51 protein-coding genes, 1 pseudogene and 1 other annotated feature are annotated in these 53578 nt (G+C 69.2%); of the genes and pseudogenes, 36 read left to right on the top strand and 16 right to left on the bottom strand.

What is annotated here, in order from left to right:
* The 9 genes from MFF54_RS22870 to MFF54_RS22830 form a co-directional block, all read left to right on the top strand.
* Positions 1-2059 (top strand): hypothetical protein (locus MFF54_RS22870; protein WP_238306517.1); only part of this gene is annotated, 2059 nt, incomplete at its 5' end.
* 7 nt (positions 2060-2066) lie between these two features.
* On the top strand, positions 2067-7958 hold the full coding sequence (locus tag MFF54_RS22865; RefSeq protein WP_096484907.1) for a DEAD/DEAH box helicase: 5892 nt from the start codon (positions 2067-2069) through the stop codon (positions 7956-7958).
* 514 nt (positions 7959-8472) lie between these two features.
* Complete coding sequence (locus MFF54_RS22860; RefSeq protein WP_096484908.1) at positions 8473-10176, top strand: AAA family ATPase; 1704 nt, start codon at positions 8473-8475, stop codon at positions 10174-10176.
* Between the two features lie 37 nt (positions 10177-10213).
* Positions 10214-10480 carry a hypothetical protein gene (locus MFF54_RS22855; RefSeq protein ID WP_096484909.1) on the top strand — a complete coding sequence of 89 codons (267 nt, stop codon included), beginning with the start codon at positions 10214-10216 and terminating at the stop codon, positions 10478-10480.
* Positions 10477-10746 carry a hypothetical protein gene (locus MFF54_RS22850; protein ID WP_238306516.1) on the top strand — a complete coding sequence of 90 codons (270 nt, stop codon included), beginning with the start codon at positions 10477-10479 and terminating at the stop codon, positions 10744-10746. The genes MFF54_RS22855 and MFF54_RS22850 overlap by 4 nt, the downstream gene beginning before the upstream one ends.
* Complete coding sequence (locus tag MFF54_RS22845; RefSeq protein WP_096484911.1) at positions 10743-11360, top strand: hypothetical protein; 618 nt, start codon at positions 10743-10745, stop codon at positions 11358-11360. Before MFF54_RS22850 ends, MFF54_RS22845 begins: the two co-directional genes overlap by 4 nt.
* Positions 11353-11682, top strand: a complete 330-nt coding sequence (locus tag MFF54_RS22840) for a L5-gp82 domain-containing phage-derived protein (protein ID WP_096484912.1) — start codon at positions 11353-11355, stop codon at positions 11680-11682. The genes MFF54_RS22845 and MFF54_RS22840 overlap by 8 nt, the downstream gene beginning before the upstream one ends.
* A complete protein-coding gene (locus tag MFF54_RS22835; RefSeq protein ID WP_096484913.1) occupies positions 11682-12512 on the top strand; it encodes a metallophosphoesterase in 831 nt (276 codons plus the stop codon). Before MFF54_RS22840 ends, MFF54_RS22835 begins: the two co-directional genes overlap by 1 nt.
* Positions 12513-12514: 2 nt before the next feature.
* Positions 12515-12817, top strand: coding sequence for a hypothetical protein (locus MFF54_RS22830; protein WP_096484914.1), 303 nt, complete (start codon positions 12515-12517; stop codon positions 12815-12817).
* On the opposite strand, the gene MFF54_RS22825 is transcribed toward MFF54_RS22830, so the two are convergent.
* Positions 12814-13134, bottom strand: a complete 321-nt coding sequence (locus MFF54_RS22825) for a hypothetical protein (protein WP_096484915.1) — start codon at positions 13132-13134, stop codon at positions 12814-12816. The two genes, MFF54_RS22830 and MFF54_RS22825, sit on opposite strands and share 4 nt — an antisense overlap.
* A 365-nt stretch (positions 13135-13499) precedes the next feature.
* Between MFF54_RS22825 and MFF54_RS22820 the strand changes: the two genes are divergently transcribed.
* The 3 genes from MFF54_RS22820 (at position 13500) to MFF54_RS22810 (ending at position 15159) form a co-directional block, all read left to right on the top strand.
* Complete coding sequence (locus MFF54_RS22820; RefSeq protein ID WP_096484916.1) at positions 13500-13988, top strand: hypothetical protein; 489 nt, start codon at positions 13500-13502, stop codon at positions 13986-13988.
* A 3-nt stretch (positions 13989-13991) separates the two neighbouring features.
* Entirely contained in the window at positions 13992-14414 is a 423-nt protein-coding gene (locus MFF54_RS22815; RefSeq protein ID WP_096484917.1) for a hypothetical protein, read from the top strand.
* A gap of 190 nt (positions 14415-14604) precedes the next feature.
* On the top strand, positions 14605-15159 hold the full coding sequence (locus tag MFF54_RS22810) for a hypothetical protein (RefSeq protein WP_238306515.1): 555 nt from the start codon (positions 14605-14607) through the stop codon (positions 15157-15159).
* Between the two features lie 539 nt (positions 15160-15698).
* Here MFF54_RS22810 and MFF54_RS22805 read toward each other — a convergent pair.
* Positions 15699-15950: a hypothetical protein gene (locus tag MFF54_RS22805; protein WP_096484919.1), complete on the bottom strand. Its 252-nt coding sequence runs from the start codon at positions 15948-15950 to the stop codon at positions 15699-15701.
* Positions 15951-16172: 222 nt separating this feature from the next.
* Between MFF54_RS22805 and MFF54_RS22800 the strand changes: the two genes are divergently transcribed.
* Positions 16173-17078 (top strand): SDR family oxidoreductase, encoded by a 906-nt coding sequence (locus tag MFF54_RS22800; RefSeq protein ID WP_096484920.1) that lies wholly within the window; start codon positions 16173-16175, stop codon positions 17076-17078.
* 82 nt (positions 17079-17160) lie between these two features.
* Here the strand turns inward: MFF54_RS22800 and MFF54_RS22795 are convergent, their stop codons facing one another.
* A complete protein-coding gene (locus MFF54_RS22795; protein ID WP_096484921.1) occupies positions 17161-17574 on the bottom strand; it encodes an ester cyclase in 414 nt (137 codons plus the stop codon).
* Positions 17571-18650, bottom strand: coding sequence for a catalase family protein (locus MFF54_RS22790; RefSeq protein ID WP_096484922.1), 1080 nt, complete (start codon positions 18648-18650; stop codon positions 17571-17573). Before MFF54_RS22790 ends, MFF54_RS22795 begins: the two co-directional genes overlap by 4 nt.
* Before the next feature lie 260 nt (positions 18651-18910).
* Here MFF54_RS22790 and MFF54_RS22785 point away from each other — a divergent pair, with 260 nt between their 5' ends.
* The gene (locus MFF54_RS22785) at positions 18911-19993 is read left to right on the top strand and encodes a catalase family protein (RefSeq protein ID WP_096487801.1); all 1083 of its coding nucleotides are present in this window, start codon (positions 18911-18913) and stop codon (positions 19991-19993) included.
* Between the two features lie 58 nt (positions 19994-20051).
* On the opposite strand, the gene dps is transcribed toward MFF54_RS22785, so the two are convergent.
* Positions 20052-20588: a DNA starvation/stationary phase protection protein Dps gene (gene dps / locus MFF54_RS22780; RefSeq protein ID WP_096484923.1), complete on the bottom strand. Its 537-nt coding sequence runs from the start codon at positions 20586-20588 to the stop codon at positions 20052-20054.
* A gap of 261 nt (positions 20589-20849) precedes the next feature.
* Between dps and MFF54_RS22775 the strand changes: the two genes are divergently transcribed.
* The 4 genes from MFF54_RS22775 (at position 20850) to MFF54_RS22760 (ending at position 24432) form a co-directional block, all read left to right on the top strand.
* Positions 20850-22078, top strand: a protein-coding gene (locus MFF54_RS22775; RefSeq protein WP_179698855.1) for an IS3 family transposase whose coding sequence is annotated in 2 segments (ribosomal slippage) — positions 20850-21138 and positions 21138-22078 — 1230 coding nt in all. Because the reading frame shifts where the segments join, the coding sequence is not laid out codon by codon here.
* Positions 21131-21247, top strand: a sequence feature (AL1L pseudoknot). Its footprint overlaps the gene before it by 117 nt.
* Positions 22079-22214: 136 nt before the next feature.
* A complete protein-coding gene (locus MFF54_RS22770; protein ID WP_096484924.1) occupies positions 22215-23021 on the top strand; it encodes an SDR family NAD(P)-dependent oxidoreductase in 807 nt (268 codons plus the stop codon).
* A 173-nt stretch (positions 23022-23194) separates the two neighbouring features.
* Positions 23195-23404: a hypothetical protein gene (locus MFF54_RS22765; protein WP_096484925.1), complete on the top strand. Its 210-nt coding sequence runs from the start codon at positions 23195-23197 to the stop codon at positions 23402-23404.
* Between the two features lie 320 nt (positions 23405-23724).
* Positions 23725-24432, top strand: a complete 708-nt coding sequence (locus MFF54_RS22760; protein ID WP_096484926.1) for a Crp/Fnr family transcriptional regulator — start codon at positions 23725-23727, stop codon at positions 24430-24432.
* Between the two features lie 235 nt (positions 24433-24667).
* On the opposite strand, the gene MFF54_RS22755 is transcribed toward MFF54_RS22760, so the two are convergent.
* Positions 24668-25051: a response regulator gene (locus tag MFF54_RS22755; RefSeq protein WP_096484927.1), complete on the bottom strand. Its 384-nt coding sequence runs from the start codon at positions 25049-25051 to the stop codon at positions 24668-24670.
* Entirely contained in the window at positions 25048-27771 is a 2724-nt protein-coding gene (locus MFF54_RS22750; protein ID WP_096484928.1) for a PAS domain S-box protein, read from the bottom strand. The genes MFF54_RS22755 and MFF54_RS22750 overlap by 4 nt, the downstream gene beginning before the upstream one ends.
* Positions 27772-28119: 348 nt before the next feature.
* On the opposite strand from MFF54_RS22750, the gene MFF54_RS22745 reads away from it, so the two are divergent.
* The 5 genes from MFF54_RS22745 (at position 28120) to sorB (ending at position 32808) form a co-directional block, all read left to right on the top strand.
* Positions 28120-29568, top strand: coding sequence for an IS1182 family transposase (locus MFF54_RS22745; protein ID WP_238306514.1), 1449 nt, complete (start codon positions 28120-28122; stop codon positions 29566-29568).
* Between the two features lie 366 nt (positions 29569-29934).
* Complete coding sequence (locus MFF54_RS22740; RefSeq protein WP_091950927.1) at positions 29935-30423, top strand: RNA polymerase sigma factor; 489 nt, start codon at positions 29935-29937, stop codon at positions 30421-30423.
* Complete coding sequence (locus MFF54_RS22735; RefSeq protein ID WP_091950929.1) at positions 30423-31139, top strand: anti-sigma factor family protein; 717 nt, start codon at positions 30423-30425, stop codon at positions 31137-31139. The genes MFF54_RS22740 and MFF54_RS22735 overlap by 1 nt, the downstream gene beginning before the upstream one ends.
* Before the next feature lie 123 nt (positions 31140-31262).
* A complete protein-coding gene (gene sorA, locus MFF54_RS22730) occupies positions 31263-32474 on the top strand; it encodes a SorA family sulfite dehydrogenase catalytic subunit (protein ID WP_096484929.1) in 1212 nt (403 codons plus the stop codon).
* A gap of 13 nt (positions 32475-32487) precedes the next feature.
* Positions 32488-32808, top strand: coding sequence for a SorB family sulfite dehydrogenase c-type cytochrome subunit (sorB, locus tag MFF54_RS22725; RefSeq protein WP_173807901.1), 321 nt, complete (start codon positions 32488-32490; stop codon positions 32806-32808).
* A 49-nt stretch (positions 32809-32857) separates the two neighbouring features.
* On the opposite strand, the gene MFF54_RS22720 is transcribed toward sorB, so the two are convergent.
* Positions 32858-34297, bottom strand: coding sequence for a YncE family protein (locus MFF54_RS22720; RefSeq protein ID WP_091950973.1), 1440 nt, complete (start codon positions 34295-34297; stop codon positions 32858-32860).
* Positions 34298-34346: 49 nt separating this feature from the next.
* Positions 34347-34745, bottom strand: coding sequence for a CopM family metallochaperone (gene copM / locus MFF54_RS22715; protein WP_091950935.1), 399 nt, complete (start codon positions 34743-34745; stop codon positions 34347-34349).
* Positions 34746-34942: 197 nt separating this feature from the next.
* Between copM and MFF54_RS22710 the strand changes: the two genes are divergently transcribed.
* From MFF54_RS22710 to MFF54_RS22700, 3 genes are all read left to right on the top strand, one after another.
* Positions 34943-35452, top strand: coding sequence for a sigma-70 family RNA polymerase sigma factor (locus tag MFF54_RS22710; RefSeq protein ID WP_091950938.1), 510 nt, complete (start codon positions 34943-34945; stop codon positions 35450-35452).
* On the top strand, positions 35449-36246 hold the full coding sequence (locus MFF54_RS22705; protein ID WP_091950940.1) for an anti-sigma factor family protein: 798 nt from the start codon (positions 35449-35451) through the stop codon (positions 36244-36246). The genes MFF54_RS22710 and MFF54_RS22705 overlap by 4 nt, the downstream gene beginning before the upstream one ends.
* A gap of 61 nt (positions 36247-36307) precedes the next feature.
* Complete coding sequence (locus tag MFF54_RS22700) at positions 36308-37192, top strand: LysR substrate-binding domain-containing protein (RefSeq protein ID WP_091950942.1); 885 nt, start codon at positions 36308-36310, stop codon at positions 37190-37192.
* A gap of 14 nt (positions 37193-37206) precedes the next feature.
* Here MFF54_RS22700 and MFF54_RS22695 read toward each other — a convergent pair whose 3' ends face one another.
* From MFF54_RS22695 to MFF54_RS22685, 3 genes are all read right to left on the bottom strand, one after another.
* On the bottom strand, positions 37207-38298 hold the full coding sequence (locus MFF54_RS22695; RefSeq protein WP_091950944.1) for a molybdopterin-dependent oxidoreductase: 1092 nt from the start codon (positions 38296-38298) through the stop codon (positions 37207-37209).
* 64 nt (positions 38299-38362) lie between these two features.
* A complete protein-coding gene (locus tag MFF54_RS22690) occupies positions 38363-39445 on the bottom strand; it encodes a YeiH family protein (protein ID WP_091950946.1) in 1083 nt (360 codons plus the stop codon).
* 277 nt (positions 39446-39722) lie between these two features.
* Positions 39723-40523, bottom strand: coding sequence for a pentapeptide repeat-containing protein (locus tag MFF54_RS22685; RefSeq protein WP_091950948.1), 801 nt, complete (start codon positions 40521-40523; stop codon positions 39723-39725).
* A gap of 185 nt (positions 40524-40708) precedes the next feature.
* On the opposite strand from MFF54_RS22685, the gene MFF54_RS22680 reads away from it, so the two are divergent.
* Positions 40709-41383, top strand: a complete 675-nt coding sequence (locus MFF54_RS22680) for a Crp/Fnr family transcriptional regulator (protein ID WP_096484931.1) — start codon at positions 40709-40711, stop codon at positions 41381-41383.
* Positions 41384-41666: 283 nt separating this feature from the next.
* Positions 41667-42254, top strand: a complete 588-nt coding sequence (locus MFF54_RS22675; RefSeq protein ID WP_096484932.1) for a hypothetical protein — start codon at positions 41667-41669, stop codon at positions 42252-42254.
* 357 nt (positions 42255-42611) lie between these two features.
* On the opposite strand, the gene MFF54_RS22670 is transcribed toward MFF54_RS22675, so the two are convergent.
* Positions 42612-42806: a hypothetical protein gene (locus MFF54_RS22670; RefSeq protein ID WP_096484933.1), complete on the bottom strand. Its 195-nt coding sequence runs from the start codon at positions 42804-42806 to the stop codon at positions 42612-42614.
* Positions 42803-42985: a hypothetical protein gene (locus MFF54_RS22665; RefSeq protein ID WP_096484934.1), complete on the bottom strand. Its 183-nt coding sequence runs from the start codon at positions 42983-42985 to the stop codon at positions 42803-42805. The genes MFF54_RS22670 and MFF54_RS22665 overlap by 4 nt, the downstream gene beginning before the upstream one ends.
* Before the next feature lie 379 nt (positions 42986-43364).
* On the opposite strand from MFF54_RS22665, the gene MFF54_RS22660 reads away from it, so the two are divergent.
* Entirely contained in the window at positions 43365-43775 is a 411-nt protein-coding gene (locus MFF54_RS22660) for a hypothetical protein (protein WP_157914161.1), read from the top strand.
* Positions 43776-44722: 947 nt separating this feature from the next.
* On the opposite strand, the gene MFF54_RS22655 is transcribed toward MFF54_RS22660, so the two are convergent.
* Positions 44723-46738: a hypothetical protein gene (locus MFF54_RS22655; RefSeq protein WP_096484935.1), complete on the bottom strand. Its 2016-nt coding sequence runs from the start codon at positions 46736-46738 to the stop codon at positions 44723-44725.
* 401 nt (positions 46739-47139) lie between these two features.
* Between MFF54_RS22655 and MFF54_RS22650 the strand changes: the two genes are divergently transcribed.
* The 6 genes and pseudogenes from MFF54_RS22650 to MFF54_RS22625 all read left to right on the top strand — a co-directional run bounded on the left by MFF54_RS22650 (position 47140) and on the right by MFF54_RS22625 (position 52199).
* Positions 47140-47505 (top strand): hypothetical protein, encoded by a 366-nt coding sequence (locus tag MFF54_RS22650; RefSeq protein WP_096484936.1) that lies wholly within the window; start codon positions 47140-47142, stop codon positions 47503-47505.
* Positions 47506-47664: 159 nt separating this feature from the next.
* The gene (locus MFF54_RS22645) at positions 47665-47862 is read left to right on the top strand and encodes a hypothetical protein (protein WP_096484937.1); all 198 of its coding nucleotides are present in this window, start codon (positions 47665-47667) and stop codon (positions 47860-47862) included.
* A 142-nt stretch (positions 47863-48004) separates the two neighbouring features.
* A pseudogene (locus tag MFF54_RS27970) lies at positions 48005-48238 on the top strand (ParB/Srx family N-terminal domain-containing protein); the annotation flags it as partial.
* 568 nt (positions 48239-48806) lie between these two features.
* Entirely contained in the window at positions 48807-50219 is a 1413-nt protein-coding gene (locus tag MFF54_RS22635; RefSeq protein WP_096484938.1) for a hypothetical protein, read from the top strand.
* Positions 50212-50865 carry a hypothetical protein gene (locus MFF54_RS22630; RefSeq protein WP_096484939.1) on the top strand — a complete coding sequence of 218 codons (654 nt, stop codon included), beginning with the start codon at positions 50212-50214 and terminating at the stop codon, positions 50863-50865. The genes MFF54_RS22635 and MFF54_RS22630 overlap by 8 nt, the downstream gene beginning before the upstream one ends.
* Positions 50865-52199: a hypothetical protein gene (locus MFF54_RS22625; RefSeq protein WP_096484940.1), complete on the top strand. Its 1335-nt coding sequence runs from the start codon at positions 50865-50867 to the stop codon at positions 52197-52199. Before MFF54_RS22630 ends, MFF54_RS22625 begins: the two co-directional genes overlap by 1 nt.
* On the opposite strand, the gene MFF54_RS22620 is transcribed toward MFF54_RS22625, so the two are convergent.
* Positions 52189-52776, bottom strand: coding sequence for a hypothetical protein (locus MFF54_RS22620; protein WP_096484941.1), 588 nt, complete (start codon positions 52774-52776; stop codon positions 52189-52191). The two genes, MFF54_RS22625 and MFF54_RS22620, sit on opposite strands and share 11 nt — an antisense overlap.
* Positions 52777-53204: 428 nt before the next feature.
* Between MFF54_RS22620 and MFF54_RS22615 the strand changes: the two genes are divergently transcribed.
* Positions 53205-53516, top strand: a complete 312-nt coding sequence (locus tag MFF54_RS22615) for a hypothetical protein (protein ID WP_096484942.1) — start codon at positions 53205-53207, stop codon at positions 53514-53516.
* The last annotated feature ends 62 nt before the right edge of the window (positions 53517-53578 follow it).

The following is a 53578-nucleotide window of genomic DNA, read 5'->3' as shown; positions in this document are numbered from 1 at the left end:
CAGCGCCCTGACGTCGGCCAGGGCCGACGTCAGGGCGCTGTTCCCGAAGCACGGCCAGATCGAGGTGCGCGGCATCGTCGCCAACTCGCTCAGGGAGGGCGACTGGGTCGCGTTCGGCTCGGTCCCGAACGACAGGCACGGGTCGTCCGCGAGCTTCCGCGCCGCCTCCCCCCGCCGGCTCACCCCCTTCCTGGCGGCAGGAGGCGAGGTCTCGCCGGAAGGGCGCCGCCGGCTCGTCGTGGAGGCCGGGCTTGAGGCCGGCCCGGCAGGCGAATGGTCGGTGCAGGTCTCGCCCGAGGCGTTCGTGCGGGTGAAGTTGCAGCAAGGCGAGGACGGGCGCTACCGGGCCTCCGGTTCCGACCTCGCCTCCTTGACGCTCTGGCGCCTTACCCCGGATCTCGTGATCGACCTCGGCGCCGAGCACGCGGCGCCCAGGCTCTGCGACCATCACAGGGCGGAGCAGCTGCCGGGCACGCTGAACTGGTCCCGGGACGACGAGTACATCCGCATGGCCGCGGCGGCGCTCGGCCCGGAACGGCGCGGGCCGGACATCGCCGCGCTGCTCGCCTGGGCGCTGGGCCAGCATACCGACGCCCTTACCGGCCGCGTCTCTACCCTTGCCGGCGCCGACGCCGGCACGTTGGCCGAGATCGAGCGGGCCGGCACGTTGTCCCGCCGGCTCGCGGGGGAGCGCGAGCTGCTGACCCTGTTCAAGGCCGGGCTGATGTCAGACCCGAGCGTCAGGGAACTGATCGACCAAGCCGCTGCGGACGCCGCCGAGGCCACCCGCCCAGCCCTGGAGAGCGCGGTTCGGACCGAGGTCGAGCGCGAGATGGCCGCCGAGCGCGCCGCGGCGCACGAGCAGGTCCGGGCGCTCATCGCGGGCTTGGAGGCCGAGGAGATAGCGGCGCTGGAAGCGCGCTGCGCCGCCGAGGCCGCCAAGCGGGACGAGGATCTCGCGGAAGCGCGCCGCAGGGGCATGAAGGCGGTCGAAGCCGCGACCGCTGAGCGGCTGCGGGAAGCGGAGGATGCCGCCGCCGGGATGGACGCCCGTCGCGCCTCGCTGGCTGGCGAGGTGGAGGAGCTCGAAGGGCGCAGGCAGGGCCTCGCCGCCTCTGTCGCGGCGCTCGCCGACGAGGAGCGGAGCAAGCTCGAAATCGTGGAGCGCCTGGTCAAGGCCGGCGAGGATGCCGCCGCGCTGCGCAAGCCGGCGGCGGTGCCCGCGGTCCTGGCGCCGTGGCCCCCCGGGAGCGGAAACGAGCGCCGGCTCGGGCTGCGGGACCTTGCCGGCCTCGCGGAGGAAGCGGGCCTGCTGTCGCAGGCGGGCATGGAAACCTTCCTGCGCGTCGCGGTCCTCGTCGAGGCCGGCGAGGTGCCGGTCCTGCACGGACCGGATACCGGCGGCTTCGTGGAGGCGGCCGGGCGCCTAATGGCCGCCGGCCGGGTGGCGAGGCTCTACGCAGACCCGACGCTGATCACGTTCGACGACCTGTGGGCCCGGGCCGGGTCCGGCATCCCGACGCCGCTGGCGGCCGCCCTGGCGAGCGCCGCCGAGGGATGCGCGGCCCTCGGCGTCGTGGAGCGCGCCGAGCGCTCGGGCGCGCGCTTCTGGTACCCGCAACTGGCCGATGCGGCGCGGCAGGGCCGGCTTCCCGCCGCCCTCATCCCGCTCGTCACGGTGGCGGACCCGAAGTCCGAGGAGGCCGCCGCGGTGGCGGCGGAAGGCCCCATGGTGGCCGTCGAGGGCATCTTCGCCGACGGCGCGGCGGCGGTCGCCCCGCTGGTCTTCGCGGAGCTGGCGGCGGCGCCCGCCGCCTTTGCCAAGGGGAGCTGCGAGCCCGATCCGGGGGAAGCTGCCAAGTTCCTCCGCAAGCACGCGGCCGGACTGGACCTTCCGGCGGCCATCAGGCTGTCGCGCATCCACGCCGCCGCGTCCTCCGCCCTGGGCGCGGAGGACGGACCGCGCATGGCCGCCGCGCTCAAGGCCATCCTGTTCGGGTCGGAGGAAGCCGTCCCGCAGGCCGCCACGCAGATGCCCTACCTCGCCGCCCGAGCCTGAGCCAGCCATGTTGGATCCCGTCGGCGGCTTCGCCCGCATGCACGACTTCTTCGTGTCCTACGTGGACACCTCCTTCCGCATCGCCGACCCGGCAGTGGCGCGGGAAAGGCGCGAGCTGCTGCTGACCCCGGACGTGCTCGCCACGGAACCGCTCGTCGAGCCGGTCCTCCGCTACGCGGCCAACGACCGCACGCTTGAGCAACTGCTCGGGACCGAGATCCTCGCGCCCCTGAGCCAGGAAGCGCAGCGCGCATTCGTCGAGCTCGCCCTGAGCGGGCTGTTCGACGGAGCCGAGGCCGATGGCGCGCTCAGGCGGAAATCGTCGTACCCGCCCTACACACACCAGGTGCGGATGCTGGAGCGCGGCATCCGCCCCGGCCATCCCAGCATCGTCACGTCGGGAACCGGGTCCGGAAAGACCGAAAGCTTCATGCTCCCGATCCTCGCGAGCCTGGCATCGGAAGCCGTGAGGTGGTCGAGGCCGGACGACGGCTACCTCGGGAACACGTGGTGGCGGAAGGGCCAGAGGTTCAACAGGCGCAGGTCGCAGCGGACCGGCGAGGCCGCCGACCGGCCGGCGGCCGTCCGCGCCCTGATCCTCTACCCGATGAACGCCCTCGTCGCCGACCAGATGGTCCGGCTGAGGAAAGCGCTCGATTCCGACGCCGCGCGCGCCGTCATGGACGAGCGTTTCGACGGGAACAGGATCTTCTTCGGCAACTACACGGGCGATACCCCCGTGACCGGGCACGAGACCCATCCCCGCCTGGCCGACGACGAGGTGGAGAGGAACAGGCGCACGCGGCGCGGCGCGAAGCTGCGGCTGGCCATGTCGCGGATGGAGGAGGACCAAAGGGACGCCCGGGCCCACGACGCGCGGACGCGGTCCAGGTCAGGGGGCAAGTCCTTCGAGGAGACCAAGTACATCTTCCCGTCGCTGGACGGCGGCGAGATGGTGTCGCGCTGGGACATGCAGGCATGCCCGCCCGACATCCTCGTCACGAACGCCTCCATGCTCGGCGCGATGCTGTCCCGGGAGGTCGAGGACGCAGTCTTCGACAAGACGAGGGCCTGGATCGAGGCCGACGAGGACGCGTACTTCTACCTTGTCTTCGACGAGCTCCACCTGGTGCGGGGCTCGGCGGGCACCGAGGTCGCATTCCTCGTCAAATCGCTCCTCACCCGGCTCGGGCTGGACGACCCCAAGCACCGGCACAAGCTCCGCATCCTGGCGTCGAGCGCCTCGCTGCCGATGGAGGACCACGCCGGCGAGCAGAGCCGCCGGTACCTGCGGGACCTGTTCGCCCCGTTCGGCACCTATGCGGGGCCGGGGGCCGAGGGCCGCACGGACGCGGCGTTCTGGAGCACGTGCGTCGTGCCCGGCGACCCCGAGAAGGTCGACGCCCCGGCCGGGAAGGTCGATCCCGCCCCTTTCAGGGCCCTCCTCGCGGCCGCAGCAGAAGGCAGCCGTCTGGTCGCCTCCTACGGCGAGACCGACGCGAACGCGTCCGCGGTGCGGGCGCTCGCCGAGAGCCTCGGCCTGGCGTCGGCGGCGACGGCGGAAGCCGCTGGCGCCGTGTCCGCCCGGGCCGCCGCGCTGCTCGTGAGGGGTTGCTCGGGGATGGGGCAAGCCCGAGCGACGCCGCTCTCGGACATCGGCAAGGAGGTATTTGGCGCGGCGGACCGCGAGGCGGTGCGCGGCCTGATGTTGGCGCGCGCCCTGCCGGACGGCGGTGCCTGGGGCGCGAAGGCGCCGACCGGCACGCCGTCTTTCCGGGTGCACACCTTCATCCGCAACGTCGAAGGGCTGTTCGGGGCGCCTGTGGCCTCGGACGACAGCAAGACGCGGTTCACCGACCTGACCATCGTGCGGGGCGTCACGCACGGTCCCCCGGGGGCCGATGGCGCACAGGGTCGGCGCCTCTTCGAGATGCTCTACTGCGAGGCTTGCGGCGACCTCTTCCTCGGGGGGCAGCGCGGGCAGGCCACGGCGGACGAGCGGCAGTTCGAGCTGCTGCCGACCTCGACCGACTTGGAAAGCGCGCCCGACCGCGGCGCCCCCGAGCTGTACGACCGCATGACCTTCGACCAGTTCGCGGTGTTCTGGCCCTCGACGGCCCGACCGGTGCTGCCGGAGGGCGGATGGGATGAGTGGCAAACCGCAACGCTCGACGCCGTGACCGGGGTCCTGTCGGCCTACGAAGCCGAGGAGCGCCCGGGCCTGGTCCGCGGCCACGTCTACTTCCAGGCCGATGCGGCGGCTGGGCCGGGCGGGCGCAAGACGGCGCAGCCGTTCTCCTGCCCCCGCTGCGGCACCGACTACTCCAACAGGCCCTCGACCATCCGCACCCGCTCGCCGGTCCGCGCGTTCCGGACCGGCTTCGTGCAGGCTTCGCAGCTCGTCTCGACCGAACTCTTCGAGTTCCTGCACGCCATCAGGACCGAGGACGGCGCAGAGCCCAAGAGCATCATCTTCTCGGACAGCCGGCAGGACGCGGCGAACCAAGCGCTTGAGATCGAGCGCCTGCACCTGCGCGACCTGCGCCGCGAGGTCTTCGTCGACTCAGCCCTTCGCATGATCGAGGCCGCCGGTAAGTCCTACGTGAGCGAGGAGGAGAAAGAGAGGATCGAGGATGAGATGATCGCCTCCGGCCGGCGGAAGGAGCTCCGCAAGCTCTATGCCGAGTGGGATAAGGCCGAGAGCGATAGCGGCGTGAACCTCGCCGCGAGGAAGGTGCGCGTCGACCGCCTGCTGCAGTACCGGGACGACGAGGACGGCAGCGGCGGCAACATCTCCTACGTGATGTCCGAGCTGGTGCGCCTCGGCATCCACCCCTTCGACGAGGTCGGTCGCAAGACCTTCAAGGGGCAGCCCTGGTACAAGGCGTTCAGCCTCCGCGGTGGTAAGGCGGACTTCGCCTCGAACCTGACGACCGTCGAGAAGCGGGACCTCGGGACAGCCATCCTCAGGGCACAATCCGAACTCGTCGACGATGTGATCTTCTCGAACACCTTCTTCGCCTTGGAGGAGACCGGCCTGGGCTACCCGTCGGTCTCGGCCGAGGCCGGGGAGGAGGTCGACCGCCTGGACGCCTGGCTCCGGGTCTTCGCCGGGGCGTACCGGGTCGAGGAAAACCAATACTTCTCCTGGGAGCGGAACAGGGAGTGGCGCCGGCTGGAGAACGTCCCTCAGCGGAACAAGGTCAGCCGCTACGCGCGGGTCGTATTCGGGGAGGACGCCTCCGCGCGGTTCGCGCAGGTGCTGTCGGACCTCGACCGCGAGGGACACGGGGGCGGGGTGATCCGGGTCGGCAAGCTCTTCCTGCGCATGTCGGAAGCCGGCGACCGTTACTGGCGCTGCGGCTCCTGCGAGCGGGTCCACCTCAGGCCGGGCTACGGCGTCTGCACCCGCTGCAGGAAAGAATTGCCGCGCGAGGCGTCTGGCACCGTGGAGGAGTTGTGGAACGCGAACTTCCTCGGGCGCCGCATCGTCCGCGGCAGGGAGGAGAACGTCCGCCGCTTCGGGATCAAGTGCGAGGAGCTGACCGGCCAGACCGACGACTTCTCGGAGCGTCTGCGCCGGTTCAAGGGAATTTTCGTAGGGGCCGAGGGCGAGGAGCCGGACGCGCTGCTGAAGGCGGACAAGGAGATCGACCTCCTCTCTGTCACCACGACCATGGAGGTCGGCATCGACATCGGCTCGCTGCAAACTGTGCTGCAAGCCAACATGCCGCCACAGAGGTTCAACTACCAGCAGCGGGTCGGGCGCGCCGGGCGCCGCGGGCAGGCGTTCTCATTCGTGACGACGTTCTGCCGGGGCCGGAGCCACGACGAGTATTACTTCCGCCACCCGCGCGCGATCACGGGCGACGCGCCGCCACCGCCCTTCCTGGCCGCCGACCATCTCCCGATCCCGAGGCGGCTGCTCCGGAAGGTCTGGCTCAGGGCGGCGTTCGCGCGCCTGCGCGATGCGTGCGGGAGTGCCGGCCAACCTTATCCCGGCGACGGCCTGGTGCCGCCGGATATTCACGGCGAATTCGTGCCGACCGACGCGTTCTACGCGGAGGTTTCGCCCTGGCCCCAACGGCTGCGCGATGCGCTCGCCGCGACCGAACCGGCCATGAGGCGGTTCGTCGAGGCGTCCGTCCTGTCCGACGAGCACCGCACCGAACTCCTGCTGTGGGCGGTTCCGGACACCCTGGTCGGCGAGATCCTGGACCTTCGCGAGGCGCGGCCCGCCGGGCGCTCCGGGCTCGCCCAGTTCCTCGCCGAGCGCGGGCTACTGCCGATGTACGGCATGCCCACCCGGGTGAGGCAGCTCTACACCGGCTTGGTCGAGACCGGCACAAAGACCAACGGGCAGGACGATTGGGACTGGTCGACGATGGACCGCGACGTGGAGCTCGCGGTGTTCGAGTACGCCCCCGGCGCCCTGCTGACGAAGGACAAGCTCAAGCACAGGGTCATCGGCTTTACGGGCACCCTCCCGGAGGCCGAGCGCGAGAACGCCAACCGCATCGACGTCAAGGCGCCGTTGAGCCCTTGGGTCAGCGACCGCGCCTACGTCGCCCGCTGTGCCGCCTGCGGCTCCGCGGCCTACAGGCCGCAGCGCCCGGACGAACACGTCGCTTGCGACGATTGCCGTGCGGATGTCCACCCGGACGAGTTCGCCTGGTACGTGACGCCGGCAGCCTTCCGGACCGACTTCAGGCCGGAGGCGAACAAGCCGGACGACGTCGGCATCATGTCGACCCGCACCGTGGCGACGGTCCTGCGCCACGGCGAAGGTCACGACTGCGGCAACGTGAAGGTCTGGAGCGGGGCCGGCGTCACGGTCATGCACCTGAACGACGGCGCGACGGGCGAGGACGGCGAGCCGACCCGGTTCGCGGTGCAGGAGATGAGCGACACCTGGGTCCTCAAGGGGCAGCCCGCGCTGCGCGCCACGAACCTCGTGTGCCAAGCGGTCGACACCGAACTCGCGAGCGAGGAGGAGCGGGGGCGGTGGCGCGACGGGGTCCCGGTCGAGGAAGCCTTCGGCCTGGTCGCGCGCAAGGAGACCGACGCGCTCTACCTGGAGCTCCTCTCCTTCGACAGGCGGCTCAACCTCGACATGGTCGCCAAGCAGGGGCGCATGTCGAGCACGGCGGCACGCGCCGCCGCCGTGAGCGCCACGCACATCCTCGTCCAGAAGGCCGCGCTCGCGCTTGACGTCTCGCCCGACGAGTTCGAGCCCCTGGAGCCGCGCCTGCGGGGCACGCAGCCCCTCATCCAAGTCGCCGACGCGCTGATCAACGGCTCGGGCCTGTGCCGCCGGCTCGGCGAGCCGCGGACGGACGGCAGGCCCGAGATCCTCCACATGATCGGCGAGATCCTGGGGGATGCGGAGGCGTGGCCGATGAACGTCCTCCTGGAGCCGACGCATAGGTCGAACTGCCACACGTCCTGCTACCGCTGCGTCCAGCAGTACGGGAACCGGCGGTCCCACAGCCTTCTCGATTGGCGCATGGGCATCGCGTACCTTCGGGCCATGGTGACGCCGGGCTATGCCGGCGGCGCCGACGGGAGCTTCGCCGAGCCGGAGCTCTCGGACTGGCTCGCGCGTGCCCGGAACCTAGCCGCGTCGGTCGCCGCGATGCGGCCGGGCTCCCTCCGCGTCGAGACCTCCGGCCGCATCGGGCTTCCGTGCATCGTCGAGGGCGCCGGGGCGGAAGCGGCGAGGCTCGTCGTCGTCCATCCCTTGTGGCGGACGGACCCGGGGGCGGTCGGGAGGCTGCTCGGGACCGAGGCCCGCCCGACGGACCGGTGCGTGAACACCTTCGAACTCGAACGCCGTCCGTTGAAGGCTCTCGAACTCGCAAAGGTAAAGGAGCCTGCTCCAGGCTTCAACGAGGCGTAACCGCATCCGCTGCCTGAGGTCCGAGCTGATCGACACCGTTGCCGCAGTGCCAAGGTGGTGGGGATTCCGGCTTACCGGCCGGCTTCGCCGCCACCTGGGTAGCTGGTCGGCAGCACAATGCTGGTCTTCGGCCAACCACGGGGGGACTTCGCCTGGTTGACCTGAATAGGCTCTACAACGTGATGGACCTGGCGATGCTGAAATCGGTCAGGATCGGAGCGCTGTCGTACCCCTCGTCGCAGGCGGAGCGTGTCCTGATATTGTCAGGTCGACCGATCCCCGGGATTCGAGCAGCGTCGTTGAGGGGGCGTTGACCAAGCCGGCAGGCGTCCACAGGCGCCGGCACGGAACGGCTCGACAGGGGGCCGGGTCCAGGGCATCGTGACCCTTCACCCGCAGGGATCGCCCCGCCGTGATGACCGCTCGCTTGATACGGAAACGGAACGCCGCCGCCTGAGCCACCTGCTCGGCGCCCTTCGCGCATCCTGATCCCGTACCCTGCGAGCTCTCCCCAATGCCCAAGCACGACGCCTCGTCGGCCGCCGCCGTGCGCGCCGCTATCCTCGACCCGCGCCCGTTCGCCGGCCCTCGCGACGGGCAGGACACCCGCACCCGCGTGCAGCTGCTCTACGGCGGAGGGATGTACGGCCACGACGCGGTGGCCGACCTGCGCGCCCGGCTGCAGCCCCTTCTCGGGGCGTCGGGCCTGCGCGACCGCACGTACACCGCGATCGCCGCCGCGATCGAGGAGGCCACGGTCGGCAGGATCTCCACCGTCGAGCGCATGCTCGCGAGCGAGGCGCTCCGCGTCGGCCTGCCGACGCCGACGCTCGCCCTCGTCCGGGACGTTGGCGGGGTGCTCGTCTTCCACCTCGCGGAGCTCGGCTGTGAGCTCGCCTCGGCCCGGCTCGCGGCCGAGCTCCTCAGCATGGCGGTCATGCAGGTCCGGGCCGCCATGCTCGACCGGGCGTTCCTGGCCATCCGGCACGCGCTCCTCCGCGCGGAGGACGCCCAGGCCACCTTCCGGGATGTGCCCTACGTGCCCGGCCCGAGCTATCCGCGCCTGGAGACCTTCGACGTCGAGGCCGCCGCGTGGGTCCAGGCGTGGACGACGATCGGCTCGGCGATCCGGATGGTCGAAGACGAAGACGCAATCCTGCGCGGGGGCGCAGGCCAGCAAGCCGCGCCCCTGGCCGAGCCGCTCCTTCAGGACGGCGACCTCCTCCTCGACCTGCCGGACGTGCCGGCGGGCGAGCTCTCCGCGGAGGAGATCATGGCCGTTGGACGGGCGCGCCGGATCCTCGACGAGGGCGCGGCGCGGAGGGCGGCCGCGGCGCCGCCGTCGCTCGTCGTCGTGCCGTCGCTCGATCACCTGCCGGCCCCCTCGAAGGTCGCACAGGACCGCCGCGACACGCCGCGCGCCGAGTACGATGCGATCGCGGCGAAGGCGCTGCCGCTGCGCCCGGCCCCGGATCCGCAGGCCTTCGTCGAGGCCGGGGCTGCCCGCTTTCCCTGGGCGCGCGAGATCCTGGAGGCGATCGCGCAGGACCTCGTCGGCGCCCGGTTCGCCTGGCTGCGGCCGACGCTCCTGCTCGGCGCGCCGGGCTCGGGCAAGACGGCGCTTGCACGGTGGATCGCCGCCTACCTCGGGCTCGACTTCACGCTCTACGGCGTCGGAGGATCCAGCGACGCGTCCTTCACCTCGACCTCGCGTCAGTGGTCGACCGGGCGCGCCTCGGTGCCGCTGCAGGCGATCCGGCGCGCCGGGTGCGCGACCGTCGTCATCTGCCTCGACGAGATCGAGAAGGCCTCGCACGACCGCCGAAATGGGGCCTTTGCGGACGCCGCGCTGGGTTACCTAGAGCGTTCGTCGGCGAGCGCGCTGTTCGACAGCTACCTGGAATGCCCGGTTAACCTCAGCGCGGTCACCTTCCTCGCCACGGCCAACGAGCGCTCCGGCGTTCCCGGCCCCCTGCTCGACCGGCTGCGGACCCTGCGCGTGCCGCTCCCGCGCGCCGTCGACCTGCCGGTGATCGCGGCCGCCATCGTAGCCGAAGTCCGCGAGGAGCGCGGGCTCTCGGCCGACTGGCTGCCCGACCTGTCGCCCGAGGAGACGGCGCTCGTCGCTCGGCATTTCCGCGGGGGCTCCCTGCGCCCCCTGCGCCGGCTCGTCGAGACCGTGCTGGCCGGGCGCGAGAGCTTGGCCCCTCGGCACTGACCTTCCCCTTCACCACCCCGAACGCCCGGAGGCCGTCATGACCAGCCAGCACCCGAAGCGCGCCCGCCTTCCCGTACTCGACGCCGCCCTCTCGCAAGTGCGCGGCCGTGACGAGGACGGCCTCGTCCGGCCCGAGCTCGCCGACTGCGCGGTGGCGATCCGGCAGCTGGGGCCCCGCGCGTACGCCCTCGGGCTCTTCGCACCGTCGGGCGCCCGGCTGCTCGGACAGACCGTCGTCCGCCTCGCCGAGGCCCTTCCGGCCAACCCCGACGACCGCCGCGCGCCCCGGGAGGAGAGGTCGTGAAACGGATCCGAGGCCCCCCGAACGGAGACGCCCCATGGACACCACCGACAACCTCGACGCCATCGCAGCCCCGGATCCAGGCCGCCTGGGAGAGCGGCCGGATCTGCAGCCTGGTCGGCCGCGGCTGCCGCGCCCGGATCGTGCGCATCGGCCGGCTCGTCACGGCCGGCCGCCTCGATCCTGCCGCCGGCCTGCGCCTCGCGATCGAGACCGAGGCCCTGGCCTTCTGCCTCGCCCCCCTGCCGCCGGAGCCGCCCACGCCATGATCGCCGACGAGTTCCTGAGCATCGCTGGCCCCGCCCTGCGCCATCACGGCGGCGCGGACAGCGTCACCGTCACCGCCGTCGAGCCCTCGCCGCACGGGCCGCTCGTCCGCTGGAACGGGCCGCTCCTCGCCGTCGAGCGCGAGCGGACCGCGGACGGGTCCGCGACGTTCGTCGGCCCCGTGCCCGGCCCGTTCCTGCTCGACCTGCTCGCCCGCACGCTCGCGTGCCGGTGGCGAGACGGCGCGCCACGGTGCCCGCCGGACTGGGCCGAGCGCCTCGCCCGGCGGCACCGGCGCGTCTTCGGCCAGGGGTGCTTCGAGTGCGGTCCCGGCTGGCGCTGGCTGTGGGAAGCGGCGGCCGAGCTCCTCCGCGAGCGCGGCATCCCGGACGGCTTCCACTCGACCCAGCTCAAGGAGAAGTTCGGATGTATTCGATGGTATTACGATGCCAACGAGAACTGCGAATACATGAAGGACATCGTCGACGGTGTCGAACATCTATCGGCTTACATCTGCGAGGAGTGCGGGCGCGCGGGCCGGGTCCGCCAGGGCGGTTGGCTCCGCTGTCTCTGCCCGGAGCACGCCAACGGACGGAGGATCGCGGGCGGTGCCTGAGGTCTACCGCAACCGCACGCGGTGTCGGTGGAGCGTCCGCATTTCCGGACGGGTCGTCGGACGCCGGCTCGGCGTCGTCCTCGTCGGCGTCACGTTCCGGGCGAGCGAGGCGGCCCGTCTCCGGTGCCTGCGAACCGGCGCGAGGGACGTTCACGCTCGGGCGGCCGGCACGGTCGCGGACCTGCCCCGGCCGGAGGGAGTGGCCCGGTTGCGCTACCGCGTCAAGGAGGCCGGGTTTCGGGTGGAGCGGCAGGTCGTCACGAGGGCGCGGGCGGTCTGGTTCGAGGTGGACGGAAGCGCCTGGGCGGTAGGAGGAGAGTGATGACGAGCGTGCTGATCATGAGCGACCTTCACGTCGATGCCTCTCCGTTCGAGCTACCGCCGGGGCCGCGGGTCGACATCGCGATCGTCGCCGGAGACGTCGCCGACGGCCTGACCCGGCGCTCGATCCCGTGGCTGGCTGAGCACATCCGACCACGGGCGCGGCACGTCATCTATGTGCCGGGCAACCATGACCTGTGGCGAGCGAGGCTGCCCGACGAGATCTCCCGGGGCCGGGACGCCGCGATCGCAGCGGATGTGACGCTGCTTGATTGCGGCCAGGCGCGGCACGTCGACGGCATCGAGGTGATCGGGGCGACCCTCTGGACCGACTACGCCGTCGCGGGTCCAGGGCACCGCGAGCTCGCGATGCGGGTCGCGGGGGACCGGCAGGTCGGCATGCGCGATCATCGGCTCATCCAGACCCGAGACCGACTGGGGACGCCGGCCCCGTTCCGGCCCCCGGCGGCGGCCGCGCTCCACGCGGAGCACCGAGCCCGGATCGAGCGGCGGCTCGCGGAGACGTGGGCTGGGCCGCGGATCGTGGTGACGCATCATGCGCCCCATCCCCGGAGCCTGCTGCACGGCGAGGTGCGCGAGGTGATCGACGCCGCCTACGCGAGCGACCTGACGCCGATGATGGAGGGGCCCGGGGCCCCGGACATCTGGATCCATGGGCACGTTCACCGGACGGTCGATTACCGGATCGGGTGCACGAGGGTGCTCGCCAACGCGCGAGGCCACGACACCTCGCATCGGCGCCGCAACGGCGAATGGCGCGTCGAGCTCGAAAATCCCTCGTTCGATCCCGCCTTCGTCCTGGAGCTCTGAAGATGCGCGCCCTGTTCCTTGTCGCCCTGCTCGCGGCTGCGCCGGCGGCGGCGGCGGATCGCCAGCCCGCGCCGGGCCGCTACTGCGCCGCGGGCGTGGACCTGCCCGGCATCACGATCGGCCCGGGCCCCGAGGTCGGCATCGACCTGATGGATTGCCCCGTCGCCACGATCTCCGGCGGGCGGGTCCGGGCCCCGCGCTGTTTCGGGATGGGCGGCGCGGAGGTCAGCTACGACACCGACCTCGTCGTGCGGGAGGATGGCGCCCTGGAGCACGACGACGTGACCTTCCGCCCTTGCCGCTAGGCCTCGGCGCCGACGAGGGCGAGGATCTCGCGGGCCCGGCGCCGGGCGGCCTCGCGGGCCCACCGGACGGCGCGCTCCGGCACGGCCGCCTCGCCGGAGAGCCAGCGCCGCAGCTGGCGCGGATCCTTGCCGAGGTCCTCCGCGAGCTCCCGGGTGAAGCGCCGGCCGTAGAGCAGCTCACCGATCGGCCGGACCTCGGCGACGGCCGAGAGGATCGGGGGGCCGCCGTTCCCCGTCCGGGCGGCCTGGGAGACGAACGTCTGTGCCGTCGGCCGGGTGGCCTCGGCCCGCGCGGGCGACCCGCCGCTCGCTCTCACCCTGCAAGGAAATCGAACTAAACTTCGTGTGGCTTCCCAGGAATACGCTAAGTCACTGATCCAACCGGGGTTTTTATTCAATGAGCGGACCCACGGTGCTGTGGTGAGATTAGAAACTGGGGACCACACCTTGAAGTGTAGCCTGTGCGGCTCGGCGAAAGCGCTCGGAGCAGATGGCGAAGCCATGCCGGTCGGGAAGATCATGAGCTGCGGCATCCTCGCAGTTGAAGGGCGCCAGATTTGGTGTATGATCCTAAACCCAAAGAAGACGCAGGCTGCCCGCTTCTGGGGCTCCCCTTGCGCGACTGCCATAACGGTCGCCCGCTTGTTCCCGTCGATACAGTCAAACAGAAGGTGCCCTGCAGATGACCGAAGCCTTCAGCATTCCGATGCACTTCCGGCCTGCTGACTACACCGCTGAAGTTGACGGAGACGTGCTCATCATCATCGACCTCGCGCTCGGCGCGCAGTCTGTCCTGTCGTGCGCGCATGACATCATGTGTGACCTGTTCGAGCGCGACGTCTGGCAGACTGGCATGCGCACAATCTGCCAGGACAGCACCGACTGCTGGAGTGAGTGGATTGTCTCGGGCGGCGCCTTCGATGCGGTGTCCAGGATCCCCGAGCCGGCGAATGCGGACCGCAACGCTGCGATCGCGTGGATCCGCGAGCGTTACGGTTACCCGCACAAGAACGAAGTGCCGGCTCCGGTGACGAAGGAGGACCTCCGGCAGCGCCTCGCCGACCTAGACGCTGAGGAAGCTGCGGGCGGACCGACGTCCGATGAGGATGCGTTCAGCCGCCACTTCGCCCGCAAGACTTGGGAAAGCGCCCTCCGATATCTTGAGGGCTGACTGATGTCGCAGCCTCCCCGCGTACCTCTCACGCCAGAGCAGATCCAGGCGGCCGTGGACCGTCTGGACCCATCCCGGCAGCTGCTGCGTCAGATGCTCATCGAAACCGGAGAGTTGTCCTTCGGACCGCGGTGGCAGGCCCCGATGGCTGAGGCGCTGTCGAAGGCAGCCGGCAGGCGTGTCAGCCCGCAACAGGTACACAACTTGATCATCGCTCAGCGGAGATTTCCCAATGCGATGATTGAACCCCTCCGCGCTGCTGGTCTGGAACTCACCGCCAGCCTTCGGCTGCGAGCGGATCGGCTTAAAGCTATCTGGGACTCGGACCCTCACGCCTTGGAGATGGCTGCCGAGGAAAAGCGCGAGATCGACAAGGATATGATGACCCTTGCAGACCTAAGCCCCTACAGCCGGAAGGAAGGCTGACGATGATCTGGTTCCACTTGCGCCAAGACAGCGCCAACGAGGAGCAATGAGGCAAATGGTCAGGACGAAGGGTCGACGTCGGCTGGCTTGCCATCACGAAGCCGGACACGCGCTAACGCGATGGTATTTCGGTCACCGAACGGATCGTGCCCTTGTCCTCACCGTTGAGGAAGTCCGCGCGCGCAAAGTCGTGAAGAACCGCAAGGGTGTGCGGATTGTCGGCTGTGAGGGCATCGTCGAAGGGTACGACCTCCATAGCTACCCGTATGGGCTGCCGCGGATTGAAGGCTCTCCGGAGGAACAGGAACGCTTCAAGTACCTCCGCGCTATCACCCGAGACATGGAGCTCATCAACTGCTTCGCCGGGTTCATGGCCGAAGCGCACTACCGGCGTATGTCGGCGGCCGCCTGCATGTTCTTAGGGGGAGAGCAGGACATGGAGCGTGCCAAGCTGGTGGTTGGAGCCTGGGATCTCTCGGACGCAGAGCAGCACGAACTTCTCGCACTGGCCGATGCGAGGGCTGCCGCCCTCGTTCGGTCAAAGGCAGGCGCCGCTGCCATCAAGGCCATCGCCGATGCATTGATGGAGCGTGGGCGCCTGACCGGGGAGCAGATTGCCACACTGTGCCGCCGCGCCTACGGCGGCAGAGAGTGTGCGTATGGTGCCTGGAATGCATACTGGCCGGCCACGCCTGAGCAGATCCGATCAGGCTTCATTCCGGAGCGCCTAAGGCAGGCTGCATAGGACGAGCCACTTGCTGAAGCGGGGGGTGGTAGCATGCAGCCAGACATCCAGATCCCGAAGCAGGATAGTGACGGACATGCGATTCAGCAGAGCATCGGTCCGCGTGGGTTCAGGAGTCCGTGTTCGGCTTCGAGCCAGCCTCAACGCCTTACCTGACACCATCAAGGCTTGGCAGTTCCACGCTGTTGCGCGGTCTACAGCATATTAAGCCGGGCCCCCTTTGCGAGCATTTTCAGTGTGAAATTGGAAATTCTTCATTAATATCAGATTCTTGAGGTCAGCCCCCCCGCCGGCGGTTTCGATACGCGTTCGGATCTCCTAAATCCGTGAACGGCAGCTATCGGATCCTATCCGCTAGCCGGAACCGCTCACTGGAAGACTGCAACGCGCCATCAGCTGACCATTGCCGCCAACCGTCCGAAAGTCCGGTCATCAAGCATTAGCAGACCCCCACGACCAAATCGTGCTACGTGGGTAGCTCACCCATGTCGGCTCCGTTTACCCCGGAATGCCAGGAACTTGGCTGCAGGCGCCAGCGCTCAGACCATTTCTGAGAGGCGCCGCGTATTGTCTGCAACCAGTTCCCGGTAGCGTGCGACGACCTCGCCAGGGCTTCCGCCCGCCATCAGGGTGTTGGCAGCTTCCATTGCGGCCACGACCTTCTCGCCGACCATCGACACCATCTCGGCCTGAGCCTCGGCTCCGCCCCAGGCGATCCGCACCAGCCGCAACTCGATGACCTTCTGCGCCTCCACGGCGAGCAGGAACGCGGCATAGAACGGGTTCAGCATGACGTCTCCGGTGGGTCGGTCCCATCCGACAACGCCTAAGCGGAGGCCCGGTCCCTGCGGACGATGACGCAGGTAAGACCCCAGGGTCGGGTGTGGCGATGATACCCTAACGGCCACTGGAACAGACGCGCGGGTCGGTGATTGGCCCGCTATCCGGGCAGCGCCTTCCCTGAACCGCGCCGCGTGTGCTGCCCTGGCCAAGCCGGCGCCATGGAACACCAGATGACGGATGCCCCGGACCTGCGCCTGAAGATGCAGGACCCCCGCACACAATACCCGCAACCGCCCTTCGAGAAGCAGCCGCAGGAAGCCCCGGGGCTGGCGCAGGCGATGAAGCCCAAGCCCGACCATGGCGAAACCAGCTATCGCGGCCACGGTCGCCTAGAGGGACGCAAGGCCCTCGTCACCGGTGCCGATTCCGGTATCGGTCGGGCAGCCGCCATCGCGTTCGCCCGCGAGGGCGCCGATGTGGCGCTCAGCTTCGTCGCGGACGAGATGCCCGACGCGCAGGAGGTCGCCAAGCTGATCGAGGCGGAGGGCCGCAAGGCGGTGCTGCTGCCGGGCGACATCACCGACAAGGGGTTCTGCGAGGCACTCGTGAAGAAGGCGGTCACCGACCTCGGCGGCCTTGACATCCTCGTCAATAACGCCGGCAAGCAGACGAACCAGAAAGACATCACCGATATCACGGACGAGCAGTTCGACCGGACGCTGAAGACCAACCTCTACGCCATGTTCTGGATCACCAAGGCCGCCCTACCGCACATGCCGGCCGGCGCCTCTGTGATCAACACCGCCTCGGTCGTAGCCTACAACCCGCCGCAGATCCTGGTCGACTACGCGACCACGAAGGCCGGCATCGTCGCCTTCTCGAAGGCGCTGGCCAAGCAGCAGATCGCGAAGGGCATCCGGGTGAACGCGGTGGCGCCCGGTCCGTTCTGGACGGCCCTGCAGCCCTCGGGCGGCCAGCCGCAGGAGAACGTCGAGAAGTTCGGTTCCGAGGTGCCGCTGGGCCGTCCCGGCCAGCCGGTTGAACTCGCTCCGGTCTACGTGTTCCTCGCGAGCCAGGAGGCGAGCTACGTCACCGGCGAGGTCTATGGCGCCACCGGCGGCAACGGCACCGCCTGATCGCTCATCCCGGCGGACGCAGCCTCCGTGGGGTGGCCGCCGGGACGCGGGTTATATCACGTCACGGCGTCGTCGCCGGCCGTCACGTGTCGACGGCGCCGAGTTGCTTGAGCATCGTCAGGTTGTCCATCAACGCCCAGTGTTCGACGAGGCGACCGTCCGCGACCTGGAAGAGGTCCATGACCACGATGTCGATGTGTTGCCCGGTGGCCGGCAGCCCCTGGAACTCGCCGGTATGCCGCCCCTGGAAACGTAGCCGTGCGAGTATGCGGTCGCCCTCGGCGATGAGTTCGTCGACTGGCATAGCAATGTCCGACAGGCCGCCATGCAGGACCGCGGCGAGCTTGCGCACGCCCGCCGGTCCGCGCACCTCGAAGTCGAGGCCCGGGTCGTGCCGGACGAAGTCCGGCGCGATGTTGGCGTCCCACCAAGCATCGTCGCAGTCGCGGAACGCATCGAAGTAGGCGCGGACGAGCCGCTTGTTGTCCTCCCTCATCGGCGCACCGCGCCCGGCTCGTGGATCGGGCAGCGGTTGAAGCGCTCGCGGAACTCGGCCGAATGCCGGTAGGGAGCGTTGCGGGCGCGGTTGATGTTGCCGAGCGGCCGATGCGCGGCGAGCCCGGTCCAGACACTGAAGCGCATCTCCTCATCCACCACCTGGACCCGGGCCGGATCCCAACTGTCCTGGGGCTGGACGCGGAGGACGCCGACCCGCTGGAACGGTGCCTCGTCCTCCTTCCACTCCACCGTAGGATCCTCGACCGGCTGGCGTTCGAGGTCGCGGCAGAGCTGCACGCGGAACTCCCATTCACCGGCGATGCCAGCCATCTCGGACCGCACCGTCTCGCGGATCGCGTACGGCCGACCGGAGGCGTCGATCTCGGCGCCGGTCAGGGCGGTCAGGGCGGGGGCGACCGGGACCAGCGAGAACTTGGCGATGTAGTCACCGTACCGAAACGGCGTCAGGCTGTTGTACGTCTCGCCGAGGGGGTCGACGTTGGGCGCGCCGCCCAGCGAGCCGATGGTGGGGCTGTCGACGCCAAATGCGTGCAGCGCCTTGTTCACCCCGCGCAACACGGTCGAGGCGGCGACCTTCAGTCCCTCCACCCGGTCGGTCGTGCCGGCGAGCAGCTTGAGGCTGCCGAGGAACTTCTCGGCGTTCGGCGCCTGGAACACCTTGCCGTTGACCATGATGAAGTTCTGCGTCGTTCCTTCCGCATCCGGGAGACGCTCGCCCTCGACGTCTAGGACCTTCAAGGCGATGCCCCGGGGCAGGGAGACGGAGTCGGGTAGGATGTCGCCCGCGTTGGTCGACATCCGCATGTACACCTTATGCTCCCCCGCCTTCGCGAACAGGCCCTGGGCCAGTTCGGGGGGCAGCCCCGCATCGACCGTCAGCGTCCCTACGAGGATGCCGTGCGACTTCGCGTGGACCGAGCGCACGGCATGGCCCGAATGCTCCGCGACCCTGGTCAGGATCGTGTCGAAGGCCTCGTTCAGTTGTTCGATGGTCTGCCCTTCGTCGGGCCTCACCACCTCGACATCGGGACTGTATCGAACGGGTGGTTGCACGGTCAGTCTCCTGGCAGCGGCCGAGACAGAACGACAGCGGGTGGGTGACGTTCCGGATTGCGCGACATTCAATCGCCCATGAACGAACCCGGGAACGTACGCCCCGGCGGGCGGCTTGTCGGCGGTACGGCCCGCCCAGCCGCCACGGGTTCGTCGTCTTGCGCCCGCCCTTTGCTCCAAAGCAGCAGGTCGATCCCGCGCCCTGACCCCGGCCAACGTCAAGCAATCCCGTTGGCGCACGACACGATCAGGAGATGCCCATGACCTACCTCCGTTACGCGCCCGACATCGAGACGCCTGCCCCGGACGAGCAGAAGTCCATCGACGGCATCATCCAGGGGATGACCCAGCAGTCGCAGGTCGTGGAGAAGCGCGAGCGTCACGCGGTGCGCGCGAGCCACGCGAAAAGCTCTGCCTGCGTCACCGGGGAGTTGGTCGTCCCCGAAGGCCTGCCGCCCGAACTCGCACAGGGTCTGTTCGCCAAGCCCGGGATGCACAAGGTAGCCGTGCGCTTCGCCCAGGGGCCGGGCGAAACCCTGGGCGACCGCGTGTCGACCCACCGCGGCATGTCGATCAAGGTCTTCGGGGTGCCCGGCGAGAAGCTGCCCGGCCACGACGTCGAGACCCAGGACTTCGTGCTCGCCACCGGCACGACCTTCCCGTCCGGGACGGCGGCCGGGTTCCTGCGCGACGGAACCGTGATCGGCAAGGCGACCGGCCTGCCCGAGGGCGTGAAGAGTGCGGTCGCCGCAACCGCACGCAACCTCAACCGGGTGTTGCATGCCTTCGGCACGGAGAGCGCCATGGCCGACTTCCTCGGCCACCCCTACAGCCATCCGCTCGCCGACAGCTACTTCAGCCAAGCTCCGATGCGGTTCGGGGACTACGTCGCCAAGCTCGGCGCGGTCCCGGCTTCGAAGGCGCAGCTGGACCTGGCCGAATGGCGGCTCGACTCACACGATGACGAGGACGGTTTCCGCCACGCGGCCGCGGCGTTCTTCCGCGACAACGAGGTGGTGTACGAGCTTAAGGCGCAGCTCTGGGCGGATGCTGAGCGCCAGCCCATCGAGGACGCCTCGGTCGACTGGCCGGTCGCGGTCAGCCCGTACCGGACGGTGGCGACGCTTCGGCTGCCGCGCCAAGATGCCTACTCACCCGAGCGGGTGCACTACTTCGACGAGGTGATGACCTTCCGGCCGGCGCACAGCCTCGCGGAGCACCGGCCGCTTGGCTCGGTGATGCGCGCACGGCTGCAGGTCTATCGGGCGCTGAGCGATTTCCGGCATCGCGAGAATGGCGTGACCGCAGAGAACACAGCCTCGCCCGAAAGCATCCCGGCCTGACACCACGTTTCTTGCGACCGCCCCTCAGTACGGTCAGGTACGAAGGGGCGGCCACGGCTCAATTGCGAGCGTCGCCGTCGCGCATCTGACCCGTCGGCTCTTGCACGTGGGCTTCGAGGAACCAGAGGTGCTTGTCGACGGCGCGGGACACCTCCGTGAACAGGTCCGCCGTGTCGGCGTCACCCGCCTCGTCCGTCTCGTCGATGTTCTCACGCACGGCGTTGGCGTAGGCGGCGTAGCTGTCGATCAGCGCGGCGACGTGGTCGGCGATGGCGTAGATGCCGGTCGGGTAGGCGGGCAACTTGGTCTTGTCGGCCACGATTTGCGCCGTTCCCAGGGCCGTGCCACCGAGCTGCACCGCCCGCTCGGCCACCTTGTCGTTGAAGCCGCTGATCTCGGCACGGAAGCCGTCCAGCATCAGGTGGATCCCGATGAACTGCGGCCCTTTGAGATTCCAGTGCGCCTGCTTGATCGCCAGCGCGAGGTCGATGCCGTCCGCCAGCCGGGCGTTCAAAGCCTCGATGGACACCTTCTTGGCGTTGGAATCGGTATTGTTGCGGGTCCGATGAGTACGCGGGGTGCTGCTCGTCGCCATGCTTCTGCTCCGTGATGCCGAGGCGGCAATTGTGTAGAGCGGAGGAGGTTCCCTGGTCGGGTCCGACCTTTGGGCACCCCAGCCCCTGGCCGCCAAGGGTCGCACCGGCCCGTCATGGGGTCGTCGCGACGAGTTCAGGTATCTGTCACGAAGAGGTGGAACGGGAACTTCGAGCCTGCATCACCTCGGCGAGAAGGCCGGAGCACGGAACTGAACCGCGCCGGGTTTTCCGGAGGCCCCAACTCTTGCGAGGATGGAGCCATGACGAAACGAACTCCACCGTTTTCCCCTGAGGTCCGTGAGCGCGCTGTGCGGATGGTGCTGGAGCACCAGGGCGATCACGCCTCTCAGTACGGAGCGATCCGCTCGATTGCCGCCAAGATCGGCTGTTCGGGCGAGACACTGAGGAACTGGGTGCGCCAGGCCGAGCGGGACCAGGGTGTGCGAGCCGGACCGACGACGGACGAGCGCGAGCGGATCAAGGCCCTGGAGCGAGAGAACCGGGAGCTCCGGCAGGCCAACGAGATCCTGAAGAAGGCGTCAGCGTATTTTGCACAGGCGGAGCTCGACCGCCCGTTCAAGCGATGATTGCGTTCATCGACGAGCACCGCGCCACCTACGGGGTCGAGCCGATCTGCCGCGTGCTGCCGATCGCCCCGTCGACGTACCGCGCCCATGCCGCGCGGCGGACCGATCCCGGGAAGCTGCCGGCCCGATCCAAGCGGGACGCGGCGCTTATGGCCGAGATCCGGCGCGTGTACGAGGCGAACTTCCGGGTCTACGGCGTGCGCAAGGTCTGGCGGCAACTCGCCCGCGAGGGGATCGTAGCCGCCCGCTGCACGGTGGCTCGGTTGATGCGGGTGATGGGCTTAGCTGGCGTCGTCCGGGGACGCAGGGTCCGCACGACCATTCCTGATCCGGCGGCGGCCTGTCCGCTCGACCGGGTCAACCGGCAGTTCAAGGCCGCGTGCCCGAACAGATTGTGGGTCGCGGACTTCACCTACGTGGCGACCTGGCGTGGCTTCGTTTACGCCGCCTTCGTGATCGACGTCTTCGCGCGCCGGATCGTAGGCTGGCGTGTGTCGCGCTCCGCCCGGGCTGACTTCGTGCTCGATGCCCTGGAGCAGGCCCTGCACGAGCGCCGCCCTTTCGCCGGCGGCGGTCTTGTCTGTCACTCCGACCGCGGGTCGCAATACGTCAGCATCCGCTACACCGAGCGTCTCGCCGAGGCAGGTATCGAACCCTCCGTCGGTAGCGTTGGAGATTCCTACGATAATGCGCTCGCCGAGACGGTGATTGGCCTGTTCAAGGCCGAGGTCATCCATCGGCGTGGCCCGTGGCGGTCGTTCGAAGCCGTCGAGTTTGCCACCCTCGAATGGGTGGATTGGTTCAACAACCGCCGACTGCTCGAACCAATCGGGAATATCCCTCCCGCCGAGGCCGAAGCGCGCTACTATGCCCAGGCCAAGGTACAAGCCTTGGCCGCCTGATCCAAACCGAATAGCCTCCGGGAAACCCGGAGCGGTTCAGAACTCCCACGGAACCTCTCCCGCAAGGCGGACTTCCCATTCACCGCTCATGGTGTGACACGGGGCGGCCCTCTCGAACGGTGACGGAACGAGACAGATGGATCTTGGCATCAGCGGACGGATCGCGGTCGTGACGGGAGCCAAGTCTGGCATGGGCCGCTCGACCGCCGAACATCTCTTGCGCGAAGGCGTCCACGTCGTCCTGACCGACAAGGAAGGCCCTGAGTTGCAGGCCACCGCCGAGGAACTGGCGGCGCTGGGCCCGGTCCGTGCCATCGAAGCGGACCTGAGCACGGCCAAGGGGATCGAGGTGCTCGCCGCCTTCGCCAACATGGCCTTCGACGACAAGCCGACCATCCTCGTCTGCGCCGCTGGGATCACCGGGGCGTCGGGGGACTTCCTGGACCTCACCGACGACGACTGGCTTGAGGCGTTGCAGACCGACCTCATGGCCGGGGTGCGCGCGACCAGGGCCTTCATTCCGCACATGCGCAAGGCGGGCTGGGGCCGCGTTGTGCTGTTCTCGTCCGAGGACGCCGTGCAGCCCTACGTCGAGGAACTGCCCTACGCGGCGGCCAAGGCGGGCGTCCTGAACCTCGCGAAAGGATTGTCCAAGGCCTACGGGCCGGACGGCGTGCTTGTGAACGCGGTCGGGCCGGCCTTCATCGCAACGCCGATGACTGACGCGCAGATGGAGAAGAAGGCCAAGGAGAAAGGCATCTCGTTCGACGAAGCGGTCCAGGTCACTCTGGACGAGGAGCGCCCCGGCATCGTCGCCAAGCGGCGCGGCCGCGCGGAGGAAGTCGCCGCCGCGGTCACGTTCCTCTGCTCGGAACATGCCAGCTTTATCACGGGCGAGTTCCTCAGGGTCGACGGCGGTTCGGTCATGACCATGGGAGCTTAGCCCTCCTGATAGCCGGCGGCCTCACTTCGCCGTGCGGTCTTCGACGGGTTGCTATCGAAGGTCCACGTCGTAAGCGCGCCGCCGTCGGCCCCGCGGCCACGGTCCCAGGAACCGTCGTCGGTAGCGGGGGCTTTTTACCGACCCCGGGGCATGCCCGGGCAAAAGGGTAGGTCATGTCCACAGATACCGAAATGCACCGCCAGTTGCTCGGCGCGTTGAAGGATGCCCAGGGCAAGGGCGACGGTAGCTTCGAGAAGGCCGTCACCGCCGCCTTCGAGCACGTCTTCGAACATCTTGGCCGATTGAACGACCACGTTTCGCCGAGCAGTCCCGACGGAGGCGACCGCCACTTGCAGCCGGGCGAGTCCCCGACGCTCCGGTAGTCCGGGGCGCGGACGGACGTCATGGTCCTCAGCTGTCGCGTCCATCCTTGCCTCTGTCTCGCCTGGCTGAGCCTGCATACACCGCTTTTCAACGAGCTTGGGATCGGGTGTCAGAAGCCGCGCATCCCCGCGCCTACAGTCGGTCACGACCACGTCAAGCTCTCCTAACCCAGGAACAGCGTAGTTTCCTACCAGGCTCTTCGCGTGTAAGTTGAGCCCGCCGTGGCGTGGCTCTCGTAGCTGCCGGCGACCATGTGCCGTTCGCGCTCCCATGTTCATCCCCTAGGCCAGCTTTCGTGAACCCAGAACCGCTCCATGCGATGGCCGGGCTCGTGCGCACGCTCACGCGCTTTACCGCCCTCACCGAGGCCGAGCAGCGGGCCATCCAGGATCTGTCGGTGCGACCGCGTGTCGTCGCGGCCGGAGCCGACCTCGTACGGGCAGGCGATGCGCCTGCGCAGTGCTGCCTCGTCGTCGACGGCTGGCTCTGCCGCTACCGGCTGCTCAGTGGGGGCCGGCGGCAGATCCTCGGCCTCTACCTCCCGGGGGATGTCCCCGATCTGCAGAACCTACACCTGCCCGTCCGCGAGGACGGTCTTGCGGCTCTGACCAAGGCCACGGTTATCCTGATCCCGCACGACAAGCTGCGCGCGCTCACCGCCGCCTTCCCCAACCTCGCTACCGCACTCTGGTGCTCCACGCTGGTCGATGCCGGGATCCAGCGGGCCTGGCTGGTCGGCCTGGGCCGGCGCTCCGCCCACGAGCGGGTCGGCCACCTTATCTGCGAACTATACCTGAGGCTCGCGGCAATCGGCTTGGCGGCCGACCACCGCTGCCAATTTCCCCTGACGCAGACTTGCCTGGCCGACACGCTCGGCGTCACCAGCGTGCATATCAACCGCACCTTCAAGGCAATGCGTAAGCAGGAGCTTCTTACCCTGCGCCGCAACGTCCTCACCATCCATGCCTGGGATGCGCTCGTCTATGCCAGCGGCTTCGACCCAGGCTACCTCCACCTAGCACGGTAGCTGGCGACGGCGCGCTTCCCCGATTGGGTGCCTTGCCTCCTGTATCTGGGCCAGTATGGCGCGCTAACGGGCAAGCGACAGCCTTGCGCGAGGCGCCACTTCCCACCCTTCGCAGACCCTCGGGAGGTCCGCTCCGAGGCAGCTTGGCGGAGGATGACTTATGTCCAGGTTGGGCGGATTTATGCCTGCTCGCTCCCCTCGATTCGACGCTCTGAAGCGGACAGGAGCTTCTGGCTCATGCGGCAAAACTACGGATTGCCGAGATTACCTTGCTCTCGCGGAAGGGCTTGTTGCAAAATACGCCTCGCGCCGGAATAGCGTCGAGGTCCGGCGCCAGAGCCCCCGTCAGGACCAGCTCGATGGGAGGCCAGCGGTCCCGGATCATCGCCACCAGCTTCAGCCCGGTGGTTGAGCCGCGTACGTCGAGGTCGGCGAACACCACTCGGATGTCCGTGCGCTCCTCCAGAGTGCGCACCGCCGCCTGAGCAGTGCGCACCACGACTGCGACGCATCCCGCCTCCTCGACGAAGTCCCTCATGATGCCGGCCAGGATCGGCTCATCTTGGAGCACGAGCACGACCGGCCGCGCTTCGTCGCCGTCCGTCCCGGTCATCGTCATGAGCGTTGCACCTCGATCAGCGGTGCACGCATCACCGCGATCACCCCGTCCGTGTCGTATGTAACGTCGACCTCGCCCGTTCCGACGAGACCCGTGCGGATTAGGCGCGAACCGAAGCCTCGCCGGGTCGGCGCTACCACGGGAGGACCTCCGTGCTCGCGCCACCGCAGCACCAGCCCGGGCTCCCCAGTCGCGGTATCGATCCACCATTGCACCTCGACCTCGCCCTCTTCGCCGGACAGGCTGCCGTACTTGGCCGCGTTGGTCGCTAGTTCATGGAGGAGCAACGACGCTGACAGCGCAGCACTTGGTCCGAGCGCCACGTTGGGGCCGTCCAGCGTGAAGCGCCGCGCCTCGGCCGCGTTGCCCAGAACCTCTCGGCATACGGTCCGCAGGTCGGCAGACGTCCAGTCCTTGCGCAGCAAAAGGTCGTGGGCCGAGGCCAACGCCTGGATGCGCTTATGGAACGCCTCGACCGGCTCGCGCTCCGGAACAGACCGCAGCGTCTGGTGCGCGATGCTCACGACCATCGCCATCGTGTTCTTAAGGCGGTGGGAGAGTTCGTGGTTCAGCAGGTCCTGCCGCTCCTCGGCACGCCGACGCTCGACGGCTTGGCGGGTCAGCTCAGCGATCTGCCGAATGAACGAGACCTCCGATTCGGTCCAAGACCGCGGCTGCCCGTCATTCACGTAAAGCACCGCCACCGTCCGGCCCTTCTCGACTATGGGCACGTTCACCAGGGTGCGCGCGGAGACCGCCTCTAGTGTCGTGGCGGAGGCGGCGGTGCGCGGGTCGTCGCGCACGTCCGCAATGACGACCGTCCGCCCCTGCCGGAGGTCTTCAGCGTAGAGGCCGTAATCGTCCATGCGATAGTGGCCGGCCAGCGTCGGGAAACCCGCCGCGGTCCAGTCCTCCTCGACCACGAAGCTCTCACCGTCCGGGCCGACCGTGCCGTAGCCAACCCGACCGACGCCCAAGACGCGCCCGAGGATCGTCGAGCCCGCCATCGCTATCGCGTTGGCGTCAATGCCGGCTCGCAACCGGTCCCCGAACTCCAGGAGGCCGTTGCGGCGGGCATCGGCCTGCACCCGCTCCGTCACCTCCAGGAAGATGACGCCGAAGCGTTCGCCACCGAGCGAGAAGGCACGGCCCTCGTACCACCGCGCGAGGGTCCCGACCTGACGGACGAACGTTACCGGTTCGCCGGTCTCGACCACGTCGGCAAACTCGTCGACCCAGGCGTCCTCGATGCCAGGGAATACCTCGCGGATCGTGCGGCCGACAACGCTGTCTGAGGCGATGCCGACGAGCCGGCCCCAGGCCGAGTTGACGTCGACGTAGCGCCAGTCCGTGATGCGTCCGGTTGTGTCGCGCACAACCTCGCCGACGATGAAGCCCTCGCTCAGGCGCTCGAACAGGCTGCGCCAGTGGGCCTCGCTGTCCGCGAGGCGCCCCTCAAACAACTTCTGCTGGGTGATGTCACGCGAGACGGAAAGGATCCTCTCCGGCCGCCCGTCAGCACCAAAGATCGGCGTGACCTGCACGTCCCACCACCGGGGCTTGCCGAGCAAGGTATCGGCCGGACCTTGGAAATGGCCGACGCCGCCACGCTTGGCCGTGGCCAGGGCCTCCAAGGCATCGACGTGTCCCCGGCCCCGCCAGAAGCTCGGCCACGGGCAGCCCTTGATCTGATTGAAGTCGCCGACCTCCATCACCTTCATGCCGCCCTCGCTCATGAAGGTCAGGCCTCCGTCGAGGTCGAGCACCTTGATGCAGTCGGCCGAGGACGCCAGGACGCCCTGCATGAACTCGGAGTCGGCCTTCTGCTTGGCGGCAATGTTGCGCTCATCCGTGCGGTCGCTCATCGCCTTGACGAAACCCTGGTGCGTCCCGTCCACCCCGCGCAGCGAGGTCATGTCGCCGACCGCGTAGAAACGGTCGCCGTCCTTGCGCAAATGCCAGCGCACGTCCCTGGCATGCCCGTCGCGGAGGACAATGGCCATCTCCTCCCGCGCGCGATCGGAGGCCTGGTCTTCGGGCGTGAAGATCCGCTCGACGGTCTGCCCGCCCATCTCATCGGCCGACCAGCCCAGGATGCGTTCGGCCCCGACGTTCCAGTCGGTCACCTTGCCCTCGGTGTCGGTAACGATGATCGCCATTTCGCTGGCGCTGTCGAAGATCGCGCGGTGGCGCTTCTCGCTGTCGGCCAAGCGTTGCCGGTTGCGGTGCGCCTCCGTGACATCGATCTGGCTGCCAAAGCGGTAGCGCAGCCGTCCCTCCCCGTCGAAAACGGGTCCGACGAACAGGGCATTCACGAACGTCGTGCCGTCGCGGCGATGGTTGGTGATCTCGACGGTGAGGTCGCGGTCGTCGCGTAGCGCTGCGCGGATTTCGTCGACGCAGCCCGGTTCGGTATTCGGCCCCTGGAGGAAGCGACAGTTGCGCCCGACGACCTGGTCCAGGTCGTAGCCCGTGAGGTCGAGGAAGGCGCGGTTGGTGTAGACGATCGGGTCATCGTCCTGATTGGGATCCGTGAGGATGATCGGCAGGCTGGTCCTGTCGACGGCGGAGAACAGCACGTCGGCGTTGGCCGCTGCCGAGCGGCGTCGTTGATCGGATGGATCCAGACCGGGTTCAGGCTGCTCGGCAAGCCTCTCCCGCAGGCGCAGGACTTCTGCCTCAAGCTCCTCGCGCGAGAGGCGGTGCACATCGCTATTCATCGAGAGGTAAGCCTGGCCCTCGGTGGCCGACGTCGTTCACGGACGTTGCGAAGAGCCACGTGCCCTCACACCGCCATGCCGGGTGCCGGATCCGCGTCTTAAAGCCGTTTTTTCACCTGAGTTAAAGTCGCCGGTTGTCGGGCGAATGGCCGCTTTCGGGATCCGCAGACGACTGCTCGGGTCTGGGTTGGGCCGGAGGCGGAACGTCCGCTTCAGGGTGACGGGCCAGGGTCGGCTCCCCATCCGATCCGGACCTTCAGCGGCAGCGCCTCGAATGTCCGCAATGGGTCCAGGCTGTGTGAAAACGCGCTGATCTGGTAGAGTAATTTCCGATCTTGGGAGGTCGGGATGAAGCGCTTCATTGCAGGCGAGGATCGTCAGCAGATCACACTCCTTCCCGACTGTCTGGACGACTACATCACCGCCGACAACCCGGTTCGCCTCGTCGAAGTGTTCGTCGATGAGCTCGATCTGGGCGCGCTCGGCTTCGCGGGCGCGGTACCGGAGGCCACGGGTCGTCCGGCCTACCATCCAGCGACGCTGCTCAAGATCTACCTCTACGGCTATCTCAACCGCGTCCCGTCGAGCCGGCGTCTCGAACGCGAGAGCCAACGCAACGTCGAACTGATCTGGCTCACCGGCCGGCTGATGCCCGACTTCAAGACGCTGGCCGACTTCCGCAAGGACAACGGCCCTGCCATCCAGGCCGCCTGCGCGCAGTTCGTGGTGTTGTGCCGCCGGCTGAACCTGTTCAGCAAGGCCGTCGTCGCCATCGACGGCAGCAAGTTCAAGGCGGTCAACAACCGCGACAAGAACTTCACCGCCGCGAAGGTCGAGGCGCGCTTGGCGCAGGTCGAGACGAGCATCGGCCGTTATCTTGCTGCGCTGGATCGGGCCGACCGCGAGCCGAGCGACATCGCCGAGGCGCGCACGACACGGCTCAAGGAGAAGATTGCGGGCCTGCGCGCGCAGATGCAGGTCCTCCAGGCGAGAGGGCAGCAGGTCGAGGCTGCACCCGACGGCCAAGTCTCGCTGACCGACCCCGACGCGCGCTCCATGGCGACCAGCGGCAAGGGTACGGGCATGGTCGGCTACAACGTCCAGGCCGCGGTGGATGCCGAGCACCATCTGATCGTGGCCCACGCCGTGACCAACGTCGGCAGCGACCGGGCGCAACTCGCGCCGATGGGGCTCCTGGCTCAGGAGGCGACGGGGTGTGCCACGCTCACGGTGCTGGCCGACCGGGGCTACCTCAGCGGGGAACAGGTTCTGGCCTGCGAGGGCACCGGCGTGCTGCCATGCGTGCCCAAGACCCTGACCTCGGGCCACGCCAAGCGCGGCCTCTTCACGGGACAGGACTTCGTCTACGACGCCAGCCATGACCGTTACACCTGTCCCGCCGGCCAGCACCTGACCAAGGGCGTTACCCGGTCCGATCGTCGGGCCGATGGCGACGAGATAGATCACTACCGCAACCTGACGGCCTGTCTCGATTGCGCTCTCAAGCCCCGCTGCACGCCAGCGGAGACGCGGCGTGTCAAACGCTGGGTGCACGAGGGCGTGCTTGATGCGATGCAGGAGCGGCTCGACCGGATGCCGGACGCGATGAAGATCCGTCGCCAGACCGTGGAGCACCCGTTCGGTACGCTGAAGGCCTGGATGGGCGCCACTCACTTCCTGACCCGGACCTTGGCGAAGGTCAGGACCGAGATGAGCCTGCAAGTTCTGGCCTACAACATGAAGCGGATGATCCAGATCTTCGGGGTCCGCCCGCTGCTGGCGGCCATCCGAACCTGAGGCCAGCAGCTCGATCTCCGGCGCAACGCGGTGCGCTCGCCCCAATCCCGAGGGATCTGCGTTTCCACACGGCCTCGGTCAGGAGTTCGCCCGCCGATTGTTCGGCTGTGCGCCATGAGCGGACATCAACTCGATACCCGGAACCGGACATTCAGCTTCGCGCCCACCCCGGTCTTAAAACCGCATCCTCACAATGCCTGAAAGCAGACATACGAGCTTGCAATCGATTGTTCAGCAACAGCAACGCTCCGAGTAGCGCTGCAGAGGTGTAAGGCCTCCCGACATCCACAACCATCGACGACCGTTGCGACTCTGTGTGGACATGCATCGATGTGCTATGGAGTGCGGGGAGGATGACACATCAGGATGCGGTCCATCGGTGAGCACCTCGTCGAAGCGTGGCCGCGCCTGTTCCGCTACGCGCTGACGCTGACGCGGGAGCCCGACGCCGCGCGCGACCTGATGCAGCAGAGCGCCCTCAAGGCGCTCTCGACGGGGACGACGCCGAGCGAACCGCGGGCGGCCCGCGCCTACCTGTTCCGGATCGTGCGCCACGCCTGGATCGATCGGCTCCGCCGGAACCGGACCCGCCGCGAGGACGATCTCGTGGATTGGCCCGACGAAGGGTTCGACGACCGCCTGATTGAGGCCATCGCCGTGCGCCAGGCTTTCGCCACCCTCGATGCACCCTGCCGAAAGGTCGTGACCTGCGTGGACGTCGAAGGCCTGAGCTACCGGGAGACCGCCAAACGGCTCGGCATTCCCGTCGGCACGGTCATGAGCCGTCTGCACAGGGCGAGGCGGATCATGCTGCACCGGATCGCCGAGCCGTCCGATGGGAGCGAGGGGCCGTGATGCGCTGGGAGACCCTCAATGCCTACGTCGATGGGGAACTTGATGCGAAGGACCGGCGCGCGGTCGCGGAGACGCTGGCCCGCGATCCGGTCCTGGCCGCGCGGGTCGCGACCCTGACCCGGCTGAAGCAGGGGGTGAAACGGGAGGTGAAGGCTGCGGTCGTGCCGCCCCCGCGCGCGCCGATGGCCCGCGCCTCCCTCGGATGGGCGTGCGCCGCGGCCCTGGTCGTCCTCGTCGGCACCGGCTGGCTGGCCCCGTCGTCTCGCCCGCCGGCCGACGCCGCGCGCGCGGCCTTCATGGCCTGGAGTGCGGCGGGCGCACCCGCGAACGCCATGCAGCCCGCGGGCGGCCTGAACGGCTTCCCCCTCGATCTCGGGGCGGCGGGCTTCCGCTTGGTCTACCTGTCCGAGGGTGACGGTTCGGCTGGCCGGCTTGCCGGTTACGAGGGGCGTCACGGCTGCCGGCTCGCCGTCTGGAGCAGGCCGTCGCGCGGGCAGGCCGGACTCGAGATCGCGCAAGGGGACCGCGACCTGCGTGTGGCGCGCTGGGACAGCAAGGGGCGCCGCTACGTCCTCCTGTCCGAGACGGTGCCGGCCGAGCGCTTCGCCCTGCTGGCCGAGGCGGCCGTGCTCCTCACCGAACCGACCAAGACGGACCGCCTGCGGCTCGCCCTGGACCGGGCCACCGGCCTCTCTGAACGCCCCTGCACCGGCTGACCGGCGCGGGCCGCGGAATTTATTTCGACCCGCCGCGAATAGACCGGGGGCGACGTGCGTCTCCTCCTCCGCACGTCGCGGGCCCGGTCGCCGGAGTCACGCGCGAAACCGGGGAGGAATCGGATGCTCGACAGACGCGATCTCATCAGGCGGGCGGGTCTCACCGCCCTGGCGGGCCTCGGCGGCGGCAGCTTCGCGTCGTTGCGGGCACTCGCGGGCGACACCACCACGCTGCCCTTCGGCAACGGCGAGCGGCCCCTGGTGGCCTATCCGGGCAAGCGCCCGCTGCTCCAGATGACCGCGCGCCCGCCGCAACTGGAGACCCCGTTCTCGGTGTTCGACGAGGGCGCCATCACGCCCAACGACGCGTTCTTCGTGCGCTACCACCTCGCCGACATCCCGACCGAGATCGACCCCGAGACCTACCGGGTCGCGATCAAGGGCCATGTCGAGAAGGAGGTCTCGCTCTCGCTCGCCGACCTGAAGGCGATGCCGACGACCGAGATCGTCGCGGTCAATCAGTGCTCGGGCAACTCTCGCGGCTTCTTCGAACCGCGCATGGCCGGCGGGCAGCTCGCCAACGGGGCGATGGGCTGCGCCCGATGGACCGGCGTGCCGCTGAAGGCGGTGCTCGACAAGGCCGGGGTGAAGGCGGGCGCCGTCGAGGTCGCCTTCACCGGCCTTGACGGCCCGGTGATCCCGGAGACGCCGGACTTCGCCAAGTCGCTCAAGCTCGACCACGCCCGCGACGGGCAGGTGATGCTCGCCTGGGGCATGAACGGGCAGGATCTGCCCTGGCTCAACGGCTATCCCCTGCGCCTCGTCGTGCCAGGATTCTACGGCACCTACTGGGTCAAGCACCTGGAGAGCATCAGCGTGCTCGACAAATCCTTCGACGGCTTCTGGATGCAGAAGGCCTATCGCATCCCCGACAACGACTGCGCCTGCACGCAACCCGGCAAGGCGGCGGACAAGACCGTGCCGATCAACCGCTTCACCGTGCGCTCCTTTCTCACCAACCTGACCGACGGGGCGGACGTGAAGGCCGGGCGCACGCCCTTGCGCGGCATCGCCTTCGATGGTGGCTCGGGAATCAAGTCGGTGGCGGTCTCGACCGACAACGGCAAGACCTGGGCGGAAGCGCGGCTCGGGCAGGATCTCGGCCCCTACGCCTTCCGGCCCTGGACCCTCGACGCGGAGCTGTCGCAGGGGGCGCACGCGATCCGGGTGCGGGCAACCGCCAACGACGGGGCGAGCCAGCCGATGGAGCCGCGCTGGAACCCGGCCGGGTACCTGCGCAACGTGGTCGAGACCACCCGCGTGCGCGCGGCCTGAGGGAGTGACGACGATGACCCGCACCACCCTCGCCCTGACGGCGGCGCTTGCCTTCGCCACCGGCGCGGCCCTCGCCGCCCCGAAATCCTACGCGGTGCCGGAGCCGACCGCGGAGCTGCGGGCGCCGAAGGCCGGCACGCACGCGGAGGGCTTCGAGGCGGCCCAGGCGAACTGCCTCGTCTGCCATTCGGTGGACTACATCGCGATGCAGCCGCCCGGCAAAGGCGCGGCCTTCTGGGAGTCCGAGGTGACCAAGATGGTCAAGGTCTACCACGCGCCGATCGACGCGGCGCAGGCCAAGGCCATCGCCGCCTACCTCGCCGACACCTACTGAGGCGCGGCTGGAAACAGGGGGCGGTCCGGCGACCGCCCCCCTCGTCCCGTCAGCGCGGTGCCTGCGTCTGGACCGTCGCGCCGGTCTCGCCGGGCTTGCCCTCGACGATGACGAGGCTTCGCCGCGCGGCCTCGTTCGCGTTCTGCGTCACCTGCCGGATCGGGCCCACGGCGTTGACGATGGCCGCGCCCGCCGGGTTCGTCATGAAGGCGGCCAGCGGCTCCAGCGGCCCGGCGCCCTTCGGATCGGCCGAGAGGGCCAGCACGTAGGGCTTCTTCGGCGTGAGGCCCGTCACCGCCGCCTGCAGGGTCTGCAACACGCCCTGGTCGAACAGCGTGACCTGCGTGGCCGCCTTGCCATCCGGCCCGGCCAGCGTCAGCGTGCTCGACTGGCCCGCCGCGCCCAGCGGCTGGAGGTTCGGCGCACCCGCTCCCTCCGACACCGCGTCCGGGACGTAGGCCACCCCCTGCGGCCCCTGGCCGATCGGGATGGTGGCGATCACCGCGTTGCTGCCGGTGTCGATCACCGCGACCGCGTCGGCATTCTCCAGGCCGACATAGATCCGCGAACCATCGCCCGAGGGCCAGAGGCCGTGCGGGAGCGCGCCGGTGGGAATCGTCGCGACCTGCGAGAAGTCGTCGGTGCGGAACACCTTCACTTGGTTCAGGCCGCCGATCGTCACGTAGGCGAACTGCCCGGCCTTCGTGCGCGCGATGTTGACGTGGTTGGTGATCGGTCCGGTCTCGATGGTCTTGAGCGCCTTGAACGGCGGCGTGGCCTCGAACACCTGGACGCGGCCGACGTCCTTGAGGGTGAACCACACCTGCTTGCCGTCGGGCGTCGCCGCGATGTCGGGGCAGAACGGGCTCTCCTGCTTGATCCGCCCGACGATCTCGCGGCTCTTCACGTCGATGGCGACCGTCTCGGGGCTGAAGCTGGAGCAGACGTAGCCGTAACGCCCGTCGGGCGAGAAGATCGTCATGCCGGGCCCGTTTGGCACCGTGATCCGGCCCGTCTCCTTGCCGGTCCCCGCGTCGAGGATCGCGACGTAGTCCTCGCCGCGCACGCTGACCCAGACCTCGCGCCCATCCGGCGTGAAGAACGCCTCGTGCGGCGAGCGGCCGACATAGGTTGTGCGGCGCACAGTGTTGGTGGCGGTGTCGATGAAGCTGACCGAGTTCGAGCCGATCGAGACGGCGAGCAGGGTCTTGCGGTCGGGCGAGAAGCCCATGCCGTGGACCAGGAGCTGGCCGCGATAGAGCGGGCTCAGGTTCGCGGGCGTCGTGTCGCCGAGACGGATCACGCCTAGGAGCGTATTGGCGGCTGGGTCGATCACCGAGACCGTGTTGGAGAACTGGTCCGAGGTGTAGAACCGGTCGCGGGGGCCGACCGGCACGTCCGGCGCCGAGGCGGGCCCCGGCGCCTGGCCCGCAAGCGCGGTCCCGCCGAGGAGGGCGAGCAGCAGGGTCGCCGGAATGAGGTGTCGCATCATGAAGGTCTCTTCGCGCTGATGGTCGGGACGGGGGACGGCGATCCGCTCAGTGGTGGTGGCGGGCCGGCGGCTGCGTCGGTGGGGTCTGCGCGACCGGTCGCTCGGCGAGGGCGCGGCGCATGACCTCGATCTCCTGCGCCTGCTCGACGACGATGCCCTGCGCGAGCCGACGCAGGACTGGGTCGCGGCCGTATGCGAGTTCGGCCTTCGCCATCTCGATCGCGCCCTGATGGTGCGGGATCATCATGGCGGCGAAATCCCGGTCGGGGTCGCCGGACGGCGACACCGCCATGTCCGCGTGCATCCGCGCCATCGATTGGGCCATCATCGCATCGAAGCCGCCGGGGGCGGTCTCCGCATGCCCGGCGCGCATCATCATGCCGCCGCCCAGGACACCCCCGGCCATGAACAAGGTGATGAGGATCGCCGTCGGTGCTCCGCGCATGGTCTCTCCCGCAGTGTCGAGGTCACGCGGGGAGAGATGCCGGCCGGGCCGGGATATTCCCCGGCGCTCCCGGTCAAGCGGTCACGGATGCGTGATCGGCTCGCCGGGGCCAAGCTTGGAATAGTTCGGGCAATTCCGGCATCTCTGTTCCGAACGGCGGCACGGGCATCGCCGTAGCCGCGATCCGGAGACCACCCTTGGACGACCTCGCCGTCCTGATCGAACCGCAGATTCCGGCCCTGCGGCGCTACGCGACCGCGCTGCTGCGGCAGCGCGAAGCAGCCGACGACCTCGTCCAGGACACGCTGGAACGGGCGATCCGCGCCTGGCCGCAGCGCCGCGAGGGCGATCTGCGGGCGTGGCTGTTCGCGATCCTGCGCAACCGCTACCTCGAAGGCGTGCGCCGCCGCCGGGGCATCGAGGTCGGCCCGGAGGCGCTGATGGAGATCGCGGAGGTCGGGGTCGATCCCGAGGCGGCCGTGGGCGCGCGGGACGTGCTCGACGGGATCGCCGCGCTTCCCGAGGAGCAGCGGTCCGTCCTGCTCCTCGTCGCGGTCGAGGACATGTCCTATGCCGAGGTCGCCGCCGTGCTCGCGATCCCCGTCGGCACGGTGATGTCGCGCCTCAGCCGGGCGCGCGGCCGGTTGCGCGCCTTCCTCGACCGGGCTCCCACGATCGTCACCGGGCATCTGCGGAGGGTGAAATGACCGCGTCCGACCCGCGTCCCGTCGGCGAGGACGACCTGCACGCCTTTGTGGACGGACGGCTCGATCCGGGCCGCCGCGCCCGCGTCGAGGCGTGGCTCGCCGCGCATCCGGAGGCAGCCGCCCGGGTCGCCGCCGACCGGGAGGTGCGGGAACGCCTGCGGGCGCGCCTCGCGCCCGTGGCGGACGAGCCGATCCCCGCCCGCCTGCGCATCGCGAACCTCGCAGGCTCGCGCCGGATGCGCCTCCCGCGTCGGTGGCCGAGCGCGGCGGCGGCGGCGCTCCTGCTCGCCCTCGGCGGCGCGGCCGGGTGGGCCGGGCGCGGCGCCGTGCCGGGCCCGGGCGCCCACGCCGAACCGATGACGCAGGCGGCCGTCTCCGCCTTCCGCACCTACGTGGTCGAGGCCGCCCATCCGGTCGAGGTCCGCGCCGACGGCTCGACCGACCTCGTGCGATGGCTCAGCGCGCGCCTGGGCCGGCCCGTCACCGTGCCGGACCTGCGGGCGCAGGGATTCCGGCTCATGGGCGGGCGCCTGCTCCCCGCCGGAGACGAGCCGGCGGCGATGCTGATGTACGACGACGACCGGGGCACCCGCCTGACCCTGTACAGCCGGGCCGGGCCGACCGGCGGGCGCGGCGTGTTCCGCTACGCCCGCGCCGACGACGTGGCCGCCTTCTCGTGGATCGATGCCGGGATGTCCTACGTGGTGACGGCCCGCACGGACGAGGCGCGGCTGCTCCGGGTCGCCGAGGCGGTCGATGCGCAGGTCTCGGGCAAGCGCGAAGTCGCGCGGTGATGCTCGTATCCGAACCCTGCCGGACCACGCCGGCCAAGGCCCCCGCCGAGCACGAGACGCCATGACCCTCGACCAGTTGCGCATCTTCGTGGCGGTTGCCGAGCGCCAGCACGTCACGCGGGCGGCCGAGGCGCTGAACCTCGTCCAGTCGGCGGTCAGCGCCGCCATCAGCGCACTGGAGACTCGGCACGCCGTCAAGTTGTTCCACCGGGTCGGCCGGGGCATCGAACTGACCGAAGCGGGCGGCGTCTTTCTCAGCGAGGCTCGCGCGGTGCTCGCCCGCGCCCAGGCGGCCGAACAGGTGCTCGCGGACCTCAGCGGCTTGCGGCGCGGCACGCTGTCCATCCAGGCGAGCCAGACCATCGCCAGCCACTGGCTCCCCCGGCACCTCGTCGCCTTTCGGGCGGCCTATCCCGACATCGTCCTGCGGCTCGGCATCGGCAACACCGCCGAAGCCGCCGAGGCGGTCCGAGCCGGGACGGCGGAACTCGCCTTCGTGGAGGGCCCGATCGAGGACGGCAGCCTCGCGAGCACTCCGGTCGCCGAGGACCGGCTGATCCTCGTCATCGCGCCTGATCACCCGTTGGCCGCACGCGCGCGGTCGGGACGATCCGACCTCGCTTCAGTCTCCTGGGTGCTGCGCGAACCCGGATCGGGCACGCGCTCCGCCTTCGAGGCGGCGATCGTCGCGCTGGGCATCGCACCGGACGCACTCACGGTTGCCCTCGAACTGCCGTCGAACGAGGCTGTCCTCGCCGCCGTCGTGGCGGGGGCCGGGGCGAGCGTTCTATCCGAAGCGGTGGTCGGACCCTCTCTGCGAACCGGAGCGCTCGTCGCCGTGCCCTTCGCTCTGCCGACGCGAACCTTCCGGGTCCTGCGCCACAAGGAGCGCTACCGCAGTCGCGCCGCCGACGCCTTGCTCGACCTGATCCGTGCCGCCCCCTGACGGGGGGCGGCCCTTCAAGCGACCTCGACCCACACACGGTGCCAGGAGGCGCTGAGGTAGCCCTTGAAGTTCCACGTCTCGTCCGGCCGCGCCGGCTGGGTCTGCCCGGCGCTGTCCCAGGCGCGCACCACGAGGTCGCGCTCGCCGGACGGAAGGTCCAGCACGATCTCCCAGAACGTCCAGGCGAAGGGAGCGCCGGCCTCGTGTTCCAGCGTAGCTTGATGCCAGGACCGACCGCCATCGCCCGAGACATCGACGCGCACGATCGCCCGATCTCCCGCGATGGCGTACCCGCGAATGGTGGTCTCGCCCGCCTTGAGCCGGGCTCCGCGCGCGGGCTCGCAGATCGCGGCGTTGAGCGGCATCGTTTCGATGGTGTGGCCTTTCGCGGGATTGGCGGTCTCGGCCGTCACGTCCGGCGGGAACAGCTTGTAGTCGTCGGCTTGCATCGGGTTGGTCGAGGGATGGTCCTGCACCGTGATGCGCTTCAGCCATTTCGGGCTGCGCACGCCCGCGAAGCCCGGCACGACGGCCCGCACGGGGAAGCCGTGCTCGGGCAACAGCGATGCCCCGTTCATCGCGAAGGCCAGCAGTGTCTCGCCGGCGACCGCCTTGGCGAGCGGGATCGAGACGCCGTAGGGCCGTCCCTCCACCACATCTTGGCTCTCGAAGGCCACATGGAGGTCCGAGTGGAGGTTCGCTCCTGGCGCTACGCCCGCCGCACGCAGGACGTCGCCGAGGCGGACGCCGGTCCAGTCCGCCGTCCCGATGGCGCCGCCGTCCCAAGGATCGCCCGAGACTGGGGCGACCGCCCGCATATCGGCGCGGCGGTTGCCGGCGCACTGCATCGTGGCCGTGACGGTCGCCTCGGGAAAACGCGCGCGCAGATCCGCCAGCGACAGATCGAGGGGACCGACATGCGCGCCATCGACGGACAGGCGCCATGCGGCGGCGTCGATCTCCGGCAGGTCGCCGTGGGAGCGGACGTAGAAGTCTTCCGCAGGGGTCCGGTAACGGGCCCGCAGGCGGGTCAGCGGTGGCTCGGCATTGTAGGGGCGCTCCCCATGAACGATCAGGCGCGCCATACGCTCGGTCAAGCTCGACATGGGTGTCTCTATCGCAGAAGGTCGGACTCCAACGCGCTCATACGCGCCGGGTGGCAGGCCTATTTCAGGCGATGCCGAGCAGGCGGATCAGCCCGAGGCTCACGGCCGTCAGGGCGGCGAGCGAAGCGACTACCGCCAGGGTGACGCGTGGTCCCGCCTTGGCGACGCTGCGCACGTCGACGCCGAGGCCGAGGGCCGCCATCGACACGATGGTCAGCGCGTTCGCCGCCGCGGCCATGGGGTGCAAAGCCGCTTCGGGAACGAGCTCCGCGGAGCGAAGACCCGTCAAGGCCAGGAAGGCGAGGATGAACCACGGCACCAGCCGGTGCAGCGGCATCCGGCCCGAGGCGGGGCGCTCGCCGGCCGTGCGGTGCGGTACGGTCACGCCCGTCCCCGCGCGCAGCCAGCTAATCCCGAGCGAGAGAGCCAGGACCACTGGCCCAAGCATCAGCACGCGGACCAGCTTGACCAGGGTGCCGACTTGGACGCTGAGGGCGGCCACCGGGGCGGTTGCGGCGAGAACCTGCGGCACGGCGTAGACCGTGAGCCCCGCGAGCACACCGTACTGCATCGGTGAGAGTCCGAGCAGCGGCACGAGCAGCGGCAACCCGAGAACGACGAGAACGCCGAGCACGGCGGTGAAGGCGATGGAAGAGGCGACGTCCTCGCCGTCCGCGTCGATCACCGGGGCCGCCGCCGCGATCGCCGAGTTTCCACAGATCGAGTTGCCGCAGGCGACGAGGATGGCCAGGCGCGGGGTCAACCCGAGAACTCGGCCGATGCCGTAGCTCGCCGCAATGGCGAGGGCCACCACCACCGCGATGCCGACGAGGAGCCCCGGCCCGGCCGCGAGCAGCGTCCCGAGGCTGAGCGAGGCGCCGAGCAGGACGACGGCGATTTCCAGGACGGTCTTGGCGCCGAACGCGATACCGCGAGCGAAGCGCCGACCAGGGTTCCAGGCCGTGCGGACGGCCGTGCCCAGCACGATGGAGAGGACCAGAGCCTCCAGCCACGCACGGCCGAAGATATGCTTCTCGACCATCTCCAGCCCGAGGGCGGCGCCCGTCACCGCGAGGCAAAGGCTCAGGCCGGGCAGGATGGAAGACAGAGCAAGCGCGCGTGATCGGAGAAAGGCTGCTGCGGGCATGGTGCGTGCACCTCGCGGACTGGATCTGCCACGACCATGACCGCGTCCATTCGTTCGATCCAACGGAACGTATCGATCATTTTGATCACGCGATGCGATGATTTGGCTGGGGACGACGAACGTCGTGCTTTGGCTTGAAGCCAGTCTTGTCGATTGGGCAACCCGAGTTTGCGGCTTCGCTGATATCAGGGAACGTTGTAGATTACCGCTGACTAGGTTTCTTGAGACAGAAACCGTTGAGGTCAGAGGCGGGCCGTCAGGTTGGTGAACGGGCGGATCAATCGGATGCCTGAGTGACGGCACGGTCGATGTTCACCCTCTCCGCCCAGTCCTTGGCCTCGGACTGACCTTGGAGGTCGATGAGACGAGCGCCGCTGACATCGACGTTCTTGAAGTCCGCGCCCGTGACCGTAGCACCGGTCAAATTGGCCCCGGACAAGTCTGAGCCCATCAGCACCACGCCAGTGAGATCGGCATCCTTAAGATTCGCATACTCCAGGCGTGACCGGCCGAGGTTGGCTCCCTTGAGGTTCGCGCCCGACAGGTTCACCGAGGTGAACACCGCCCGCATCAGACCCATGGACTGATTCTTGATGTTGGCTCCGCCCTTGAGATCGACCAGCGTGGCGCTGCTCATGTTGGCGCCCTTGAAATCGCCGATGGGCATGGACCGGCTGAGGTCGGCCCCGCTGAGGTTGGCCTCCCGCGCAGTGATGCCGAACATTTTCGCGTCCGCGAGCTTGGCCCCGGAAAGGTCTGCCTTCAGGAGCCATGCCTGTTCGAGGTTTGCGCCGCTGAGGTCGGCGCCGCGTAGATTGGCCTTGTTCAGGCGCGCAGTTCGTAAGTTGACGCCCCGGAGATTCAACCCGGAGAGATCGAGGCCCGACAGCGCCTTGTCGTGCAGGTCGATGGGCTTACCGTCCGCGGCCTGGATCATCGCCTCTACGTCGGCGCGGCTCATCTCGGCCTTCGTCATGGCAGGCGAGGACATGTCGGCTCCGAGCAGCAGATCTTGTTCGGCCGCGGCGGGGCCGGCAGCGAAGACGGCGAGCATGAAGCTGAGGGCTAAGCGGCGCATCGGTTTACTCCCGGCGGGCGCCACGCATGGCGGGCACCCTTATCGTGTTCGTTGTGTCGCGATGCTATGCCGGGCCGCTGCACCCGGTCGGTGACCCAGGTCACACAAATCCGGCGCGGCGGGAGGAAAACGCAACGCGCGCCGGACGATCAACCCGTCGTCATGGCCGGGGGACCACGCCAGCCATGACGGATGCCCAAAAGGTCGAGGGGTGGATCGACCGGTTTCCGCTTCTTCAAGCTCTCAGCCCGGCGCATCTTCAGATCGCTCGGGGAACCGTGCATTTCCCGGTGCTGGATGCAGGCGCCATCGCCTACGAACTAAATGGCGAGTGTGCCAACTACCTGATGTGCCTGGAGGGACGCACGCGGATCTTCCGGATGTCGGAGGGCGGACGCGAGGTGCTGATCTACAAGGTTGGCCCGGGCGGCACCTGCCCCCTCACCACTCAGTGTCTCCTGTCCGGCGGCACCTTTCCGGCGCAGAGCGTGGCCGAGGAGCGGACCGAACTCGCGGCCCTGCCGGTCGGCACGTTCCAGCACCTGATCGGCGACAGCGCGGCGTTCCGCAGATTCGTCATGGATGACTACACGCGATTGATGTCCGGCCTGTTCACGCTGATCGACGAGGTCGCGTTCGCACCGCTAAAGCAGCGCCTCGCGCAACGCCTCCTCGCTGAAGCCGATCCGCGGGGCGTCGCCGCGGTGACCCATCAAAAGCTCGCGGACGATGTCGGAAGCGTGCGCGAGGTGGTGAGCCGCATTCTGGCACAATGGGCCGAGGCGGGCCTGATCGAACTTCGTCGAGGCGCGGTCGAGATTGTTGACCGGACCCGCTTGGAGGCCGCCGGGCGGCGGTGACTGGCGGCGTGCTGGTGTCCATTTTTGAGGCCGACGCCAATCGAGCTTTACGACTGGGTTGGTTCGGTAGGGCCTTGTCTGCTCTTTTTGGCAAGCCCTCCCCAGAGCAGACAGGCCACTACTGGCCAGAAGTTGCCGAACCGGGTCCATTGAACTGCCTGGAAGCGGACATTCCGACCGTCTGCAATGGGTCAGGAGTTCGCTCCCAGTCTTGACGAGATGGCGGCCTCGCTGGGCGACGCGGCATAGACGAGGCGTCAACCGCGGTGCGGTAGGACATGCCATGCCGATCATCCGCCGCGTCATCTACGCCAACCTCAGCTATGATTTGAAAAGGAAGCTCGATGAGAGGAATCTCGAACGCAGGAGGCAGCGCCTCAGGCCGGAGAAGCCTCCAGGTCGGCAGCTATTTGTCGAGATGCTGGAGGGGCACACGCTCCCCTGGCTCCCCCTGTTCCAGGTCGCTCCGCTGGCCCAACACTTCCGGGAGATCATCGCGAAGGAACGCGACCTCCTGATCAAGGAAGTCCGACTGGAACGCGACCGTGACCCGGAGGCAATTATTATCAAGCTGCCGCAGCGCTTCGTAAATGCATGGCAGGGGCTGCAAATCCCGAGCCGAGGCGAACACTCGTTCACTCGAAGATGTCACGTGCCGACCTACTCCAGCGACTGGTTCGGCATGTCGCGGGACAGAACCTGGGTCACCAGCAAGCTCCACGATCCACCCGAGCTGGAGGACGTTCGGGCCCTTTCGCTATACGTAAACCAACTGGCCGGCCTCGACGAGAACGGCGTCCCGCCTCGCCGGCCGCGACAGCGACCCATTCCCGATGACGACGTCGAGGCCCTGGGTGACCTCGCGCCCTAGCTGCCGCGCAGCCAAGCCTTGTTCTGCCGGCACGCGGTTGCGAGTTGGCCGTCGAAGGACCCCTGCAGCCGGGCGCGCAGCTCGCGGCATTCAGCCACCAGGAACGCTAGGGGGCCCCGGAATAGTTCGGATGCGACGCGATCACGAGGCGCCTTGCGAGCGCAACGAACCGAGCGAGCCGACAGGCCCGTGCGGCCGGCGGGCTCGCCGGGGCCCCACCCGCGAAGTCGCCCGCAGTACATCGTCATCCCGAGCGCCCGGCATTCGGCTGGGTTTCCCCGCCCGGATAGGATCCGAAGGACGCGGAACTGCGCCCGTCACGCGCACCCTCAGGGCTTGGCCGGTACTCTGGCTTAGCTATCGCAACCGGTCGCGCAGCGCGTTCCGGTCGATCCAGCCATCCTCCATGGCAGATACCACCAGCATGACGACGACGATCGCGGTGGTGTGGCTCTCCGCGCGCCAGTAGGCGGTCACGGCCTTCGCGAGAGGCTCATCGGCGAGCGCCTTGTAATCCGCATCATCCAGGAAGCCGTAGAGCTTGGCCGTCAAGCCAATCGCGATTTTCCGATGACGCCGAGGAACTTGCGATTCGTCGACAGGGAGAAGCCGTAGGAGATGCCGGCATACGCCGCCACGACGACGTAGAGCCATGCGAACTCTGCACTGCCGGCATTGCCTTTGGCACCGTCGACGGCGAGAACCTCGATCGCCGCGGTTGCCCTGGCCATCAGCCCTTCCGGCGGGGGATGGTCGCCCAAGCCTACAGGCACGAGGATCTTGTGGATAACCGATCTTCCTTGTGTCACGCCCGAACCTGGACCGAGGGCCATTAGGAGCGCGATATTGCCTCGCTGACTGGATTTAAGGTTATTTGGCCCGTTGCGCCAACGGCTCCGACTTTGAGGCTGGCGGGCGGCTCCTCGCCCGTCCCGAGCGCATGAAAAAGCCATCCCCTAGCAAATGCCACATCCTCTGCTTTCACCAGGCCAGCTTGCTTGAACACAACCATGGTTCGCCGCCTGGACATTTCAACTAACTGGCAACAGGCTCGCCATCACTTGTAGATCACTTGGGATTTGCGTGATGTCGAAGCGGAGCCGGTATGACTTGGGCGCGATCATGCGCCGGTCGTGGTCTTTGGCGAGAGAGGCGGCGACAACAATCGGCGATGGGGCGCGGGCTCATCTTGCTGGTGCGATGCGCCGCGCCTGGGCTGATGCTAAGGCGGCTGTCGCGCAAGAGACCGAAAAAGCTTGCCTGACATCCGACGATCTAATCGGTCATGAGGAAGACTACCAGGGTAGGCTACTAAAGTATGTCGGCATCAAGCCGTGGTCCTCTAAGGATGGCTACGACAAACGCGACTACATCGTTTGCGAAGTCAACGGCCGTCTCAAAGACAAAAATTTGATGTACTTTCACAGGTCCGGCCAAGTTGATCTCTTTCACTTTGAGGTTGACACCCCTTATGGAAAAATTTGGTGCCACGACAACATTGAGTCTGAACTTCTCGCCTGAGGTGACAAGCGCCAGGTATCGGCATCCCGGCCCCGAGAAGAGGGCGGCCTAAGCCCCTAGCGGTCTGCCTGTACGGAACGACCGTGTGACCCCGCCCCGTCTAGTCGTAGTCAATGCTAACCCCGCGGGCCCATTGGAGGATGATGAGGTTGCTCGCCGTACCCGATGTCTCGCGGGTGCCGTAGCGGCCGCGGCCTTGCAGGAGGATGCGGGGGCCAGGCTCCATGGTGAGCCAGGCGCAGGCCCCCGGGCAGTTTTAAGGCTAAGGCGTCTGCAACTCGCGTGAGGCTGCCGTGGCCCACGCGGTCTCTGGCGGGCACATCCTCGCTGGACGGGAGACGGGTGAGGCGACGCCGGCATCGGGGGGTAGCGTTGGGCAAGCGGGCAGCCCTACCATGCAACGGACAACACACCGGGGTCAGCGGGCCGGCACGGCCGCGGTGCGCAGGTTGGGCGAAGGGGCCGCCGTTTTCACGAGGTCGGTATCATCGTCCCCGAAGGCAGCCTTGCGCAGCCCGATCGCCTCGGCGAGCTGGTAGGCCCGCCTCGGGCTGGTATCGCAATCGTGGTCGCCTTCGAGGAAGCGCCGGTGCTCCCCCGGCGCGCCAGGTCGCCAGGGATCGATGGACGTCTTCGGATCGGACGCCCATCCGGCAGATCCGGGCCCGAGACATGTCGAGGAGGACCTGCTTTTCGGAGAGGTAGCTGGCCGCACAATCGGTGCGGACGGCACGCTTGCGGACGCCGATACCCGGCTTATCCGAGCCGTAGAGGATGTCCTCCGCGATGGAGGAGACGCTGTACATCTGGCAGACCCCCGGGGCGCAAAGGACCGAATCGTTGTTTTCGCGCCACGCGATAGAGAAGGTGCCATCAAAAGCGACAGTGTCCAGACGGACTAGGCCGAAGGAGGCAAACGCGCGACCACGGCCAAGGTTCCGCAGCGTCTAGTCATCCTTCGGCTCGGGTGCCGCGCGGTAGATCCCGTCTCGATCCTTGACCGTGGCCACGAACAGCGGCGTACCGTACATCTCGCGCTGCTTCTGCTCGAACGTGCGCGGCACCCCGCGCTGGAAGCGGTCGCCGATCCGTGCGGCCCGCTCCTCCCACTCCGACCGGATCTTCTGCACTCGACGCATGATGAAATCCCGGTCGCGCAGGAGGGCGGCCTTCGGGTCGGCAGCGAGCCCGTTCTGCACCGGCACCGTCAGGGTTAGGCCGAGGAACGTGACCATGCCCTCGGCCAGGTCCGCGTCGACGAAGGGCGGGACCTTCGTGGCGACGGGGTCCTCGTGCGGTTGCCGGGGCATGTCGAACTTCTCCGCTAGCCAGCGCAGGTTCTTGCGGTACTCGCCCCCCATGGCCTCGTCCGCTCGGGCGAAGATCGGGAACTGGCGATCGAGGTCCTCGTCGAGGAGCAGCTTGGCCTTCGCGGCCGCGTGAAGGCGCGGGAACTCGGAGGCGGGCTGCCAGTACCACCACAACTTCCTGGCCTCGGCCTTCGCCTCGTCGGTCGCGAGCAGGGCGACGAGCGCGGCGTCAGGCGTCGGCGCGGCGGGCGCGGGCGCCGGGGCGACAGGGGGAACGACGGGGGTGGGAGCGGTCATCGGTCGCGAATCGGTCATCGTGTTTTTCGGGGTCGCGGGCGGCAGCGTGCCCTCGGCCCGCGCATGCCTCAACGCCCGGCGCCGCTCGGCGCGCGCGGCTCGGAAGCGCAGGATCCTGGCCCTCTCGGCCGCCGCGAGGATCCGGATGGGCTCGTGGCTGGCAGAGGCGTCGAGCCGGACCTGCAGGTCGGGGGTCTCGACCTCGGCCATGACGAAGGCCCAGAACGCCCGGTCGGCTCCGTCCCGTGCGATCGCGTCGAGCAGCCTCTGCCCCCGGTAGGTGCCCGTCTCGTAGCTCGGCGTCAGGGCGGTGCCCGTGAGCGCCTCGTCCAAGGCGGCGAGCCAGAGCCGTCGCCAGGCATGCATCTCGGACGCCAAGGCGGCCTCGGGCCGACGGCGCGATCCCGCCTTCGGCTGGGTCACCCGCCGGGATGGGATCGCCGACCCGAGCTTCACCAGCGTCGCCACCTTCAGCTGGAAGGAGGGCTCATCCGGGTGGGCCTGCAGGAACGACAGGTCACCCCTGTCCAGGAGCCGCGCGGCCGCCGTCCGCATTTCCGGCGGGCGCAGGCGCACCGAGAACGCCACGGCGACGTTGTGCCCGCGCTCATCCTTGGCCTCCTCGGCCTCTACCTTGAAGGCCGTCACGTGGTTGGCGAGGTCGGCGAGGGCGGGCTTCAGGTAGCGGATCCGGAGCGGCCCCATCCGGATCGGGGCGGGCATGCCGAGGATCTCGCCGAGCTCGGCGACCGGGATCGTCACCACGTGGGGCCGCGCGTCTGGCATGAAGCGGACCCGCTCGGCGGCGAGGCGGCCGACGAGATGACGGTAGAGCAGCGCGCCGCTCTTCGTCGCGAGGCCGGCGAGGACGGCGAGGTCGAGGTAGCCGTAGAGCCCCTGCCGCAGCAGCGGCGGCACCCACTCAGGCAGCGAGCAGCGGAACGCGTCGCCTATCGCCAGGTCCTGCCGCTCGCCCCCGAAGAGCCTCACGAGGCTGTCGGAGAGCTCGCGCGGCTGCACGGGACGGCCGCGCCCGCTCATCGCCACCAGGGCGGGGCGGACCGGGATCGCCGGCTCGTGGACCTGCGCCGGCAGGCCGTCGGGGTGCACCGCGATCGCGTAGGAGACGATCCACTCCCACAGCGCCACGTCCCGCGCTCCGAGCCTCGGGATGGCACAGAGGCGGCGGTCGAGGAGGTAGGCGACCGGACGCGGCACGGAGGGGGCAACGGCGGCGAAGGCTTGGGGCGAGGCGGTCGCCTGCCCAAGGTCGCCGCGCACGCCCGGGACGAAGGGCGCTCGCCGGGCGCGGGCGGACGGGGCGGAGGTCGCGGAGGGCTTGGTCGAGGCGGCCATGGCTATCGCTTGCAGATTTTCACCACCCGAGGGTACCACCCGGCGTGGCAGGAACAAGCCCCTTCCCCTCTGCGAAGGCGGCTCCGGACGGGCTCGGGACGGAGGCTCAGACGGTCCTCTAATACTAATCTATAGAACCTGGCGGGGGGCGGAGAGGGCGGGGAGCCCGGCCGGTGCGGGTGAGGATGGTCTCATCGATTAGTATTGTAGCGCGAAATCACACCTGCCCCGGACCCTTCCGTAGAGGGGAATGGCGCTGGGAATGGCGGGTGAAGGTGGTGCAAATCTTCATGCCCCGAGGGTCGATCCCGTGGTGAGGATCTTCACGTCGTCGGCAGGGGTGGTGAAGGTCTGAGCGCCCCGACCTCGATCTTTGCGTCCTGGGGAGCGACACTCCTGGCATGACCGAGACCGCCTTCGCCCCCGCCTTGACCCGCAAGCGCACGCCCGGCCAGCTCGCTATCCTGCAGCGGATGGAGGCCGACGCGCGCAAGCGCGAGGACGCCGAGCGGAAGCGGAAGGAACGGGCCGAGCGCAAGGCTAGCGGCCTTCCGGATCCGAGGGAGCTCGACCGGGCGCTGGTCGACGCGATCCGTGACGCGCCCCTGACCGGGGCCCGCGGGCCCGGGGGCCGGACGCATCCCAACGCCGTCCACGTCGAGGGCATCGTCCGCCGGGCCGCCCATGCCTTGCAGCGCCGGGGCTATGTGCCCGCCGCCACCGTCCCGGCTCTCGTCGCCCGCATCTCGCGCGACACCGTCGGCTAGCCCGCCGGTCCCCGGGGAGGGACCGCGTCCGCTCCCGGCCCGGCGGTGTGTTGTCCGTCGCACGGCCGCCTCCGAGCCTGCCCCTCGCTGGAACCGACTTGGCGCCCGGGATGGACCATCCGCCCGGGCGCCCCTTCCGGCAGGCGATGGAGCGACCCCGTGGGCTACCGAAACACTCCCGTCATCGTGCGGCCCTCCGACCTGAGGGGCGAGCACGTCCCGCAGGCGGTCGCGCAGGCCGTCAGGCACGGCACGGCGCGCTTGGTCGGCTTCGATCCGGGCGAGGATCCCCGCGCCATGCTGCGCGCCCGCCGCGAGACGTCGGCGACGTCCCGGCCGGCGCGCGTCGAGGCGTGATCCGGGCCGGGGAGGCCCGGGGGCGGGTCCCTCCCCGGGGGGGTCAAGGCCTTCAGGTCATGCGGTCAAGGCTCCGGCGGCTCACACAAGTTCGGTTTGGGTACGCACCCCGCGTACCTCGTGCAGTTTCAGGGACTTACAGGTGCGCACCGACGATCCGTTGAGGTACGCAGCGATCGAGATCGTCGAGGTGCGCACCCTGCGCGGCTACGACCGCAACGCGCGCACCCATTCCGACGAGCAGGTCGCGCAGCTCGCGGCCGCGATCCAACGCTTCGGCTTCACCAACCCGATCCTCGCGGACGACGACGGCGTCATCATCGCCGGCCACGGGCGCATGGCCGCGGCGCGCCGGCTCGGCCTCGACCGCGTCCCGTGCATCCGGGTCACCGGCCTGTCCGAGCAGGAGCGCGCCGCGCTGGTGCTGGCCGACAACCGGATCGCGCTGAACGCCGGCTGGGACGAGAAGGTGCTGGCCGAGGAGCTGCAGTCGCTGCAGGCCTCGATCGACGCCGGCGACCTCGACCTCGACCTCACCGGCCTCGGCTTCAGCGAGGCGGAGCTGAAGGAGCTCGGCGAGCTCCTCGCCCCCGAGCCGGAGAAGGAGGAGGTGCGCGAGATCCTCGTCGGCGAGGAGCACCCTCAACTTCGACGCCGGGCTCCTCTCGAACTGGAAGGATCTGCGCGACCAGGGCCTCTCGGTCCTGCGCCAGTTCATCGGCTTCCACCCGATCTTCGTCTCGCCCCGGCGGCAGAGCGACCCGACCGAGATCCTCGACGGGCACCGGCGCATCGGGCATTTCGACCGGGTCACCGGGGCCTACTCGACGCCCGAGCTCCTCGGCGAGGGGCTGCCCTCGCGCACCTTCCGGCCCGACGATTGGATCGGCTGGGAGGACGGCGGCGGCATCGCCATCGGCGAGACCGGGCAGCCCCTGCGCGGCATGCAGGTCACCGCGACCGCCTCCTGGCTGCAGCTCCTCCAGGGCCTGCTCGACCTCTCGGCCGCGATCCGCAACCTCTTCCCCGAGCTCAACGTCGGCCCGGCCTCGGATCCGAACTCCCTGTTCGGGGGCTTCAACCCGAGCGTGGTGATCGCCTCCGGCCGGATCGCGACCCTGACCCCGGACGAGCTGGAGCGCGGGATCCCGCAGGTCGGGAGCACGATCGCCGGCGGCTCCGGCTACACGGTCGTGAAGCGGGTGGTGACCAAGGTCGACCCGAAGCGGTTCGCGGAAGGGCCGCAGCCGGCCTCGGTCGGGCCGGTCTACGGCTCGAAGGGCAAGTTCGTCTACGTCCGCAAGGAGGGCGAGCCGAAGCCCGACCCTAAGGCGCCCTTCGCGATCAACCTCGACGTCACCTACTTCGACGTCGAGCTCGTCCTCGCCTACGTCGCCCGGATCAAGCGCGAGGAGATCGTCTCCTTCCTCCTGCTCAACGCCGCGTGCACGGATCCCGACGCGCCGATCAAGAGCCTGGACGTCCGGACCGAGGACCCCTCGATCGACCAGGTCTCGACGCCGTGGCTGCCGGTGACGCACTACGCGCCGGGGGACGTGCGCCGGTTCGGCTGGAACTGCTGGCAGGCGGCGAAGGACCACGTCTCGTCGGGCTCGTTCGCGGCCGACGTGCAGGCCGGGCGCTGGAGCCTGGCGCTCGCCGACCAGAGCTACGTCGGCGGCCCGGGGGGCGCCACGTTCTGGCGCACGCCGGCCGGGATCAACGCGCTCTACACGCTCGTCCTGAAGGCGGCGAAGCCGATCGCCCTCGCGCAGCGGCGCAACACTTACGAGTGGTCGGTCCCCTTCGAGGACATCGTCGCCTCGGGGTTCTCGACGGCATGGCGGGCCCGCATCGAGGCGGACGACGTCGACCTGCCGGGCGGCTGGGCCGAGGGCAAGGTCGTCTCGCTCACGATCAAGGACAGCGCCGCGGCGGGGAGCTACCCCAAGGCCACGATCCGGATCGCGAGCTGCGACGGCACCGGCGAGCCGGGCGAGCCGGGGGACCTGACCGTCGGCTACACCGGCGAGGCCTGGGATCGGGTGGCGATCGCGGCGTTCGCCGGGTTCCCGCCCACGCCCGGCCCGGTGCCGGGGGGCGAGGCCTACCTGGAGAACGGCGTCGCCGACCAGCTCGCCTACGTGCAGGCCCACGACTTCCGGGGGAACGTCCCCGGCCGCGACGACGCCAGCGCCAACGACCCGAAGCAGGTCCTGCGCAAGGTCCCGACCAGGATCATCCTCGCCATGAACCAGATCGGCGGCCAGGCCGGTCTCCAGGACTTCATCCCGCTCGCGGTCTCGGCCTGGCACGGCCCCCGCCAGTGCAACCCGCCGAGCCCCGACGATGTCTGACCTCGACGCCGCCTTCGCCACGCTGGTCCGCAACGTCCTGGAGGGATCGGAGCGGGACGCCGGCCGCGCCCCACTCGTGCCGGACCTGAAGGAGGGGTCGGCGCCGCCGATCGTCTCGACCGGCGACGGCGCCTCGTCCTCGCGCCTGGAGAGCGGCTCCTCGTCCTCGGCCGTCGAGCTCGGGGCGGAGGGGCCGGCGATGCGCGGGCGGCCGAACGACTTCGCCTGGCGCCCCCAGACCCGGGCCGAGATGTTGGCCTACCGGGAGAGCTACAGCCACCTCGGCACGGCCGCCGTCGGCGACACGGTGACCCTCGATCCCAATGAGGCGACCAACTTCGTCGTGAAAGCCTCCGGCAACGTCACGGTCGCCGTCGGCGCGCCGGACGCCCCGCCCGACCTCGACGCCCTCGCGCCGAGCCCGCAGTTCCTCCTCGGGCTGAAGCTCTGGCTCTACCGGCCGAAGGGCGCGGTCGCGTCGTGGTCTGGGGTGAAGTGGAGCAAGGACGTGCTCGACCCGGCCGGGGACGGGAGCAAGCCGTCGCTCCTCGCCGCGGCGGCCGCCGACGGCTGGGACAGCTACGTCCTCGTCGTCATCCCCGGGGTCGGGACGTTCGGCTACCTCGCCGGCCGGGGCTACGCCTGATGCTGACCCGGCCGCTCATGCTGAACCCGCCGGCGTTGCAGGCGCCCGCGCGCACGGCCGGTCAGTACGTGACCCCGGCCGGACGCTTCTACCGGATGACCTACGACGCCGCCCTCGACCGGCTGAACTTCTTCCGGGTGCGCGCGTCGGCCTTCAACGACCTCGTGACCTCGGTCTCGTCCGGCGCCCAGGTCGCGGCGCTCACCGCCGCCGGCCGGGTCGGGATCTGGAACGTCGGCTCGACCGGGCTCGCCGCGGCGCCGGTGGCCGACTACGCCTATCCGCCGTTCGTGACGGGCTACCAGCTCCACTCCGTCAACGCGGCCGCGGACGCCCTGTACACGGGGTCGGGCGGCAGCTTCCTCATCCGCAACCTCGCGACCGGGGCATCCTCGGGCGCGATCCCCGGGCAGTCAGGCTTCAGCACGGCGAGCTTCACCTACGGCACCGGCGACGGCTGGGTCGCGCAGATCCAGCAGGCCAACGGCACGCAGCCCGGCACCACGCCCTGGAGCTACGAGACCAGCGCCAACGTGACCCGCCTCCGCATCGCCTACGCGGTCAACTCGGCCGGCGCGACCGCGCTCGCCCGCGTCGCGCCCGGCGGGCTCCAGGCCCTGCCGTTCACCGGGGTCCCGCGCGTGCTCGACCGGGCCAACACGGTGTTCTGGGTGCGGGTCGTCCTCGGGGACGTGACCCGCGCCTTCGGCCGGCAGAGCTTCGTCGCGACGTCCGCGACGGTCGACGTGGACGAGATCGACGTCGAGATGTTGGAGGACGGCTCCGCCCTTGTCTCGATGGTGAGGGCGTCCTGGTACGGGATCGTCCGGGCCGACCTCACCGGCGCCAGCTTCGTGCCGCTCTCCGTCTTCTACTCGCGGCGCGACGCCGTGCCCTGCTCGGTCGCGAACGGGCTCTACACTTCCCGGGCGCAGCAATGGGGGTCGGGCAGGGACGTCTTCGTCGGCCAGTACAGCCTCCTGGCGAGCGCGCTCCTGCCCGGCGCCGTCGGGCTGTTCCGGGGACCGGGCGTCGCCGATCCGGCCACCGGTGCGACGCTGGCCGCGCGCTTCCGGAGCGTCTCGCTCGACGGCACGACGCTCGTGGACGGGCCCCCGCCGTCGGGCGGGGGCGGCGGCCTGATCGGCATCCCGCACCTCGGCGCGCTCCTCGCCTACACCGCGAACTCGACGGCGGCGATGATCTCGTTCGACGCGGGCGCGACCTGGCGGGCGGTCACCACCTTCCGCAGCGCGTCCGACAATACGGCGCCGGTCCTCGGCGTGCCGGACTGGGCCGACCTGCGCGCGGCCACGCCGCTCTTCATCGTCTGAGGACGTGCTGCAGGGCCCCGGGCCCTCGCTCGCGCACGACCTCCTCGACGACGTCGTAGAAGGGGAGCCGGGGTTCGTAGACCGCGACGTCCTCGGCGGCCGCGATGATCCTCGGCCGGTCCCGTCCCGGCAGGATCAGCACCTGCGCGCTCCCCCGCGTCGGGGTCCAGCGCGCGCCCTCGGCCTCCGCCTCGGAGACCTGCGACCGGGGCATGTTGCCGAATTCGTCGAGGACGGCGTCGCGGCCCGGCACCAGGATCCCTCGGGACACCGTCCCGTAATCGCCGGGCTCGCGCTCGCCGCCGAACACCTGCCGGGCGAGGTAGCGCGCCGCGGTGGGCAGGACGTAGACGAGGGCGGCCGGGGCGTCGCCGGGGACGGGCCTGTACTTGAAGGCGTCGACCGTGAACTCCATGGGCCGGTCGAGGACCTGGACCGCGACCTCGCGCAGCCGTTTCCGGGCAGAGGCGGCGAGGTAGAGCACGGCCTCGTCGAGGGCGCTGCGGAGTTCCTTCGCCCGGGTGATGCCGGCCCGGCGTAGGGCGGAGACGTCAATCTTGAGGCGGGTGGAGGCCATAAGCGGGAAGTTCGCCCCGGCCCGTGAGACGGCCAACACACCGAGCGTCCGAAAACAGTCACCCCCCGGGAGTGGTTTTCAGCACCACCGATACTCCCCCGTTACTCCTACACAACGAAACGAGGCTACGGTTTTTAGAAACGAATTTCCGATCTGGACGCCGTCCGGACGATGGCCCCTCTGAGCCCGTGCGGGGCGCGGTTCCGGGCGGCTCCGGAAGCCGGTCCCCGGAGGCCTCCAGGGGCGGCGGGCGCATCCGGCCCGACGTCGGCCCGACGTGCGTCCGATTCGGGCGCACAGGGCAAGGCACAAGAGGCCAGGGATCCGTTTACCGTCGATTGTGGACATCTTCCCCAGATTCTTGACCCGGGACTCCGGCCAGGCCCACCTTGAGAGCACGAGATCGCCCCGCCCTGGAGAGCCGCCCCATGACCCACCACGCCCGCAACTTTGGCATTGAGGCTGCCGGGACCGTTGGCCTGGGTCTGGCCCTCGGGCACGTGGCTCTGCAGGACGGCATGAGGGAGATCCGCCGGCAGCAGCGGGCGTCGCGGAACAGCGTCGTCGCGCTCGCCGACCGCCTCGACGAGGCCCGCGCCGACCAAGCCGCCGCGCTCAACCGGGCCGCCCGCGCCGAGGCGGAGCTCGCTCACGCCCGGCAGCAGATCCGCGATCTGGAGATCCTGCTCGACCGGCAGACCCGCCTCGTCGAGGGGTTCAGGGAGATCTGCGGCGTCTGACGCGCCGGAGGCGTCCCCGAAAAGGAAAGGCCCGCCGGGATGACCGGCGGGCCTTTCCTTTT

It is taken from the genome of Methylobacterium gregans (genome assembly GCF_022179245.1).
Classification (GTDB): Bacteria; Pseudomonadota; Alphaproteobacteria; order Rhizobiales; family Beijerinckiaceae; genus Methylobacterium; species Methylobacterium gregans.
The sequence above is the reverse complement of the archived record's forward strand: the minus strand, read 5'-3'. Positions and strand labels throughout refer to the sequence as shown.

What these genes read in the sequence shown, in the direction of transcription:
- MFF54_RS22865 (WP_096484907.1), top strand. Translation starts at nt 2,067, where the DNA reads ATGTTGGATCCCGTCGGCGGCTTCGCCCGCATGCACGACTTCTTCGTG.
- MFF54_RS22860 (WP_096484908.1), top strand. Translation starts at nt 8,473, where the DNA reads ATGCCCAAGCACGACGCCTCGTCGGCCGCCGCCGTGCGCGCCGCTATC.
- MFF54_RS22855 (WP_096484909.1), top strand. Translation starts at nt 10,214, where the DNA reads ATGACCAGCCAGCACCCGAAGCGCGCCCGCCTTCCCGTACTCGACGCC.
- MFF54_RS22845 (WP_096484911.1), top strand. Translation starts at nt 10,743, where the DNA reads ATGATCGCCGACGAGTTCCTGAGCATCGCTGGCCCCGCCCTGCGCCAT.
- MFF54_RS22835 (WP_096484913.1), top strand. Translation starts at nt 11,682, where the DNA reads ATGACGAGCGTGCTGATCATGAGCGACCTTCACGTCGATGCCTCTCCG.
- MFF54_RS22830 (WP_096484914.1), top strand. Translation starts at nt 12,515, where the DNA reads ATGCGCGCCCTGTTCCTTGTCGCCCTGCTCGCGGCTGCGCCGGCGGCG.
- MFF54_RS22820 (WP_096484916.1), top strand. Translation starts at nt 13,500, where the DNA reads ATGACCGAAGCCTTCAGCATTCCGATGCACTTCCGGCCTGCTGACTAC.
- MFF54_RS22815 (WP_096484917.1), top strand. Translation starts at nt 13,992, where the DNA reads ATGTCGCAGCCTCCCCGCGTACCTCTCACGCCAGAGCAGATCCAGGCG.
- MFF54_RS22805 (WP_096484919.1), bottom strand. Translation starts at nt 15,950, where the DNA reads ATGCTGAACCCGTTCTATGCCGCGTTCCTGCTCGCCGTGGAGGCGCAG.
- MFF54_RS22800 (WP_096484920.1), top strand. Translation starts at nt 16,173, where the DNA reads ATGACGGATGCCCCGGACCTGCGCCTGAAGATGCAGGACCCCCGCACA.
- MFF54_RS22795 (WP_096484921.1), bottom strand. Translation starts at nt 17,574, where the DNA reads ATGAGGGAGGACAACAAGCGGCTCGTCCGCGCCTACTTCGATGCGTTC.
- MFF54_RS22785 (WP_096487801.1), top strand. Translation starts at nt 18,911, where the DNA reads ATGACCTACCTCCGTTACGCGCCCGACATCGAGACGCCTGCCCCGGAC.
- dps (WP_096484923.1), bottom strand. Translation starts at nt 20,588, where the DNA reads ATGGCGACGAGCAGCACCCCGCGTACTCATCGGACCCGCAACAATACC.
- MFF54_RS22770 (WP_096484924.1), top strand. Translation starts at nt 22,215, where the DNA reads ATGGATCTTGGCATCAGCGGACGGATCGCGGTCGTGACGGGAGCCAAG.
- MFF54_RS22765 (WP_096484925.1), top strand. Translation starts at nt 23,195, where the DNA reads ATGTCCACAGATACCGAAATGCACCGCCAGTTGCTCGGCGCGTTGAAG.
- MFF54_RS22760 (WP_096484926.1), top strand. Translation starts at nt 23,725, where the DNA reads ATGGCCGGGCTCGTGCGCACGCTCACGCGCTTTACCGCCCTCACCGAG.
- MFF54_RS22755 (WP_096484927.1), bottom strand. Translation starts at nt 25,051, where the DNA reads ATGACGATGACCGGGACGGACGGCGACGAAGCGCGGCCGGTCGTGCTC.
- MFF54_RS22750 (WP_096484928.1), bottom strand. Translation starts at nt 27,771, where the DNA reads ATGAATAGCGATGTGCACCGCCTCTCGCGCGAGGAGCTTGAGGCAGAA.
- MFF54_RS22745 (WP_238306514.1), top strand. Translation starts at nt 28,120, where the DNA reads ATGAAGCGCTTCATTGCAGGCGAGGATCGTCAGCAGATCACACTCCTT.
- MFF54_RS22740 (WP_091950927.1), top strand. Translation starts at nt 29,935, where the DNA reads ATGCGGTCCATCGGTGAGCACCTCGTCGAAGCGTGGCCGCGCCTGTTC.
- MFF54_RS22735 (WP_091950929.1), top strand. Translation starts at nt 30,423, where the DNA reads ATGCGCTGGGAGACCCTCAATGCCTACGTCGATGGGGAACTTGATGCG.
- sorA (WP_096484929.1), top strand. Translation starts at nt 31,263, where the DNA reads ATGCTCGACAGACGCGATCTCATCAGGCGGGCGGGTCTCACCGCCCTG.
- sorB (WP_173807901.1), top strand. Translation starts at nt 32,488, where the DNA reads ATGACCCGCACCACCCTCGCCCTGACGGCGGCGCTTGCCTTCGCCACC.
- MFF54_RS22720 (WP_091950973.1), bottom strand. Translation starts at nt 34,297, where the DNA reads ATGCGACACCTCATTCCGGCGACCCTGCTGCTCGCCCTCCTCGGCGGG.
- copM (WP_091950935.1), bottom strand. Translation starts at nt 34,745, where the DNA reads ATGCGCGGAGCACCGACGGCGATCCTCATCACCTTGTTCATGGCCGGG.
- MFF54_RS22705 (WP_091950940.1), top strand. Translation starts at nt 35,449, where the DNA reads ATGACCGCGTCCGACCCGCGTCCCGTCGGCGAGGACGACCTGCACGCC.
- MFF54_RS22700 (WP_091950942.1), top strand. Translation starts at nt 36,308, where the DNA reads ATGACCCTCGACCAGTTGCGCATCTTCGTGGCGGTTGCCGAGCGCCAG.
- MFF54_RS22695 (WP_091950944.1), bottom strand. Translation starts at nt 38,298, where the DNA reads ATGTCGAGCTTGACCGAGCGTATGGCGCGCCTGATCGTTCATGGGGAG.
- MFF54_RS22690 (WP_091950946.1), bottom strand. Translation starts at nt 39,445, where the DNA reads ATGCCCGCAGCAGCCTTTCTCCGATCACGCGCGCTTGCTCTGTCTTCC.
- MFF54_RS22685 (WP_091950948.1), bottom strand. Translation starts at nt 40,523, where the DNA reads ATGCGCCGCTTAGCCCTCAGCTTCATGCTCGCCGTCTTCGCTGCCGGC.
- MFF54_RS22680 (WP_096484931.1), top strand. Translation starts at nt 40,709, where the DNA reads ATGACGGATGCCCAAAAGGTCGAGGGGTGGATCGACCGGTTTCCGCTT.
- MFF54_RS22675 (WP_096484932.1), top strand. Translation starts at nt 41,667, where the DNA reads ATGCCGATCATCCGCCGCGTCATCTACGCCAACCTCAGCTATGATTTG.
- MFF54_RS22665 (WP_096484934.1), bottom strand. Translation starts at nt 42,985, where the DNA reads ATGGCCAGGGCAACCGCGGCGATCGAGGTTCTCGCCGTCGACGGTGCC.
- MFF54_RS22655 (WP_096484935.1), bottom strand. Translation starts at nt 46,738, where the DNA reads ATGGCCGCCTCGACCAAGCCCTCCGCGACCTCCGCCCCGTCCGCCCGC.
- MFF54_RS22650 (WP_096484936.1), top strand. Translation starts at nt 47,140, where the DNA reads ATGACCGAGACCGCCTTCGCCCCCGCCTTGACCCGCAAGCGCACGCCC.
- MFF54_RS22635 (WP_096484938.1), top strand. Translation starts at nt 48,807, where the DNA reads ATGCAGGTCACCGCGACCGCCTCCTGGCTGCAGCTCCTCCAGGGCCTG.
- MFF54_RS22630 (WP_096484939.1), top strand. Translation starts at nt 50,212, where the DNA reads ATGTCTGACCTCGACGCCGCCTTCGCCACGCTGGTCCGCAACGTCCTG.
- MFF54_RS22625 (WP_096484940.1), top strand. Translation starts at nt 50,865, where the DNA reads ATGCTGACCCGGCCGCTCATGCTGAACCCGCCGGCGTTGCAGGCGCCC.
- MFF54_RS22620 (WP_096484941.1), bottom strand. Translation starts at nt 52,776, where the DNA reads ATGGCCTCCACCCGCCTCAAGATTGACGTCTCCGCCCTACGCCGGGCC.
- MFF54_RS22615 (WP_096484942.1), top strand. Translation starts at nt 53,205, where the DNA reads ATGACCCACCACGCCCGCAACTTTGGCATTGAGGCTGCCGGGACCGTT.